The organism is Shewanella sp. 125m-7 (genome assembly GCF_052977045.1).
Map to the genome: position 1 here is coordinate 173014 of NZ_JBRILQ010000001.1, position 46252 is coordinate 219265.

Genomic DNA, 46252 nt, shown 5'->3' on the forward strand with positions numbered 1-46252 from the left:
TTTTGGTAGTCGTTAGTATTGAGCTCTTCAAAGCGAGCCATACGTGCTTTACCTTTAGACTGACGGCCTTTAGCGCCTTGGCGTACCCATTCAAGTTCTTTGGCAATCGTCTTTTGACGAGCACTTTGGGTTGCCGACTCTTGTGTTAGACGCGCGTCTTTTTGCTCAAGCCATGAAGAGTAGTTACCTTCCCATGGAATACCTTCACCACGGTCAAGTTCTAAGATCCAGCCTGCTGCATTATCAAGGAAGTATCTATCGTGGGTAATGGCCACAACGGTACCCGTGTACTCTTGTAAGAAGCGCTCCAACCAGGCAACGGATTCAGCATCCAAGTGGTTGGTTGGTTCGTCAAGTAATAGCATGTCAGGCTTTTCTAGTAGCAAACGACAAATCGCAACACGGCGACGTTCACCACCTGAAAGCACTTCAATCTTCTCATCCCAGTCTGGTAGGCGTAGCGCGTTTGCAGCTCTATCTAATACCACATCTAGGTTGTGAGCATCTTGCGATTGAATAATGGCCTCCAACTGACCCTGCTCTTTAGCCAGGGCGTCAAAGTCGGCATCAGGTTCAGCATAAAGTGCATAGACTTCATCTAAACGGACAAGTGCGTTCTTAGCCTCTGAAACCGCTTCTTCAACCGCTTCACGTACGGTTTGATTAGGATCTAGCTTTGGCTCCTGTGGCAAGTATCCGATTTTTAGATCTTGCATTGGGCGAGCTTCACCTTCAATTTCAGTATCAAGCCCGGCCATAATGCGCAGTAGGGTCGATTTACCTGAACCGTTTAAGCCTAAGACACCAATTTTAGCGCCAGGGAAAAAGCTTAACGAGATATTTTTTAAGATCTGTTTTTTAGGCGGGACAATCTTGCCCACTCTAAGCATGCTATATACAAATTGAGCCATGTTATTTCTCTTTAATTGTATTTTTTCTATGTTGAATGGCGCCAATTCTACTTGATTCGATACAGAACTTAAATCTGAATTGGAGCGGTTTAATTCACAGTTAACACATAAGTCAGTTGGCGATGTGTTGATGGTTTTTTACACCGACTAGTGCTTTTTACAAAACTCTCTCATCTAGAAATGCAAGTAATTTCATGTTGTAAATACTGGGATTGTGATCAAATGCGCTGTATCATACCGCGCAACCCTACTAGAAGAATTTTACAGCTGGAGTGAGTAATGCTGAAGAAAGATATGAATATCGCGGATTACGATCCACAACTATTTGCAGCAATTGAAGATGAAACGCGCCGTCAAGAAGAGCACATCGAACTCATTGCTTCAGAAAACTACTGTAGTCCTCGTGTAATTGAAGCTCAAGGTACTCAGCTTACTAACAAGTATGCAGAAGGTTACCCTGGTAAGCGTTACTACGGTGGTTGTGAGCATGTAGATATCGTTGAAGAACTTGCTATCTCACGCGCTAAAGAATTGTTTGGTGCAACATACGCTAACGTTCAGCCACACTCTGGCTCACAAGCTAACGCAGCGGTATTTATGGCACTGCTTCAAGGCGGCGATACTGTTTTAGGCATGAGCCTAGCACACGGTGGTCACTTGACTCACGGCTCTCACGTGAGCTTCTCTGGTAAGCTTTACAATGCGGTTCAGTACGGTATTGATGAAGTAACAGGTAAGATTGATTACGCTGAAGTTGAGCGTCTTGCTGTTGAGCACAAGCCAAAGATGATCATTGCTGGTTTCAGTGCTTACTCTGGTATTGTTGATTGGGGTAAGTTCCGCGAAATCGCTGATAAAGTAGGTGCTTACCTATTTGTTGATATGGCGCACGTAGCTGGTCTTGTTGCTGCTGGCATCTATCCAAACCCACTACCACATGCACATGTTGTATCAACGACAACGCATAAGACGCTTGCAGGCCCACGTGGCGGCTTGATTCTATCTGCAATCAACGATGAAGTTCTCTATAAGAAGCTAAACTCTGCGGTATTCCCTGGCGGACAGGGTGGTCCTTTAATGCACGTTATCGCGGCTAAAGCGGTAGCATTTAAAGAAGCACTAGACCCAGAATTTACCACTTACCAAGAGCAAGTGGTTGTTAACGCAAAAGTCATGGCGCGTACTTTCATTGAGCGTGGTTATGATGTGGTTTCTGGTGGTACTGATAACCACCTATTCTTGCTTGATTTGATCAGCAAGGACATCACAGGTAAAGATGCTGACGCTGCACTGGGTAATGCTAACATTACCGTGAACAAGAACTCAGTACCAAACGATCCACGTTCACCATTTGTAACCTCTGGTCTGCGTATTGGTTCACCAGCAATTACCCGTCGTGGATTTGGTGAAGAAGAGTCAGTGCTTCTAACTAACTGGATGTGTGACATTCTTGATGACATTTCAGATCTTGCCGTTAGCGAACGCGTAAAGGGCCAGGTTCTGGAATTGTGCGCTAGGTTCCCTGTTTACGGTTAACCTTAAGCGTTAAATCAGGTAGACTCCTATGGCCGCATTTATGCGGCCATTTTTGTTATTATTCGAGCATACTTTTTTGATTCGAGCCCACTTGCTGAGGTTGAGTTAAATCCAGTGAGAGACACGACCTAATTTCTAAACGGAGGCTAAATGCATTGTCCATTTTGCAGCGCAACTGACACAAAAGTGATTGATTCGCGATTAGTCGCTGACGGCCATCAGGTTCGCCGACGTAGAGAGTGTGTTCAATGCCACGAACGTTTTACTACTTTTGAGGGCGCAGAGCTTGTGATGCCCCGCGTAGTGAAACAAGATGGCAGTCGCCAGCCCTTCGATGAAGAAAAGCTGCGCGGTGGTATGTTAAGAGCCGTAGAGAAAAGACCTGTATCTATGGACCAAATTGAGCAGGCATTAACTAAGATTAAATCGACGTTGCGCGCCACAGGCGAGCGTGAAGTAAAATCTGAAATGATAGGTAACTTGATGATGGACCATTTAGTCAACTTAGATAAAGTTGCCTATATTCGTTTCGCTTCTGTTTATCGCGCCTTTGAAGATGTTTCAGAGTTTGGCGATGCAATCGCTAAACTGCAAAAATAACCTGTTGCTCCAAGGGCTAAACTAAACGCTTAGTCCTCCATCAATCGAACAATCGGAATCGCCGCCATTATGTGGTCTATCGAAGACAGTCAAATGATGAGCCTAGCCATTGAATTGGCACAAAAGGGCATGTATACCACCCGTCCAAACCCTAGTGTTGGTAGCGTTATCGTTAAAGATGGCGAAATTGTGGGTGAAGGCTACCATATTCGCGCTGGCGGCCCTCACGCCGAAGTGTATGCCTTAAATATGGCAGGCGATGATGCCAAAGGTGCGACGGCTTATGTCACGCTAGAGCCTTGTAGCCACTATGGTCGTACGCCTCCTTGCGCTAAAGCCTTAATTGAACATGGCGTAACTAGGGTGGTGATTGCCGTGACCGACCCTAATCCTGAAGTGTCTGGCCGTGGCATCGCTATGCTGCGCGAAGCGGGCATTGAGGTCGATGTTGGACTGATGACCGAAGAAGCTAAGCAAGTTAACTTGGGTTTTTTAAAGCGTATGGAAACAGGCTTGCCTTGGGTAACGGTAAAACTTGCTGCGAGTCTTGATGGCAAAACTGCGCTGTCAAATGGCGTGTCGAAGTGGATCACGGGGCCTGAAGCGCGCCGGGATGTACAGCGACTTCGTGCGCGCCACTGCGCCTTAGTCACAGGTGTTGAAACCATTCTTGCTGATGACCCAAGCTTAAATGTGCGCTATGGCGAATTAGGCTCGCTGACCCAAGAATTTGCGCCAGCCGAAATTCATCAACCACTGCGCGTGGTATTAGACAGTCAGGCTCGTCTTGGCGCTGAGCTAAACTTATTTAATACAACAAGCCCAATTCTACTGGTGTCGACAATCGCGTATCCAGAAAGTGTACAGGCAGCGTGGCCGGCTCAGGTTCAAAGTCAGATATTGCCCGCGGTTGACTCGCGTATTGACCTCAATGCGCTATTGAGTTTGCTAGGCCAGAGTTGTAATAGCGTGCTAATTGAAGCAGGCGCGACCCTCGCTGGGGCATTTGTGAACCAAGGGCTTGCTAATGAAATCGTGCTGTACCAAGCGATGAAAATATTAGGTTCAGAGGGGCGTAACTTGCTTGAACTTGATGATTTTCAAGCTATGTCAGAACTACCGCGTATCAACCTAATCGATGAGCGCAAAGTGGGTAAAGACACCCGCTTAACGTTAAGAGTGAGTAATTAGTTTATGTTTACTGGGATTATTGAGTCAGTTGGCCACTTAAGAAAAGTTGAACGTCGCGGTGATGATATTCGCTTAACCGTTGCCAGCGGAAAGCTTGACCTGTCTGACGTTAAACTTGGCGACAGTATTGCCACCAATGGGGTGTGTTTGACCGTCGTAGAGTTGATGAGTGATGGTTATGTGGCTGATATTTCGGCGGAGACAGTCAGTTTGACGGGGTTCTCTCATTATCAGGTTGGCAAGGCGGTTAACCTTGAAAAAGCAGTGACTCCAACGACCCGTTTAGGTGGGCACATGGTCAGTGGTCATGTCGATGGTATTGCCCATGTCGATGACAGGCAGTTTCGTGGCCAAGCGATTGAGTTTTGGTTGTCGCCACCTGTAGAGCTTGGCCGTTATATTGCCCATAAAGGTTCGATTACGATTGACGGCGTGAGCCTGACAGTTAACGAAGTGCAGGGGCATAAATTTAGACTGACTATTGTGCCGCATACTGCTGGTGAAACCACCTTAGTGGATCTGAAAGCGGGCGATAGCGTTAACATTGAAGTGGATTTAATTGCTCGTCATCTAGAAAGATTGATGAGTTATGGCAGTCAAGAGCCAGATGGCACTCCTAAGCCTGAAGTGACTATGGAATTGTTAGCTCGCTCAGGTTTCTTAAGATAAAGACTGGTTTTGCGATAAAATTTGCTTTAATAAAATAGAATAATCATTACATTTACTCACTGTGGTAGAGTTAATGCTCTAAAAGGCTTAAATCTCAATTAAGTGATAATAAATAAAGGTCTGAACATGGCGTTACATAGTATAGAAGAGATCATCGAAGATATTCGTCTAGGCAAGATGGTCATCTTGATGGATGACGAAGACAGAGAAAATGAAGGCGACCTTATCATGGCTGCCGACATGGTGACGCCAGAAGCCGTGAATTTCATGGCGACATTTGGTCGTGGCCTTATCTGCCAAACATTGACTAAAGCACGTTGTCAGCAATTGAATTTACCTTTGATGGTAACTAACAATAATGCCCAGTTCTCAACCAACTTTACGGTATCAATTGAAGCCGCTGAGGGCGTGACAACGGGTATTTCAGCACAAGACCGCGCTGTAACCGTGCTTGCGGCTGTTGGTAAGGATGCTAAGCCATCTGATATCGTGCAACCAGGTCACATCTTCCCGCTAATGGCACAAGAAGGCGGCGTACTTATTCGCGCGGGTCACACTGAAGCTGGCTGTGATTTAGCACGTCTTGCAGGTTTTGAAGCATCATCGGTTATTGTTGAAATTCTTAATGATGATGGCACCATGGCCCGTCGCCCAGATCTTGAAATCTTCGCCGAGAAGCACGGCTTAAAGATGGGCACAATTGCCGACCTTATCGAATACCGTAACACCAAAGAAACCAGTGTCGTACGTGAAGCTAAATGTAAACTGCCAACGCGTTTTGGTGAGTTCGACATGCTGACGTACCGCGATACTATTGATAATCAGCTGCATCATGTACTGCTTAAAGGTGAGGTGACTGAAAATACCTTAGTGCGTGTGCATCTACAAAATACCTTCAATGATTTATTGCATTCAGAGCGTGACCAACAGCGTAGCTGGCCATTAGAAAAAGCAATGGAGCGCATTAGCAATGAAGGTGGCGTGTTGGTGCTATTGGGTAACCATGAGCACAGCAGTGACATTTTAGCCAAAGTCAAAGCATTCGAAGCTGAAGATAATGGCAGTACTCCTGTTGCTGCTAAGTGGCAGGGTACATCACGTCAAGTTGGCGTTGGTTCACAAATTCTAGCGGATGTTGGCGTAACCAAGATGCGTCTACTGAGCTCACCAAAGCGATATCACTCTCTTTCAGGCTTTGGTTTAGAAGTAACTGAATATATAGCAGAATAAATACTGGCCTCAGGTTGATTGTCAGCCTGAGGCTTAAATTCACACTTTTCTTATTAATTGCATAGCGATCAGCGCGGAGTGCTGTGGTATCATACTGCCTCTTCCGTCCCTATGCTGGGTAATTAAGCTAATTTAGGTAAGATAAATGAACGTAGTTCAAGGTAATATCGAATCGAAAAACGCCAAAGTTGCGATCGTAGTTTCACGTTTTAACAGCTTTGTTGTTGATAGTTTGCTCAATGGTGCGGTTGACACTCTTAAGCGTTTTGGCCAAGTTGCAGATGAAAATATCACTGTAGTTAAAGTGCCTGGCGCTGTTGAACTGCCACTCGCTGCACGCCGTGTTGCTGCAAGCGGAAAATTTGACGGTATCATCGCACTCGGTGCGGTTATCCGTGGTGGTACACCTCATTTCGATTTTGTTGCAGGCGAATGTAATAAAGGACTAGCTCAAGTTGCACTTGAGTTTGATATTCCAGTTTCATTCGGCGTTTTAACCACTGATACCATTGAACAGGCTATTGAGCGTTCGGGTACTAAAGCAGGTAACAAAGGCGGCGAAGCTGCACTTGGTCTGCTAGAAATGGTTAACGTTCTGCAAGCACTTGAAGAACAGCTGTAATTTAGGACAATTTAATGAAGCCTTCAGAGCGCCGTAAGGCCCGCCGTTTAGCCGTTCAAGCCATTTACTCATGGCAGCTAAGTGGTAACAATATTGCTGATGTTGAGCATGAGTTTCTAACTGAACAAGTTATTGATGGCGTCGATATCGCTTACTTTCGTGAGCTTTTAGGTGGCGTTGCAACAAAGAAGAGTCAATTGGATGAGTTAATTACTCCATTCTTGACTCGTCCACTTGATGAAGTGGACCCAGTTGAAAAAGCGATTGTACGTATCGCAACTTATGAACTGACATTCCGCAAGGATGTGCCTTATAAGGTAGCGATTAACGAAGCTATCGAGCTTGCAAAAGCATTCGGCGCAGAAGATGGACATAAGTTTGTTAACGGCATTCTCGATAAGCTGGTAGCGCGCAATAGATAGTTAATAGAAACGGCATCCTAGGATGCCGTTTTTGTTATACCCGACAGGGAAGTCATAACCATCCGCGCATTTCCGCTTAGAGCAAAGCATGCAGTTTCTCATTTTGCTAAAGTGACGGTCTGGTTTAATTTATCTCCACTCTCCCTGAACTTTCCTTTTTATTTGTGATTGGTATTGTGAAAGAATTTCAATTAATCGAAAGCTTCTTTACTGGGCGTGCCCAGTCTCGCAAAGACGTTGTGATTGGTATTGGCGATGATTGCGCCATAGTTAAGCCCGCAGAAAACAAGTCTATTGCCATCTCGTGTGACACTTTAGTTGAAAATGTGCACTTTTTTCCTGACATGCCTGCTAGGGAGCTTGGCTATAAGTCACTTGCAGTAAACCTATCAGATTTAGCGTCAATGGGCGCAGAACCTGCTTGGATGACCTTAGCGCTGACCTTACCCGAGGTTGATGAGGCTTGGCTCGCTGACTTTAGTGCTGGCTTGTTTGACATAGCAGAATATTACGGCGTGGCACTTATCGGTGGCGACACCACACGTGGTCCACGCTCTATCACCATCACCATTAATGGCCAAGTACCTAAAGGTAGTGGGCTGACTCGAAGTGGGGCTAAAAATGGTGATTGGATCTACGTGACAGGAAACCTAGGTGACTCGGCATTAGGCTTAGATATTCTGCGAAATAAAGCTGAGGCGAACATCGATGACAGAGCTTATCTGATAAACCGTCATTACAGGCCTACTCCGCGGGTGCTAGCTGGGCAATCACTGCGCACACTTGCCTCAAGCGCCATTGATATCTCTGACGGGCTAATGTCCGACATTCAGCATGTGCTTAAAAGCTCTGAAGTTGGTGCTATTATTAATGTTGATCGTATACCAATGTCAGCTCAACTTAAGCGTAATGCAAGCCCTGAGATGGCGCTGAGCTATGCGTTAACGGGTGGTGAAGACTATGAGTTACTATTCACTGTACCAGAAGCCCAAAAAGGGGCGTTAGAGATTGCACTCGTTGAATCGGGCGTAAAATTTACCCAAATTGGACAGATCTGTACCGGTGGGCAATTGAAATTGCTTAGCAATAACCAGCCATTTGAACCTATTAACTTAGGGTTTGAGCACTTTAACTAATGAACTTACTCTCTAAAGATCCTGTATTAACCAAGCTTTCATTAAAAAACCCTATCCACTTTTTGGCTTTAGGGTTTGGCTCTGGTCTTGCGGCTAAAGCGCCTGGTACCTTTGGTACTCTCGCTGCTATTCCACTATATCTGCTAATGGCGCCGTTGAGCCTACCTTGGTATATTGCACTAACCCTTATCAGTGTTCTGGCCGGTTTTTATATTTGCGATAAAGCCTCTAAAGATATGGGCGTACATGACCACGGTGCGATTGTGTGGGATGAAGTAGCGGGACTACTGATCACCATGATTGCCGCTCCAGCAGGTTGGCAATGGTTGGCTATTGGTTTTTTACTGTTTCGTCTATTTGATATTTTAAAGCCGTGGCCGATCCGCTGGCTTGATGCCAAGGTTCATGGTGGCTTTGGTATTATGATTGACGATGTACTCGCGGGTATTTTTTCGCTACTTTGTCTACAAGGTTTAGCTTACTACTTTGCTTGATCGCTGTTTAAAGCATAAAAAATGCAGAGCTTAGCTCTGCATTTTTGTTTTTAGCCTAAAACAAGAGGTTAACTGAGCAGTAGCTCCTTAGCGTTGGCTAAGGTATTGCTTGTTATGGTATCACCACCGAGTAAGCGTGCTAACTCCTCGATACGTTGGGTTTTATCCAGCGCTACCATTGATGTCTCCGTTTTACCCGCCTTGCTGCTTTTGTTAACAAACATATGTTGATGGCCATTACCGGCAACTTGCGGCAAGTGTGTGACACAAAATACTTGAGTCGATTCACCAAGGCTACGTAGCATACGACCTACAACTGCTGCAGTCGGACCTGAAATGCCCACATCCACTTCATCAAAAATAAGCGTAGGGGTAGAGACTTTCTTCGCTGTAATAACCTGAATACCTAAACCAATACGCGATAATTCACCGCCCGACGCCACTTTAGCTATTGGCTGTAGTGGTTGGCCGGGGTTAGTTGAGACTAAAAACTCGATATTGTCACAACCAGTGGGAGTGGTAACCGCTTCATTGAAGTTTACCGCAATAGTGAACTTACCCTTAGGCATATTGAGTTCATGAATTGACTGAGTTACCTGTTTATCTAGCTCTTTAGCGTAACGGCTGCGGCTCTGGCTAAGCTTTTTAGCATGTTGCAGATAAGCTGATCGGCTCGCATTAAGCTGCTCACGAATATCGTCTAGCTTGTCATCATCAGAACCTAAATCAACTAGCTCATCTAACAGACTCTGGTGATGGCCGTATAGCTCATTACCAGAGACATGATGCTTACGCGCAAGCTGCATGGCTTTTGAGATCCGTTGCTCTAAGTGGGCAAAGTATTCAGGATCGAGTTCTAAGCCATCTAAGTAACGCTCAAGCTCACTGCTACTTTCTTGTACCTGAATAAGGGCTTCGTTAAGCATGGCAACAACATTACCTAGTTGTGGATCATAGCTTTCTAAGTCCTGCCCTTGGCTAATACTGGTGTTAAGGAGTGATTCGACACAGCCCTCGTCGCTTTCTTGCAAAATATGCAGTTGGCTGCGGCATAATTCAATCAGTGCGGTACTATTGGCCAGTTTTTTATGTTCGGCTTCAATCGATTCAAATTCGCCTTTGCTGATGGCAAATTCGTTTAATTCTTCAACTTGGTACTGCAACAGTTGTTTACGCGCTAAACGCTCCTGCTGCGACATCTGCAATTGGTGCAGCTGTTTCTCGATAGTCTTACACCTGTGGTAGCTGGCTGTAACGCTGTCGATCAGCATCTTATGGTTAGCATAGCTATCTAATAAGGTAAGTTGATGCTCACTCTTAAGCATGGCGTGGTGTGCATGTTGGCCGTGAATGCCAATGAGCAATTGTCCAAGAGACTTTATTTGCGTCAGCGGTACCGGGTTACCGTTAATATAAGCACGTGAACGGCCATCGCTGCTTATGGTGCGGCGCAAGATGCATTCATCATCGAGTTCAAGGTCGTTATCTTCAAGCCAGCGCTTAGCCGCAGGCGTATCATTTAATAAAAAGCGGGCACTTACTTCGGCCTTAGTTGCACCCGGTCTAATGGTATTAGCGTCGGCTCTATTACCCAAACAAAGCCCGAGGGCATCGATAGCAATCGATTTACCCGCGCCAGTTTCACCAGTAATACTGGTCATGCCGGCTTTAAAGTCGAGTTCTAAAAAACGCACAATAGCAAAATTGTTGATGCTGAGTTGGCAAAGCATAGTGATGTCCTTTATCAAAACACTGTATGGTTAAACAGTATATACTGTTTATCTATACAGTAAATAGCTGGTTGATAAATCCGTTGAGCTTAATCACATTTTCATTTTTGAGTGTTAGTTTAACTTTTTATCAGTGTAGAAATAAAAAGCTATTTTTTCAAAGGGGTGAGGGAATGTGCAACTCACTTTTGCCCCAAAGTGTATTAACCTTCGAATGAAGGAGCATTACATTTTTTTCTGAGCTGTGGCTACAGGGCTGCTAATTCAAATTGTCGCTTTAGAGTCGCAGAATTCATGACACCCAGCCTAAATGGCAGCGCAGAATTCATTCAGAATTCATGACACCCAGCCTAAATGGCGGGATTTGAGACCTCCGACTAAACTTTAGTGAATACTGAAGTAGGAGGTTATTATGCCGCGAGCAAGAAGTACCTTAATTAGCCTTGAAGACACGCCGTATTATCACTGTTGTAGCCGTGTAGTTCGACGCGCCTATTTGTGTGGTGATGATAAATACACAGGCAAGAACTATGACCATCGCCGTGGTTGGGTAGAGTCGCAAATTCTGAAGTTAACAGAAGTGTTTGCGATTGATGTCGCAGCTTATGCAGTGATGAGTAACCACCTACATGTCGTACTCTATATTGACCTAGAAACGGTGAATACCTGGACTGATAGGGATGTTGTTGAACAATGGCATAAGCTGTTTAACGGTACTGATTTAACCCAGAAATTTGTTAAAGGTGACGTGATTGAGGAGTGCATGGTAGCAGCACTAAAACATCTAATAGCGGCTTACCGTTCACGTCTCTGTGATATCAGTTGGTTTATGCGTTGCCTTAATGAACCGATAGCAAGGCAAGCTAATTATGAAGACAACTGCACAGGGCATTTTTGGGAAGGACGCTTTAAGTCACAAGCATTACTTGATGAAGCCGCAGTACTTGCCTGTATGGCCTATGTGGAGCTTAATCCCATCAGAGCTAAGGTGGCTAAGACACCTGAAAAATCAGACTATACCAGCCTGCAACTGAGAGTAAACGCAGGACTCAAAGGTAAACAGCCTGCCAAGTTATTGCCCTTTATTGGTCATGAGAGAAAGCTGCAACCAAAAGGCATTAACTTCTGCCTTGAAGATTATCTAACGCTTGTTGATGAAACGGGTCGAATCATTCGGGATGATAAACAAGGAACCATTTCTGCTAATGCAGAAAACATACTGAATAGACTCAATATTCCGAGTGGCAACTGGATAAAGCTCACCTCAGAATTTGGTAAGTTGTTCCATGGACCAGTAGGTAGTTTACAAGAGCTAACTCATTATTGTGAACATCTAGAAAAGCGACGACGGCATTTCGCGCACAGCTGCGAGTACCTCAAGGCAGGTTAAGCATTCAAACAATCTTCTTATTAAGTTTATAGAACTATTCTATGAGCTGATTCTCTTCGTTTAAAATCTATCACTTTCCAACAAAATGCATTGCTAATCGGTATTTTCTCTTCTTAAAACGCCAATCTAAAAATATGATTTGATAGTTTAATATGGCTTGGAAGCTGAAACCGGTAAGTGGCACTATCTTGTTGATTTGACATGGGTGGCTTGTGATTTGGGTGGCTTGTGATTTGGCTTCGGTTTCAAGGATGAAACCGCTGAGCGGCCAAGGAGGGCTTTATAGCGTCCCACAGAAGTAGTGACATGTGAGCTTACTACGAGCTGTTGCCTTTCTTCGTGGCCTCTGTGTTCCAATAACATCCGTGTTTAACGGCCAGTTCGCTATCCCTAGCTCTCGCTTATTAGCACATGGCTTCGCCATGGTGAGCAGCTTGTGTCCAATAGTGTGTCAGCAAACCAATTCTGGGGTTGTGATCACCAAGCGACTTTAGTTAGCTGATTGGTGCGCTTAATGGTTAGCTTTTAGATGCCGTGGGCAACTTATTCGGCGCGGCCTTTACACTTGTCGATTGCTGATTGGTAATAACCTTGGTAATTGTTGCTGGTTAGCTCTTCATCGATATAAAGCTGCCTGACAACATTGTCGCATCGAGTAATGACATCCAGAACTTGAGCTACACCGTATTGCCGAGGCCACACATACGACAGCGATTTAATAATATTTAAACACACGGTTTTTAACAGTGGTGATTTTTCATTTATTGCTAAGTAGGTTTCAAGAAGGGTTAACTTATCTGCGCCGTTATTTTTTACTAAGGTATATTGCTCTTTTAACCAGACTCTTTTTACTTCATTTCCCGTTTTTAAACTATCGAGCATCGCGACTTTACTCGAAAAAATAATCTGACTTGTCTCATAGCCTAACGTTTCGCTAGACCATTGGATTGCTAGATCAAATTCATTTTCAACACTGATAACATTTAGTAGCCATGCATAATGAAACGCGGCGTAAAAGTGCTGAAAAGCCCCCTTAGAGTGTAAGCCCTTTAACATACTGATGGCACTGCGATAATAGCCTAACTCAATCGAGATATGAGCTTTAATGAGTGTGACTTCATTTTTAATCGACTCGTCTTTTGAGTCCATCAATAGGCGAAGGTGATGTTTCGCTTCTTCAATTAAGGTATTTCTTTTGTGAGAAGTGCGGGCTGAATAGAGAATTGTACGGATCAAACTCAGTTTGGCGTATTCATTATTTCGGTAGGTATCTTTGTTGATCTCCTGATAAAGCCTAAAGCGCTCAAGTGCCTGGTCATAGTCGTTAACTGAAAGGCAAAGGTTAACGATGATCTGCTCTCTTTCAGAATTACCCGGTACAAGTTGACTGGCTAGCTCTAGATGCGATATCGCCGTAGGAATATCGTTATTCTTAAGTTTTACATAGGCAGCTTCAGTTCTTACTCGTGTATCGTTGGGTAAAGAGATAAGCAATTGGTTGATAATACAATCGGCTTCCTCGGTTTGCCCTAGGTTCGCTAACGAGTTGGCTAATCCAACTTTGGCCCAGTCCAGATCTTTTTTGGCGAGTGTAGACTGGTACACTATTTTAGCCTGTTCATGACGCTCCAGCATCGTTAAGAATACGCCTCTAAAGCGTTGGATGACAAAGTAGTATTCAGGATGGAATGGTGCCATTTCGTCGCATAGTTGTAGCCCTTGGTGGGCATCTAATTTTCGCTCAGCAGTATAAAGACCTAATAACTTTTTTCTGCGCCTAATGGCGATAGATAAGCGATTTTTTAAGGTAATGGCATTGAAAGGCTTTAATAAATACTCGTCAGGTTTCAGCTCAAGAATAGGTCTGACTGTGGCGGAGGAATTATCTCCCGTGACTAATATAAATACGGCTTCATCGCTCAGCAGGTTTAGGTGCTTGAACTCTTCAAACAATTGTTTCCCGTTCATACCCACACCAAAGTTGAAATCACAAATAATCACATCAAACTGCTTGTTTGACGCAAGAGTAATGGCCATTTTGGCGGCTTTAGATGTCAGTACATTGTTTTCGCAAAAGCCTAACTTTACCAACATACTTTTGATGGTAAATAGGAAGGTAGGCACATCATCGATCACAAGTACTTTCAGTGTTTGAAATGATTGCATAGCAAGTGTTATCCAGAAACTAAATATCGGCTGCAGCTAATGCTGCTAAATTCATCAGGCGTATTGTTATTGATTCTGTTCAATGAGCCATCGATTAATCGCGTTCACAATAGTATCTATCTCGCTGACAATTCGCTTTATGGCTTCTGGCACATCATTGGGGGCAACCGTTTCGCAGTTGGCCGCCGCTGTGGCCAATTGATTTAAGCCCAGTGCATTTGCTGCCCCTTTAATCCTGTGTCCAAGTGCTGACAAGGGGATGTTTTTTTCTACGAGATCAGTTTTATCTGCCAGTAATGAATCTCTGACGACGGCAGACAATTCAAGTTGTTCCTCAGCACTATAGTCACGTAGCCATTCGAGCACCTCTTGATTCATGTCATTGCTTTGCTCGACGCAGTAACGGCCCAAAACCTCGCTAAGCAAGATGAAAGAGTAAGGTTTATATAACACTTCGCTCATACCAACTTGGTGTGCTTTTTCTGCTACCAGACGTGAGTCCTCTGCAGTGCAGCCAACAATAGGTAAGTTGTTAAACTCCGGTTTCGCTCTCAACTGGCGCACGAGATCGTAGCCATTTAGGTTTGGCATATGACAGTCTGTAATCAGTAGTGATACGTTATTTTTATTGGCGGCTAAGTAAAGCAGTGCCTCTAGACCATCGTTAACGGTTACAACGTCTACGCCAAGCTTACTAAGCTGATTTTGCAATAAGAAACGGTTAATTGCGTCGTCATCGGCAACTAAAACTTTACCTAGGTATCTTTTATTTTTTGCATCAGCTAGCGCTTTGCTGTGCGGGTTAGAACGCAAAATTTGTCTTAATAACAGATCGGGGTAGATATTGTTCGCTTCTGCTGTAGATTCGACTGTCAGTACCCCAGTTGCATTTTGATTCAGGGTGACGCCCCATAGGGTAAGCCAGTTTTTAATCGCTTCATCATGAGCATACGCCTCGCTGATAAGGGCAAGATCTAAAGCAGTAAATTCTGCAGGCAAATTTACTGTCACTTTAGTGCCTCGATTTAACTCACTTGTTACCGTTATTTGCCCGCCCATTAATTCAACTAGGTGCTGAACAATTGACATACCAAGTCCTGAACCACCGTATTTTCGATTAATACTGGCATCAGCTTGCACAAACGGTTGAAATAGCTTCTGTTGTTGTTCGGGAGTCATACCGCAACCACTGTCCTCAATAACTAATGAGAGTACATTGCTGGTATTGCTAACAGAGACCTTAATAAATCCATGTTGGGTAAATTTAATTGCATTACTGACTAGGTTGTTGACTATTTGACTAAGGCGTAACCAATCTAATTCAGCACAGCATAAGGTGGTGGGTTGCCAATCAAGAATAAAGTTAACTTGTTTAAACTTTATGTTTGCAGCCAGAAGCCTAAGAGTCGAGCCTAGCTCTTCAAATAAGCTGCTGTTGTAGCTATCCAGCTGTAGTTGGTCCGCTTCCATTTTTGAAAAGTCTAATATATCGTTCACTAAACCTTTCAATCGTTCAGCAGAAGCCTGAGCGTTTTTCATCAACTCTTTATTCTTTAATGACTTCAATTCAGGGCTGAGCAATTCCATTAAGCCCATCATTGCGGCTAAAGGTGTTCTCAACTCGTGACTGATAATAGCTAAAAATGACTCTCTGGTTTTTAAGGCTTCAACAGCTTGCCGCTTTGACGCTTTAAGTTCAGTAAAGTCTGTAAAAACAGTAATATGATACGCTTGGCCATCATTATGATGCACCACTTCTCGAGAAACACGATAATACTTGCCTGCAATGAAGCATTCATTACTCGTTGTTGCTAGCCCTTCATTAGTCATATTTGATCTATGAGCTATTTCAATATCGATAAAGGAGCAAGGCGCTGCATTTGCTATGTAGTCGTTATATGCCTGATTAGACAATAACGGCTTACCCTTGGCGTCTGAAATAATCACCATGCCAGGAAAGCTATTTAATATAGTGATTAACCACAGCATTTCATCGTTAGATTTTTTGCCGTTGGCGATGGCCTCGGACAAGTATACTTTTAGTTTTTTATTCCATAAGAAAACCACAAGAATTGAGATGGCCACCAATATTAATAGTAATATAATCGCGTTAATTGTTTGTTTTTTATCATAGCCATACAATGTGTGGATCTTTTCGTGATGTTGAACCACTAACGATATTTCATTTTCTGTGGTGATGGCGATAGCGACATCAAGCATATTTCTTAGGGCAAATGATGTTGAGTTCAGCGTTATACTCATGAGACTTTTTAGTGGTGGTTGCTCATCTATGATCAACTCGAAGTCTTCACCATTTCCGTAGTACAGATATTGCTGGGCAATGCTTTCTGGAATGTAAGCATGGGTGATGTCACCGTTTTTAATATCTTTTTTTAGCTTGGTAAAATCAGAATATATGACAGGTGTATTGCTAAGGAAGCTAAACGTATCTTGTATGGATATATGGTTGGTACGAGCTAATATTGCCACTTTAGTTTGAACGTATGGCTTGGTGGTACGTATGGTCGACCAATTTACCGTGTAAAAAGGTTGCGTAGAAATATCACTGGGCTGAGTAGTAAAGCGTCCGGGAATAAAGTCAACAATAGCTTGTTCGAGCATCTCATCAACATCGCGTCCGTTTGGGTACACATATTCAAAATTCAAACCAGTTTTAAGGGCATAGATCTTCATGATGTCATGAATGTAGCCTGAGATTTCACCTGTATCTTCTTGAATATATGACAGGGGATAAAGGTCTTCTTCGATCGTATAGTGAATCGTTTTTCTGTTGTAATGCTGATAGATTGCTTCAAGAGCTAATTCATTGTGCAATAAGCTTAGGTTGTTAAAGTTAAAAGGTTGTATGGCGAGACCATGTTGGTGCACTTGCTGATATTGATTCAATATCTTCATTAACGTTGGATTATTCTTAGCCGTGACAAATGACGATAAGACCGGCTCTGTATCTTCAATAAAGACTATGTCACCTAGCCAATCACCGACCGCTACAGTTTGATAGTAATGGTGAACAGCACTAAACTGGATCACCGCGCCATCGGCTTTCCCTGTCGATAAATGATGTATCAAGCTATCTAATGACTCGACTTTAATCAGAGATTTAACGCTAAACTTTGCCGTGGCTTCACATGAAAATGAGTCTTTAATGCATACCCAGTTCATGTCAGATGGCGAGGTGTTACGATAAGTCGAGTTACGCAGCCATTTTAGCTGGTAGTTTTTAAATACAGGTACTGAAAAGAGTAAGCTCTTTTCTCGCTCAACGGTTGACGAAAACCCAAGGGATAAGTCGGCTTCTCCTGAGACTATCGCCCCAAGAAGTTTATCTAAGCTATTGTACTCTCGAAATTCTATCTTGATATTTAGCTGCTGACCTAGTGCAATGATGTACTCAGAGTATCGTCCTTGAAACTCTGATGACGCCATGTTCCAGTGCGTACGAAGACCCGCGCTAGGCATAGCAACGACAAGTACATTCTTATTTTGTAGAAAGGTTTTATCTTGCGGTGCAAGTTCGAAAGCTTGTACGAATGGTGAACCTAATAAGGTCATAATTAACAAGAAGGAAACAGCGAGCTTTGTCATTTTTTGAGCAGTTGAGAAAAAAGGGGGCGAATAATAATCTACAAATCACTTTTTAACCAAGCTATTTTTAAGGTAAATATTCTTTATAAAATGAGCATCACGATCTTTAATCGCTAAAGTAAGTCTATTTTGTTTAAAGTGCTCGAACTGGTTGGTTTTGTGTGTTTTTTTGTTAATTGCTTTGGCGTGGTTGATTGTTGATTGTTATTTTGGCCTTTAGCATTCTACGCCGTCTATCGATAACACTTAAGTAGCCTATTTATTCGTAATCTTATTTAGCCGATTAGAAAAGCTTCCAGTAAGGGCAAACTCACGAAGGTGACTAAGGTACCAAGTAAGATCCCTTGTGCACTGGTAATGACTTGAGTCTGATACCTTTGGGCTAATAGGTAAACACTTGCTGCTGTGGGCAGGGCTGCCAGTATCACTCCCATGGCAATAAGCTTGGGCTCCACATTGAAGCAGAGCATGAGTAGGTAGGTAAATAGCGGCTGAATAAATAGCTTCACTATGTTGATGATGCTGATATCAATTGCCTGTTTAAGGCTTATGAGTTGTGATGAGTCTTGATACTGTCCCGATTTGGCAAGTACCATTCCAATAGCAAACAGTGCACAAGGACTTGATGTCATTCCAAATTGACGGATCATCAACGCAAGGCTGTCTGGAAGTGTTATTGATAGGGCCGACAAACTGATCCCAATTAAGCTCCCCACAACAATGGGGTTTTTAGCTAGCGCTAATATCATTATTTTAAGTGCTGATCCTTGATGCTTATTACTGATGATTTCCAAAGACACGAGTGAAACAGCAAATATAACGACTGACAGTAGGCTGGCAATGGCTGCGGCCGCGAGAGCTATTTGCTGTTGAGGAAATAGCATGGCCATTAAAGGAATACCAATAAATGCGGTGTTACCAAAAGTTGCATTTAAGGCGCGCATCGTCGCTACTGCACTGTGCTTAGGGGTGAAAAACACAGAGCCTATATAGGTGATAACATAACTTATGAACATGGCAAAGCTAAAGCCTGCGATGTAACCCCAATGAAGAATATTGCTTATCGGTGTTTGCGCTAGGGTGATCAGCATGATGGCAGGAAAGGCGATATAGTAGACGTATTGATTTAGCACCTGATCGGTTTCAGCGGGTAAGAGTTTTAACTTCTGTACTAAGGAACCAATTAGCATCATACCGAATACGGCAAGGAGTGGCGTTAACGTCGCTGGCATAAATTATTCGACTTCAAGAACAGGGGAATACGTATATTATTGAGCTGACACATTATCATAGTTGTGCATTGGTGTACTATTGACCTAAGGTCAATCTCGACGGTTTTAATTGTTTTGAACGGCAGGATTTATATCGATGAGTACCAACTTTGGTTTGGAATTACAGCTAATTTATCAGTTTGTGCACTTGGTTAATGCGGGGAGTTTTTCTCAAGCGGCCAAAGAGCTCGATATGCCAATTGCGACCGTGAGCCGTAAACTGACTAAGTTGGAAACCGTATTAGATAAGCAACTATTAATGCGCAATACGCGTAAACTGAGACTGACCGAAGAGGGCATAGCGCTGTTTCAGCAGTATCAATCTATCATCTCACAGTTTGACGGTATCAGTGGATCAACGGTAGATAAGCCTGAGGGTACGCTACGCATTGCTGCCCCGGTGTCGATTATCTCGATGATTTTTATTAAGACGCTGAATGAGTTTTGTGAAGCTTATCCTGATATTCAATTGCATATTGCGCAAAACAATAACGTCATCGACTTAATTGATGAAGGCGTCGATGTGGCGATTGTCGGAGGGACACAGCCTGATTCATCTTGGATCTCAAGTTCGCTCGGTGTGCTCAATTATGGCTTATTTGCATCAAAGCAATATATATCGCGCGCGCCTGAATTAAGCCACCCTAGTCAGTTGGGAAATCATGACTTAATTAAAGTGTGGCCCTTGTATAACTGGTCGCTAAAGCATTCCAATGGCGAGTCTTTCTATTATGATGGTAAAGCTAAACTGACATTAAGTGACTTACATGGCGCGGTGGAGGCGACCATCGATAATGGCGGTATTCTTTACGGACCTGAACTATTCGTCAAAAAGGAATTGGCAGCGGGTCAGCTTGAAGCATTATTACCTGAGTGGAACGGTGAGAAACGACGGATATCTATTTTGTACCATCAACGTAGCCATCAGCCGTTAAAGGTTAAACTGTTTATAGAATTTATGCAGTCGAAGGCGGATAGCCTATTTTCAATGCAGAGTTGAGGCCTAAGACCTAAGAGTGCAGTATTTTTGGGCTTGATAACTTTAGTCTTAGCTTGAAGTCTCTGTTTTAATTCAGGGTCTGAAAGCGGCGGCTTTCAATGTGAGTTGTAGGCTTGCGATGATAAACCGCCAATAAAAAAGCGCACGGGTGTGAACCAGTGTGCGCTTAGTTAAACGGGTATGTTTAGCTTATCGACTTGCTTCGATACCAATGTTAGAAACACCAATTTCAACAATTTCTCGGCGCAGTTCTTTAATAAACTCGGCCTTCATGTTTGGGTTCTCTTCAATGATGTCTAACAGAGAGCTTTGCATCTCTTTTTCTTCCTGCATCACTTCATGGGCGAAGATGTAATCATCTAAGGCATCTTCATTGTTAAACTCTTGCTCACAAGTCGCTTCGATATAGTTAGCTACAGTCGCTGAAGACAATTTACTGATATTGACAATATCTTCTTCAACCTTGCTCTGTAGTGCACTGATAAGCGAAGTTAGCGCAACAACAGCGTCCATCGCTGGGTACACACCATAAACATCAAAATCCGCAGGCTCTGGCGTATTGACTTCAAGGCGTTCAAGATAGATATCTATGTTGAGCTTAAGCTTGTTATCGTACATCGACTGCCAAAGTAGGTTTAGCAAGGTGTCGAGTACTTTAGGATCGCCAAATTCGCATACTTCAGAGAAAAGCTGGTAGTTAGGCAGCATGCGCTGGCATAGGGCAACCGCAAAAAGCTTTTTCTGAGGTAACTCTAATGCTTTTAAACGTTTAAAAAATCCCTGTTTGTTTGTCATCTTATATATCCACTGATAGCTGGGAGATCACTTGATTAGCGGCAGATTCTACCTTAGTTAACTCATCAAGTAACTCTAGTATTTCTGGTTCAACATCGTCTATTGTCAAGCCGCGCTTTAATCCAGACTCTATTTCTCGGCAAAGATTCTGCGTAGTCGGCACGCCGCAATAGCAACAAGCTCCATGAAGCTTGTGGATGCAAGCGAGCATTTTATCATTGTCTGAACTTGAAAGAGCCTGTTCTATCTGTTCAATTGTCTCTGGTAAAGACTTTAACAGCATCTTTAACATGTCTAAGGCTAAGTCTGGCTTGTTATTGGCCTGGGTCAAACAAAGATCCCAATTTAATGTGCGCTGATCAAAGTGAGTAAACTTAGGTTTGGTCTTCCAGCGAGTGATGACCCCTTTTAACGCAGCCTCATCGATAGGTTTTGGCAAATAACCATCCATACCACTGGAAGAGATACGTTCTCTCTCCTCGGCAATAGCATGAGCAGTAACGGCAATAATCGGTGTGTTACGGTTAGAAGAGCTATGTCTTATCTGTTTGGTGGCGGTAATACCGTCGGTACCCGGCATTTGAATATCCATAAAGATAAGATCGTAACTGCGTTCTTTAGCGAGCTTAACGGCTAACTCACCATTATCGGCGACTTGAACTTGAGTCACTAATTCTTTTAACAAGGTATCAATCAGCTTTAGGTTCGCAGGGTTATCGTCGACGGCAAGAACACTTAAGTTTTCACGTTTTGCTGGCGTGAGTGTTGACTCGATAGGGAACAGTGCTTGGGTCATTAAGCTCGAATGCGAATCGAGAAGTGAGTTTGACAGCTGTCGCTCTCCAACGGGCATAGAAACTTGCTTATCGATATAGGTTCGTATTTGGGAAAAGATCTCTTCTTGCTCGGAACAATTAGAAATTAGCAGCAGGTAATCGATTTTAGACTTTACAAGTTTTAGTACCGTAGCGGGCTGATGAGTTGCAGCAACAGCACGACAGCTAATTAGTCCATAATCAAAAGTAGGGTTTGATTGGGTAATAATAAACTCTAGCTGTTTGATATTTTTAGCGATGGAAACCTTTAGTCCCCAGCGCTGTAACATTCGCTCTATGGCATGTCGTGCCAGGCTACTCGGTTCAAATAGGAGAATGCTTTTTCCCTCGAGTGTCGCTAGCGGCAGCGCATCGTTAATAGTGTATTGGCTGATATTTAACGGTAGAGAGAACCAGAAGGTTGAACCTTGTTTAACTTCTGAGTAGCAGCCTATCTGCCCACCCATACGATTCACTAATCGTTTGGTGATAACAAGTCCTAGCCCTGTACCACCAAAACGGCGGGATATTGATGAGTCTGCTTGACCAAATGCCTGGAATAGTGACGATTGTTGCTGCTCATCGATGCCTATGCCTGTGTCTATGACCTCACAACGCAGGTGAACTTTTTGATCTTTTATCTCTTCAAGTTGCAGTTTTAACTGCACGCTGCCTTTATCGGTAAACTTAATGGCGTTACCGACTAAGTTAGTGATGACTTGGCTAAAACGCATAGCGTCACCAGTGACGTCTTCTGGAATGCGAGAATCGACATCGATAACTAACTCTAGATCCTTCTCACGGGCAGTGCTCGATAACATGGTAACCGTTTCTTCTAATGTTTCGCGCAGAGAAAAGGGAATGTTCTCAAGTACCATTTTACCGGCTTCGAGTTTAGAAAAATCGAGAATGTCGTTGATGATCCCTAATAAGTTGGTGGCGCTACGCTCAATGGTACGAATATAGTCTTGCTGGCTTGAGTGTAATGGTGTTTTTAATAGTTGCTTGGCAAAGCCAATCACACCGTTAAGTGGTGTTCTTAGCTCGTGAGACATGTTAGCTAAGAACTCAGACTTAATGCGGCTGGCTTCTTGGGCACGCTTCTTAGCCATATCGAGTTCAACGTTTTGGATCTCAATCTGCTCTAAGGTTTCACGTAAGTCAGAGGTTGCCTGATCGATGTTTTGCTGCATCTCATCGTGATACTCCGACAAGGAGCCTGCCATGGCGTTAATACCGCGCTTTAGCAAGTCAAGCTCACCAATTAAGTTACCTTTTACGCGGGTATCGAGTTTGCCTTCACGGATTTTAGCAACGACACGTACCATTTCAGTAATGGGCTGAGTCACGTTTTTAACCAGACGGAAGGTAAAGAATAGGTTTAGCTGCACACCGATTAAGACGATAATAAAAGCCGCTACAGCGGCTCTGTGTTGCTGAAGTAGCGCATTTTCTTTATTGATTAAAATGGCAATGTAGCCAATTTTTATAATGTCAGAGCCCGCTTGTTGATTTTGATTAACGCCCTGTGGAGAAACATTGCCACTCTTAAAAATTGGCGCACGCAAAATCATGCTATCTCCAACTTGCTCAAGTTCGGTACGCAGTAACGAGTCTAAAGGTTTGTCGAACCGCATGACTTCGTGGTTTTTATAATGGTGTGAAGTGACTACGACCCGATTGTTATCATCAAAAATAGCAATAAATTGCACCAGGGAGGCTTTATTTAATTGCGCTGAGGTGATAAGTCTTTTTGTTGTCTCGAAATCTTTATTTTCAAGTCCAACTTCTGCGGCAATGGCTAGGGGCTCAATAATATTACTTGCTTGTTCTATGAGCGTATCTTCAAGTTCATAGAATCTATTTATGGTAAAATAGCCACCCAATAAGATGCCCACTAATACTGTTGGGGCTAACGCCAATACCAGAACCCACGAACGTAGGCTGTATTTGGTCATATTGTTGGCATCATTCATTCTTTGTATGGGTTACCATTTAATATAATGTGAGTAATCGATAGACTGCCAGATATTAACCTGTTTTGGCCAGTTTTTTATCTATTTAGAGAGCAAAATGGCACAATTTTTTAAAGCAAAACCAAATAGATCTAAGCAATTATCGTCAAAGTTGTCTTTGAAGGTGACTCAACTTGACCATCTGGGTGCGGGGATTGCCCACCACGATGGAAAAATAGTCTTTATTAATGGCGCATTAGCCGATGAGACTGTGTCGGTGCAATTAACCGAGCAAAAAAAGAAGTTCTCTCGGGCTAAGTTACTTAAAGTTGACAAGGTGTCGGCGCAGCGAGTTGAGCCTAAATGCCCGCATTTTGGTAAGTGTGGTGGTTGTGATTTACAACATCTTGAGATTGAAGCGCAGCGCCAACATAAAGCCAGTACGTTAGTCGATTTGGTGAATAAGTTTGCTCAGGCTGAGGCAAGCGAAATTTGTGAAGCGATCAGCGCCGCCGCATGGCACTACCGCCGACGAGCACGCTTAGCCACTTGGTATGATAAAAATACCAAGCATATAAGCCTTGGATTTAGAGCAAACAGTAGCAGTGATGTGGTTGAAATCCAGTCTTGTGCTGTGTTGGCTGAGCCTTTATCGGCGTTGATCCCAGACCTTGCCTTTATGCTTAATCAGTTAAGCGGTAAAAAAGCGCTGGGTCACGTAGAGTTAACTCAAGCTGATAACGGTAACTTTGTCGTATTACGCGTCACTAAAGTCCTAAACGATAAAGATAAGGTGCGTTTAGTCGAGTTTGCAAATAAGCACGATGTCATCGTGCTGCTGCAAGATGATGACAGCCAGTGTGAGCATCTTAATGGCACGGGCGAACAGCCTTATTATGGTTTTGAAAATAGCCAAACAAAACTCAATTTCTCGCCGGGTAATTTTATTCAAGTAAATAGCACTGTGAACCAAGCTATGGTGAACCAAGCGGTTGAATGGTTATCCCCTCAAGCAGGCGAGCGAGTGTTAGATCTATTCTGTGGTATTGGCAATTTTAGCCTGCCGTTAGCTAAAAATGGCGCAGAGGTGATTGGTGTTGAGGGCGTGCCCGCAATGGTTGCTCAAGCGAGAGTGAATGCCAAATTAAGCGGTTTAGATAATGTGTCTTTTTACCATGCTGATTTGAGCGCCGATCTATCCAAAGAGCCTTGGCTTGGCAAAGTAGACAAGATGCTTATCGATCCGGCTCGCGCAGGAGCTTATGAAAGCATGCAGTCGCTGAAGAAGCTCAAACCCAAAGCATTAGTGTATGTTTCATGTAATCCTGCCAGTCTTGCACGCGACAGTGAAGTGATTTTGAAGCAAGGTTATCAGCTCAAAAAGATTGGCCTAATTGATATGTTTCCTCAAACCCATCACTTAGAGTCGATGGCATTATTTGAGCTGGAGAAATAACCACCATTTACGTATAAAACCAGAATTTTTGGGAACTCTAGGCGGACTTAGCGCTCTGATTGATGAAACTCTGGTTCTATCGGTGTTTAAAGTAGCAATTGTCAGCTTTTGTTGATTGACAATAAACGCTGAATGCTGAAGATAGAGCGTATGAATATAAAAGATAGTGTTAAGTGCTTGTTAGGCGCTATCTACTGCATGTAAAGGAATTAAATCGCATGGTATCTGTTCGTGAAGCACATTTTAGCGACCCTGATTTTCAATTAGAAGAATGGGTGCAACGTTATATAAGTGATGCTTCTGAAGCTCAAACTCTTTTGACCTTAATAGAACGGGTCGAACTGCTCGTGGGACAAAAGAAAGAGGCGAGCGTTACCGTGCTTAAACGAGCGCGCGAGATGATTGAGATCCTCGCGCCGCTTAATATGGATATTGAAACCTTACAAGCAGCTATTTTGTTTGTGGTATTTGATGCAGGGCTTATTACTCAAGCTGATGTTGAAGAAGAGTTTGGCGCTAAGTTAGCCGTCTTGGTGTCAAGTGTTGAGACCATGAATGCCATTGGCGCGCTTAAAATTGATAATCAAACTCGTAATGGCGAACCGCAAATAGACAATATTCGTAAGATGTTGTTGGCCATGGTGGAAGATGTGCGCGCGGTGGTGATTAAGCTTGCCGAGCGTATCTGCTTATTACGCGAAATAAAGAACGCCGACGAAGAAGTTAAAGTGCTCGTTGCCCGTGAAATTGCCGATATCTATGCACCGCTCGCGAACCGCTTAGGTATTGGTCAGCTTAAGTGGGAGCTAGAGGATATTTCGTTCCGCTACTTGCACCCACAGACCTATAAAGATATTGCTAAGCAGCTTGATGGCAAGCGCCTCGATAGAGAAACCTTTATCGATGACTTTGTCAGCCAGCTTCAGTCTCGTTTAGATAAAGATCAGATCCGTGCAAAAGTATACGGTCGACCAAAGCATATTTACAGTATTTGGAAGAAGATGAAAGGCAAGCAGCTTACATTTGATGAGCTGTTTGATGTGCGGGCTGTACGTATCGTGACGGATCGTTTACAAGACTGTTATGGCGCGCTAGGCGTGGTGCATACGCTGTGGCAGCATATTCCGCGAGAGTTCGACGACTACGTGGCTAACCCTAAACCAAACGGTTATCAGTCAATTCATACCGTTGTTGTCGGGCCTGAAGATAAAACGGTTGAAATCCAAATCCGCACCGAGCAGATGCATGAAGATGCCGAGCTGGGTGTGGCAGCGCACTGGAAATATAAAGAGGGTAGCGCCAATAGCAAACAAAGTGGCTATGAAGAGAAGATCAATTGGCTGCGTAAAATTTTGCAGTGGCAAGAAGATGTAGCCGAAAGCGGTAACTTAGTGGATGAAGTGCGTAGTCAGGTATTTGAAGACCGCGTCTATGTATTTACCCCTAGCGGCGAGGTCGTTGACCTGCCCCTAGGCTCAACAGTACTTGATTTTGCCTATTACATTCACTCGCATGTTGGCCATAAATGTATTGGTGCTAAAGTCGATGGCCGTATCGTGCAGTTTACTTATCAAGTTGAGACGGGTCAGCGTATAGAGATCATCACCTCTAAGCATCCAAACCCGAAGCGTGATTGGTTGAACCCGAATTTAGGATATATTCGCACCTCTCGAGCAAGGTCGAAAATTCTGCACTGGTTTAAACAGCAAGATAGAGATAAAAATATCGTTGCTGGCCGAGAGATGCTTGAAGCCGAGTTAACCAAAAGCCAGTTGCATGTTAAAGATGCCCATTCTGCTGTTGAGCGTTTTAATCTCGTCAGTATGGATGATCTGCTTGCGGGGATTGGTGGGGGCGATATCCGCCTTAACCAAGTGGTTAATCATGTTCAGAGTCGTCTGCGCACTAAAGATTTAAGTGATGAAGCAGCGGTTGAAGACTTAGTTAAAAAGAGCCAAAGCAAGTCGATTAAAAAGGCAAAAGGCCAAGTCGAAGTCAATGGTGTCGGTAATTTGATGAGCCATATTGCTAAGTGTTGCCAGCCGGTGCCAGGCGATGAAATTTTTGGTTTTATCACTAAGGGTCGCGGTATTTCAGTACACAGAGCCGATTGCGACCAAGTTAAAGAATTAGTCCGCGCCTCACCTGAACGTTCAGTTGAAGTGGTGTGGGGCGAGAATTATTCAGGTGGTTATAAAATTCGATTAAGTATTTTAGCCAATGACCGCTCAGGTTTGCTGAGGGATTTAACCTCGGTGTTAGCGGCTGAAAAAACTCACGTGATGGCACTCAGTTCAACCTCTGATGTTAAAACCCAAACTGCAACCATAGAGTTAGAGCTTGAGTTGTATAATCTTGATGGCTTATCTAAAGTGATATCCAAGATAAATCAGGTCGATGGGGTCATGCAGGCTCGTAGGCTCTAATTCGATATAGCTAGGCACACGACTAAGACACAATAGCAACGTAATACAACGGCAACTGAGGTTGCCGTTTTTAATGGTATAAACGGTATTGCATATTAGGCTGAGCCTGCTCATGTTTTTGTAATATTTTAAGCAAGATTGCTCAAGGAATAATGAATGACTAAGCACGTTGGCGATACCCAGCCTTTGCTCGCAATAATGCAAAAGCTACGCGATCCACAAACAGGTTGCCTCTGGGATAAAGCGCAAGATTTTCAAACCATAGTGCCTTTTACGATTGAAGAGGCTTATGAAGTTGCCGATACCATCGAGAGAATGGCGCTTGATGAGCTACCTGACGAGCTAGGCGATCTGCTATTTCAAGTGGTGTTTTATTGCCAGCTGGGCAAAGAGCAGGGCTTATTTGATTTCGATACCGTGGTTAAGCGTATTTGCGATAAATTAACGCGCCGTCATCCACATGTGTTTGAGGGGTTAGCCACAACTAGCACTGCTGAAATTAAGCAAAACTGGGAGCAGTTAAAAGCCAATGAGCGCAGCGAGCGCGAACTAAATTCGGTATTGGATGATATTCCACTGAGTTTACCGGCGTTATCACGTTCGATTAAAATTCAAAAGCGCGTTGCTAGAGTTGGCTTTGATTGGGCTGAGCTTGACCCTGTGGTGGCTAAAATCCATGAAGAGATCGATGAGGTGCTGTTTGAAGTTGAGCAAGAAAACATTGATGCTCAAAAAGTGCAAGACGAAATGGGTGACCTATTGTTCGCTGTTGTGAACCTTGCAAGACACTTGGGTGTTGAGCCTGAGAAGGCATTAAGGCAAGCAAATCATAAGTTTGAAAGACGATTCAGAGGTGTTGAAGCCTATGCTCAAGCAGATGGTCGAGCCATGACTGAACATACATTAACAGAGCTTGATGGCTACTGGGATAGAGTTAAACAGGATGAAGCAAATAAATAACTTACTTTTTAAGTTAATTGTAGTTTGTCGAATCCCGCTTGCTTTGGTATAATATTTCCCCGTCCTAGTGCTTTCTTACAAGCACATATTTCCAACTCATTTTCTCAGGTTCAGCATGACTACAAGGTATATCTTCGTTACTGGTGGCGTTGTTTCATCACTAGGTAAAGGCATTGCAGCAGCTTCTTTGGCTGCAATATTAGAGGCTCGCGGCCTAAACGTAACCATTATGAAGCTGGATCCATACATTAACGTAGATCCAGGTACCATGAGTCCAACACAACACGGTGAAGTGTTTGTGACAGAAGACGGCGCTGAAACCGATCTAGATTTAGGTCACTATGAGCGTTTCATCCGTACCAAGATGAACCGTCGTAATAACTTTACTACTGGCCGTATTTATGAAGAAGTGCTTCGTAAAGAACGTCGTGGTGACTACTTAGGTGCAACCATTCAGGTTATTCCGCACATCACTAACGCTATCAAGGAGAAAGTGCTTGCTGGTGGTGAAGGTCATGATGTGGCGATTGTTGAGATTGGTGGCACGGTAGGTGATATTGAATCACTACCATTCCTAGAGTCTATCCGTCAGCTAGGTGTTGAGCTTGGCCGTGAAAGAACGCTATTTATGCATTTGACGCTTGTTCCTTTCTTGGGTGCAGCAGGTGAAGTGAAAACTAAGCCTACTCAACACTCAGTTAAAGAGTTACGTTCAATTGGTATTGCTCCAGATGTATTGGTTTGTCGTGGCGATCGCGCAATCCCTGCAAATGAAAAAGCAAAAATCTCTTTGTTCTGTAATGTTGAAGAGCGTGCCGTTATCTCACTAAAAGACGTAGACAGTATCTATAAGATCCCTGCGTTGTTAAAAGCACAAGGTTTAGACCAACTTGTGACTAAGCGTTTTGGCATCGATTGTAAAGAAGCCGATTTAGCTGAGTGGGAAAAAGTTGTTTACCAAGAAGCTAACCCAGTGGGTGAAGTCACTATTGGTATGGTAGGTAAGTACATTGAACTACCTGATGCATACAAGTCAGTTAACGAAGCATTAAAGCATGCCGGTCTATTTAACCGCGTGTCAGTTAACATCAAGTATATTGATTCACAAAATGTTGAAGCTAAGGGCGATGAAGTCCTACAAGGCCTAGACGGTATTTTAGTACCAGGTGGATTCGGTGAGCGCGGTATTGAAGGTAAGATCATGGCGGCCCAGTTCGCTCGTGAAAATAACCTACCTTACTTCGGTATTTGTTTAGGTATGCAGGTTGCGTTGATTGAGTTTGCGCGCCATGTTGCAGGCCTTGAAGGCGCACATTCAACTGAGTTTGCACCAGAAACTCCGCATCCAGTTGTTGGTTTGATCACTGAATGGATCAACGAAGATGGCCAAGTTGAAGAACGTCACGAAGAGTCTGATTTAGGCGGCACTATGCGTCTAGGCGCTCAGCTATGCCACCTTGAAGAAGGTACTAAAGCAGCTGCAGCTTATAAATCGACAACATGTGTTGAACGTCATCGTCACCGTTACGAAGTGAACAACAACTATAAAGATCGTCTTGAAAAAGCAGGCTTAATCTTTAGCGGTTTATCAGCAGATCGCTCACTGGTTGAAATGATTGAGTTACCAAATCACCCATGGTTTGTAGCAGGTCAGTTCCATCCTGAATTTACATCGACGCCTCGTGATGGTCAGCCGTTATTTGAAGGGTTTATAGCCGCCGCTTACACCTACCAAAAACGTAATTTAGAAGACTAAATACAAACCAAACCGCTTCCATTCTATGGGAGCGGTTTTTTTGTTTATGGCGTTGTAATACCGATTGGTATAAAACAGTTATCACCCTGCGAGAGCACAGCGTTCAATGAGTTAAATCGCATTATTTTTGCCAGCTCATACACCTTGACCAAAGCGCAATGAAACTCTCTGAGTTGGCCACTGTTTTATACCTAATTTGTGTAAGTTGAGATGAACAGAATTCCGTTTTACTTTTATCTTTAAATTTATCTTTAAAACTTAAATCGAGGGCATTATGGCTAAGATTATTAACATTATCGGTCGCGAAATCATGGATTCTCGCGGTAACCCAACTGTTGAAGCTGAAGTTCATTTAGAAGGCGGATTCATGGGCATGGCTGCTGCACCGTCAGGCGCATCTACTGGTAGCCGTGAAGCACTAGAATTACGTGACGGCGATAAAGCGCGTTACATGGGTAAAGGTGTGCTTAAAGCTGTTGAAAACATCAACGGACTTATTCGTGATGCGTTGATAGGTAAAGATGCAACAGCGCAAGCTGAACTTGACCAAATCATGATCGATGTAGATGGCACTGAAAACAAAGATAAGTTAGGCGCTAACGCGATTCTAGCGGTGTCTTTGGCTGCTGCAAAAGCGGCTGCTGCATTTAAAGGCATGCCTTTATACGCTCATATTGCTGAACTAAATGGTACACCTGGGCAATATTCTATGCCTGTACCTATGATGAACATCTTAAACGGTGGCGAGCACGCAGATAACAACGTTGATATCCAAGAGTTCATGGTTCAGCCTGTTGGCGCTAAGAGCTTCCGTGAAGCACTACGTATGGGCGCTGAAATTTTCCATAGCCTAAAGAGTGTGCTTAAGTCTAAAGGCTTAAGCACTTCTGTTGGTGATGAAGGTGGATTTGCACCAAACCTTGCATCAAATGCTGATGCACTTGCCATCATCAAGGTTGCGGTTGAGCAAGCGGGTTACACGCTAGGTACTGACGTAACATTGGCACTTGATTGCGCGGCATCAGAGTTTTATAAAAATGGTCAATACGATCTTGCTGGTGAAGGCAAAGTGTTCTCTGCTAACGGTTTCTCTGACTACCTTAAGTCGCTAACTGAGCAGTACCCAATTGCTTCAATCGAAGACGGTCTAGACGAATCAGATTGGGATGGTTGGGCTTACCAAACTCAAATCATGGGTGATAAGATCCAGCTTGTTGGTGACGATCTGTTCGTAACGAACACTAAGATCCTAAAGCGCGGTATTGATAATAATATTGCTAACTCAATCTTGATTAAATTTAACCAAATCGGTTCATTAACTGAGACTCTAGCTGCGATTCGCATGGCGAAAGAAGCGGGTTACACGGTTGTGATTTCACACCGTAGTGGTGAAACTGAAGATGCGACTATTGCCGATCTCGCAGTTGCGACTTCTGCTGGTCAAATCAAGACGGGTTCACTATGCCGTAGTGACCGTGTTGCTAAGTACAACCAGCTACTGCGTATCGAAGAGCAGTTAGGCGAAAAAGCCCCTTATAACGGTCTTAAAGAGATCAAAGGTCAAGCATAAATCGCGATAAACTTTAAAAAGGCCACCACTCGGTGGCCTTTTTTGTTGTACTATCTGTCTAATATTCTCAATTTCTTTCTATTTTTAATCATGAAACGCCTTCTTATTGTATTAATCGCTTTACTTGCCATGCTTGAGTATCGCCTCTGGTTTGGGGAAAAGAGCTTAGCTGAATCTTTCCATCTGCAGGAGCAAATTAAGCTCCAGCAGCAAAGTAATGCGCAACTTGTAGCCCGTAACCAAGTCTTAAGAGAAGAGATTAGTGATCTTAGAAGTGGCACGGAAGCGCTAGAAGAGCGTGCCCGCAATGAGTTAGGTATGGTCAAAGAGGGGGAAACCTTCTTTCGCGTAGTGGGCGGCGAGCGTGGAAATAAATCAAATGATTAATATTCAGTGATTATTTGTGTATTCACTAAAGTCGAACGCCAATGATAGAAAGATGTCGTTATTACATGGAGCTCAATTATGAGCCAAATCCCTAAACAAATTATTGCCATCGTCCCTGCTGCTGGGATTGGTAGCCGCATGGGCGCAGAGATCCCCAAACAGTATTTAATGCTCAATCAACAACCTATTCTTGGCCATACCTTAGATTGTCTGCTATCGCATCCTAATATTGATAAGGTGATTGTCGCCATTAGTTCAGCCGATGATTTCTTTGCTAAGCTACCACAAGCTAATCACCCCAAGCTGCATTGTGTTATCGGAGGAAAAGAGCGAGCCCATTCTGTGCTTTCAGGGCTAAAGCTTGCTGATAATGATGCTTGGGCGTTAGTACACGATGCGGCGCGTCCGTGTTTGACCCACCAAGATATCGATAAGTTAATTGAGTCGGCAGAGTTATATCCCCAAGGTGCAATTTTGGCTGCACCTGTGCGTGATACGATGAAGCGTACCAGCGCAGATGGGGTTATTATTGCCACCGTTTGCCGAGAGCAGCTTTGGCATGCCTTAACGCCGCAGTTTTTCCCTGTCGCAAGCTTGATGCAAAATTTAGCCGCGGCATTAACCGCTGGCGCACAGATTACCGATGAAGCATCTGCAATGGAATGGGCAGGGGTAATGCCTGCTGTGGTGACTGGGCGGGCGGATAATATTAAAGTGACCCATCCAGATGATCTGCAATTGGCATCACTTTTTCTCAAAAATTCAATTTAAGCGCTGTAATGGCGCCTATTAGTTAGACAGACAGGTATCGCGATGAAAATTAGAATTGGTCACGGATTTGATGTGCATAAATTTGGCGGCGAACCACCGCTTATTCTCGGTGGGATTAATGTGCCGTATGAAGTGGGACTTATTGCCCACTCAGATGGTGACGTCGTGCTGCACGCTATCTCTGATGCGATTTTAGGTGCTATGGCGCTTGGCGATATCGGTAAGCACTTTCCTGACACTGACGCCGAGTTTAAAGGCGCCGATAGTCGGGTGCTGCTGAGACATTGCTATAAGTTAGCGACAGAGATGGGTTACAAGCTATCTAACTTAGATGTCACTATTATTGCTCAGGCACCGAAAATGGCTCCTCATATTGAAGCTATCCGTGCGGTATTGGTTGAAGATTTAGCAGCAGATATTAATGATATCAATGTTAAGGCGACCACGACAGAAAAGCTTGGCTTTACCGGTCGAAAAGAAGGTATCGCAGTAGAAGCTGTGGTGCTGATGATCACAGCATAAATTCTATGTGATTAAGCACGCGTCATTAGTTATAAAATCAGTTAGAAGCATTAGTCCAAACGAATCGCCATAGATTTTAATGGTCTTTTAGTTGAAAAATCAGTCAAATTTTAGCAAAACATTTAGTGAGACAAGTTAGCGATATGAGTGAATTACATTATTTATACGGCAAGCCAGTATCAACAGCCGATCTGCGTACCCATAACAGTGATTTCCAAGTACAAGAGATTTTGCCTTTTACTGCCACTGGCGAAGGTGAGCATCATTTGCTTCACATTCGTAAAGATGGGCTCAATACCCTTGAAATCGTCAAGAGACTATCGATCTTTGCTCATGTGCATCCAAAAGAGGTGACATATGCAGGTCAAAAAGATAAGCATGCGGTTACAGAGCAGTGGTTTGGTGTACGTATTCCAGGCAAAGAAACGCCTGACTGGCAGCAGCTAAATTGCGACCAAGTTACAGTGCTGAGCGCTGCAAGACACAGCAAAAAGCTACGGATTGGTGCGCTGGCGGGTAATCGCTTTACCTTAATATTACGTAATGTTAGCGATATGAGTGATGTGATTAAACGCATTGACTTAGTGAACGGGCAAGGCGTACCGAACTATTTTGGTGAGCAACGTTTTGGCCATGATGGTAAAAATTTAGAGTTTGGTCGGCAGATGTTTTCTGGCCGTAAAGTTAAAGATCGTAATAAGCGTAGTATGTACCTGTCTGCGGTACGCTCTAACATGTTTAATCTTGCCTGTTCAGGTCGTTTAGCACAGCACGGCACAGCAAGCTTAGCTGGCGATTGTGTCATGCTCGCTGGCAGCAAAAGTTACTTTGTTGCCGAGCAGTGGGATGAAACGTTAATAGAGCGTCTAAATAACAAAGATATTCAGCTTTCAGCACCATTATGGGGGCGTGGGTTACCACTGGCACAAGGACAAGCGGCGCAGTGTGAGGCTGACGCACTTGAGTCACTCGCAATTGACAAAGACGGTTTGGAGCATGCAGGGCTTAGCCAAGAGAGACGTGCTTTGTTACTTGAGCCACAACATCTGCAGTATGAAGTAAGCGAAGATACCATTACCTTAAAATTTGCATTACCATCAGGTTCTTATGCGACTTCTGTATTACGAGAACTCTTTCTTTACCAAGATGTTCAAGAAGTCGCGCGTCAAAAAATGTTAGCTGAGCAAAGAAGCGCTGAGACCGAACAATGAAGATTTTGATCAGCAATGACGATGGGGTGAATGCTGAAGGTATTGCTGCGTTAACCGCAGCCTTGAGCCAAATAGCAGAAACACTGACGGTTGGACCTGACAGAAATTGTTCAGGGGCAAGTAACTCGTTAACCTTGACCAATCCACTGCGAATCAATACCTTAGACAATGGTTATATCTCGGTCAGTGGCACACCGACCGATTGTGTGCATTTGGCAATTAGAGAGTTATATCAAGATGAGCCTGACATGGTGGTGTCTGGTATTAATGCTGGCGCGAATATGGGCGATGATACCTTGTATTCAGGCACGGTTGCAGCCGCAATGGAAGGGCGCTTCTTAGGGTTTCCGGCTATTGCGATCTCTTTGGTGGGGCATGAACTTAAGCATTATGAAACCGCGGCTCATTATGCATTAAAAATTGTGAAGGCCTTGCAAGATAGTCCTATTGCACAAGATAAGATCTTGAATATCAATGTACCAGACTTACCTTTAAGTGAAATTAAAGGCATGAAGATAACCCGTCTTGGTGCAAGACACAGAGCTGAGGGTATGGTACGAACTCAAGATCCTGCCGGTAGAGAGATTTTTTGGTTAGGCCCTCCCGGCGATGAGCAAGATGCAAGTGATGGGACCGACTTTTATGCCGTCGCTAACGGTTATGTGTCTATTACACCATTAACGGTCGATTTAACTGCATTTGAGCAGTTGAGTGCGTTAGAAGGCTGGTTAACTAAGCTTGCGGATTAAATACTGAGTAGATTAGATATATTGGGGCTGTGATTGATAGCAGCCCTTGTTTATAGCTTTACTGTACGTTTACACCTGTTTATTTTGGATTATTGGAAAACTGATTTATGACCCCTGTTACTTCAACATCTGCATTGAACCTCGCAAGAAGACTGTATGAGGCAGGGATCCGCTGTGAATTGGTATTAAAGGCGGTTGCGAACACACCACGTGAACGCTTCCTTGATCCGGCTCTTGGCCACAAAGCTTATGAAAATACGGCGCTACCGATCGGACAAGGACAAACTATTTCGCAGCCCTATATCGTTGCGCGAATGACTGAAATTATTTTGCAAACAAAACCAAATAAGGTTTTAGAGATTGGTACAGGGTCGGGCTATCAGGCTGCTATTTTAGCGCAGTTAGTGCCACAGCTTTGTACGGTAGAGCGGATTAAAAGTTTACAGATCCAAGCAAGGCAAAGATTGAAAAGACTCGACCTTCACAATATTGCGTTTAAATATGGCGATGGCTGGGAAGGTTGGCCGAGCAAAGGTCCTTATGATGCGATAATGGTTACCGCTGCGGCGAGTTCTATCCCTGAAGCATTAGTGGCTCAATTAGCTGATGGTGGCGTACTTGTTATCCCCGTTGGCGAAGCGGCTCAACAGTTGTTAAAAGTGACACGTTGTGGTGAACAATATACGTCGGAAGTCGTAGAGGATGTTCGCTTTGTACCGCTTATAAATGGTGAGCTTGCATAAGCTTTTCGACAAAATGATAAGTATTAGAATTGTGAAATAGGTTGATTTGGGGTGATGAGTTAACAATGAGGTTGGTTTGCTTTTTAAGTGTCTGCATATCACTGATGCTATCTGGATGTAGCTTTCAGGCTGATAGGCCCGCGCCTGTGGAATCCTTAAATGGTCCCTCTACCCCGTCGATCAGCAAAGGATCGATAACGGGCAGCCGTTATGTGGTTAAAAAGGGCGATACCTTATATTCAATTGCATGGGGCTCAAATAAAGATTTTGTCGATATAGCTAAGGGCAACCGACTGCCAAAGCCTTATACCATCTACCCTGGTCAAGTTTTGAGCTTAAGCTCTAAAAAATATGTTACAAATAACCAAAGTGTCAAAAAAACAACGACTTCGACAACTAAAGTAACAGTGCCAAACTCTAAAGTTGTTTCAAATCATAAGGTTAGCGATAGGCCTGTTTCTAGTGTCTCTCAGGTTGATGGGTCAAAAAAACAGCTTGATCAAAATCCTAAGCCTGCGTACTCTGTAACAAGTAGTCAACAAGATGCTCACGGAGTTGTCCACAAGCCAGCCGAGCTACCCAAAAAAGTAAGCAAATGGTCATGGCCTGTGAAAGGAAAGGTGATTGGAACTTTCTCAGCCAAAGAGCAGGGAAATAAAGGAATAAAGATCGCTGGTAATCGAGGTGATGTGATTAAAGCTGCTGCTGGCGGAAGAGTTGTTTACGCGGGTAGCGCACTTCGAGGGTATGGTAACTTAGTCATTATTAAACATAGTGATGATTATTTAAGTGCTTATGCTCACGCTGATAAGATCTTAGTTAAAGAAAAGCAAGCTGTTAATGTTGGACAGACAGTAGCAACAATGGGCAGTACTGGCACCAATCGGGTTATGTTACATTTTGAGATCCGATACCACGGAAAATCAGTAAACCCTGTAAAATTTTTGCCTAAACAATAGTTTTTGGGCAGCCAATTTGGCAAATCGGAGGATCGTGACGTGCAGTAATTAAATGTAAAAATTCGGGAGAGATATTATGGGCAGTGTAAATAATGCCGTTGTAGTGGAGCAGACAAAAAGCCACTCAAAAGAGTTAACGAATAATCTTACTAAACAAGATGTGAAAGAAGCTGAGTTAGAACAGCAAGTCCAAGATGATCTACAAAAAAACCTAGATGCAACCCAATTGTATTTAGGAGAAATTGGTTTTTCCCCCCTCCTCAGTGCTGAGGAAGAAGTCTATTTTTCGCGAAAGTCTTTAAAAGGCTGTGAAAAATCTCGCAATCGTATGATTGAAAGTAACCTCAGGCTGGTCGTAAAAATTGCTCGTCGATATAACAATCGTGGCTTAGCGCTGCTAGATCTTATTGAAGAAGGGAATTTAGGCTTGATCCGTGCCGTCGAGAAATTCGATCCTGAGCGTGGTTTTAGATTCTCGACGTATGCTACATGGTGGATTAGACAGACGATTGAACGAGCAATTATGAACCAGACTCGTACTATTCGTTTACCTATTCATGTCGTAAAAGAGCTTAATGTCTATTTACGCACAGCGAGAGAATTAGCCCATAAGCTCGATCATGAACCAACAGCTGAAGAGATAGCAGAACGACTCGACTTACCGAGTAGCGATGTTAGCCGTATGCTAAAACTTAATGAAAGAATTACTTCTGTCGATACACCGCTTGGTGGTGAAAGTGATAAAGCTCTGTTAGATGTGCTCGCAGATGATGATAACGTAGGGCCTGATTATAAGGTTCAAGACGAAGACATGTCTAAGTCTGTGGTCAAGTGGTTAGATGAACTCAATACCAAGCAGCGAGAAGTGTTAGCGCGCCGATTTGGTTTGTTAGGTTATGAGCCATCAACACTTGAAAATGTGGGTAAAGAAATAGGCTTAACTCGCGAAAGAGTGCGCCAAATCCAAGTCGAGGCACTTAAACGTTTAAAAGATTTGTTAGGTGCTCAAGGTCTGTCTGTTGAAGCTATATTTAAAGCATAAATAAGTCTGCTAATGCTCTAAGCAAGTTAGTTAAGTGACAAATAAAAAGCGCAGCTGATGATCAACTGCGCTTTTTAGTATCTAACTCTGAGCTAGCTAGCCCAAATCATACAAAAGCGGGTTTATAACGCCAGTTTCTTGAGCTCATACAGATAATCTAGAGCCTGTCTTGGCGTTAATTCATCTGGATTAATTTTCTCAAGGGCTGCAAGTGCAGGAGAGGGCGTCGGTGCTGAAAAGCTCATGCTTTGCTGTAAAGGCTGCTCAGCATCACAAGGTTCTTTGCCATGATCGCGACTTTCTAGTTGATGTAACTTATGCTTTGCAGCGCTAATCACACAATTAGGAACGCCAGCGAGAGCTGCAACTTGTAAGCCGTAACTGCGACTTGCAGCACCTTCTTGCACTGCATGCATAAACACAATGCTATCACCATGCTCGACGGCATCTAAATGTACGTTCTCTACGTTAGATAGCAACTCTGGTAGCTGAGTTAGTTCAAAGTAATGGGTTGCAAATAGCGTCATCGCTTGCAGATGCGTAGCTAAATATTCCGCTGCAGACCAAGCGAGTGACAGACCATCGTAGGTCGAAGTACCACGCCCAATTTCATCCATCAATACCAAGCTGTTAGGCGTGGCATTATGCAAGATATTAGCTGTTTCTGTCATCTCGACCATGAAGGTTGAGCGACCAGAAGCAAGATCATCTGAAGCGCCAATACGCGTAAAGATCCGATCCACAGGGCCAATGACGGCATGCTCTGCAGGCACATAACAGCCAATGTGTGCCATCAAGGTTATTAACGCAACTTGGCGCATATAAGTTGATTTACCCCCCATGTTTGGACCGGTAACAATCAACATTTTACGCTGATCATTTAGGGTAACAGGGTTGGCAATAAATGGACTCTTACTCACCTGTTCAACAACAGGGTGGCGACCCGCTTCGATTTGGATCCCAGGAGTATTTGATAACTCAGGGCAATGATAATTTAAGCTTTCAGCACGCTCAGCGAAGTTACATAACACATCTAACTCTGCAGCAGCTTGAGCGAAGTCTTGCAGTTCATGCAATTTTGGCAAGATAAGATCAAACAACTGCTCCCAAAGCTGCTTTTCAAGCGCTAAGGCTTTCCCTTGGCTAGATAATACTTTTTCCTCATGCTCTTTAAGCTCTGGGATAATGTAGCGTTCAGTATTTTTTAGTGTCTGTCTACGTTGGTAGCTAAGTGGAACTAAGTCTGACTCGCGGCGGCTGACTTCGATGTAGTAGCCATGAACTCGGTTATAGCCGACTTTTAAGGTGGAGATCCCAGTCTGCTGTTTTTCTCGTGCTTCAAGCTCATGAAGGTAATCGGTCGCGCCTTCACTCAATTTACGCCATTGATCGAGCTCTTCATTGTAACCTTCGCAGATCACACCACCATCTCGAATAAGCATCGGTGGATTATCGACTACAGCTCGTGATAACAGTTCAAGCTCTTCTGGGAACTCACCGATCACTTGCGACAGATATTTAAGATGCGGCGCATTCGCTTGAGTTAGTGTTTGTTGCAACTGAGGCAATAACGCAAGCGCTTGGCGTAGGCGAGCAAAATCTCGAGGACGAGCGTTACGTAGCGCTATACGGGCCGTAATTCGCTCAATATCACCGAGAGCCTTAAGATCTTCCGACAGTACTTCATGGTTACCATTACCCAGTAACTCTTCGATTGATGCTTGCCTTGCGCAGATTATGCCGTGGTCTCTAAGTGGCTGATGGAGCCAGCGCTGTAGCATACGGCTGCCCATAGGCGTCACAGTATTATCGAGCACTGAAGCTAGGGTGTTTTCTCGACCGCCTTGCAAGTTCACTGTTAATTCAAGATTACGACGGGTCGCGGCATCGAGCACGATACTATCGGACTGGTTAAAACGCACAATAGAGTTAATGTGTGGCAGCGCCGTTCGTTGGGTATCTTTGACATACTGCATTAAACAACCAGCAGCTTGCAGTGACAGTCTCGCGTCTTCAATACCAAAGCCTTTTAAATCTTTCGTGCCGAATTGATTGAGTAATAATCTATGGCAAGTCTCATAATCAAACTCCCATTCAGGGCGGCGACGAGTGCCATTCATCCCTGCAATTAGGCTCATCTCAGAGAAGTCTTCGCTGTACAGTAGTTCAGCAGGGTTGGTACGTTGTAACTCGGCTTCTAGTGCTTCGGTATTGGCAAGCTCTGTAATCACAAAGCGTCCAGATGCGACATCCAAGGTTGCATAACCGTAGCCAGTTTTACCTTGGTAAAGCGCAGCAAGTAAGTTGTCTTGTCTTTCTTGCAATAAGGCTTCATCAGTGAGAGTGCCTGGGGTGACGATACGTACCACTTTTCGCTCAACCGGGCCTTTAGAGGTTGCCGGGTCGCCAATTTGTTCACAAATAGCGACTGATACACGTAGTTGCACTAATTTTGCTAAATAACCTTCAACTGCGTGGTAAGGAAGACCCGCCATAGGGATAGGGTCACCACCGCTTTTGCCTCGAGCGGTTAACGAGATCCCAAGTAACTCCGAAGCTCGTTTGGCATCTTCATAAAAGAGCTCATAGAAATCGCCCATACGATAAAAGAGTAACATATCTGGATGTTGAGCTTTTAACGTCAAATATTGACGCATCATTGGGGTGTGTTTTTCTAAGCCTTGCGGATCAATAGCGGTCATCGATTTGTTTTGCCTGTCATTTACAGCGGAGCCTTTAAAGCGCCTTAAACAATATTGACGCTAATCTTACCAATATTTTGCAGCATTTAGGCGTGTTTCTTACAGTGTTTGTGTAATAAATTACGGTATATAAATGATGAATGCTTGCAAGTGTTTGATTTTTAGCTGTTTGCAAATTATTTTTACACAGTACTTGATACTGTATGATTGTACAGTATACTAGTTTCATATTGAGGCTCTAGCCAAGGCTAAATGAGTCATCACCCAAACAATAATACAGTGTCAATACCGTGTCGCACTGTGCTCCAGAGGATAGCAGAATGAAGATAGATCCAAATAAAGAGAAAGCACTGAACGCTGTTTTAGGTCAGATTGAGAAGCAGTTTGGTAAAGGCTCAATCATGAAGCTAGGCGAAGATCGTTCAATGGACGTAGAAACGATTTCTACTGGCTCATTATCTTTGGATGTTGCCTTAGGTGCAGGTGGATTGCCAATGGGCCGTATCGTTGAAATCTATGGTCCAGAATCATCAGGTAAAACGACACTGACATTAGAAGTGATTGCTGCCGCTCAAAGACAAGGTAAGACTTGTGCCTTTATCGATGCTGAGCATGCACTTGACCCAATTTATGCTAAAAAACTGGGTGTTGATATCGACAACCTTCTTTGTTCACAGCCTGATACTGGTGAGCAAGCGCTTGAGATTTGTGACGCATTAACTCGCAGTGGCGCTGTTGACGTTATCGTTGTTGACTCGGTAGCAGCATTGACACCAAAAGCTGAAATCGAAGGCGAAATTGGTGACTCTCACATGGGCCTTGCAGCACGTATGATGAGCCAAGCGATGCGTAAGCTTGCTGGTAACCTTAAGCAGTCAAACACTTTGCTAATCTTCATTAACCAAATTCGTATGAAAATTGGTGTTATGTTTGGTAATCCAGAGACGACAACGGGTGGTAACGCACTTAAGTTCTACGCTTCAGTTCGTCTAGATATTCGCCGTACTGGTGCGATTAAAGATAGAGAAGAAGTGATCGGAAACGAGACCCGTGTAAAAGTGGTTAAGAACAAGATTGCTGCGCCATTTAAACAAGCTGAATTTCAGATCCTTTATGGCCAAGGCATTAACAAAACTGGCGAGCTCGTTGACTTAGGTGTTATGCATAAGCTAATTGAAAAGTCGGGCGCTTGGTATGCTTATAAAGGTAGCAAGATTGGTCAAGGCCGTGCAAACGCGGGTAAGTACCTAATCGAAAACCCTGAAATATCAGATGAAATTGAAACCACATTACGTTCAATGCTTCTGGGTAATGGTGAGAAAGTGGCACCTGATGCTGCTGATACCGCGGGTGATAATGTCGATTTAGAGACCGGCGAAGTATTCTAAGCCATCACTAACATTTAGATAAGCTTATCTGCTGTATATATCGCGGTTGCGCAATTAGCGCACCGCGATTTTTTTTGTAAAAAAGTTGCCAACCCAATTCTTCGCAATTAAATCTTACTTCAATTTCCCTATTATGCACGCAGTTTTGTATCAACAGGGCTGGTTGTTAGCTCTGACTCTGCTTATAATGCTATCCATAAAAAATTTATCACTCAGCCCTTTAAGGGCTATTTGCACAACCTAATTCAGGATGGTTTCATGTATCAAACCACTGCAGCACTGCGAAGTGCTTTTTTGGAATATTTCCGCACAAATGGTCACCAGGTCGTAGATAGTAGCTCTCTCGTTCCTGTGAACGATCCAACACTGCTATTTACTAATGCGGGTATGAACCAATTTAAAGACGTGTTTTTGGGTGCTGATAAGCGTAGCTATTCACGTGCAACGTCTTCACAGCGCTGCGTGCGTGCGGGTGGTAAGCACAACGATTTAGATAACGTTGGTTACACTGCTCGTCACCATACATTCTTTGAGATGTTAGGTAACTTCAGCTTTGGTGATTACTTCAAAGAAGAAGCCATTCACTTTGCTTGGAATTTCTTAACTGAAGAATTGAAGCTGCCTAAAGAGCGTCTTTGCGTCACTATTTATGACACAGATGATGAAGCATTTGAAATTTGGAATAAGAAAATTGGCGTAGCGGCAGAAAACATCATCCGCATCGGTGACAATAAAGGCGCGGCCTACGCATCTGATAACTTCTGGCAAATGGGCGATACCGGTCCTTGTGGGCCATGTTCTGAAATCTTTTACGATCATGGCGATCATATCTGGGGTGGCCGTCCTGGCACACCAGAAGAAGATGGCGATCGCTTCATTGAGATCTGGAACATCGTATTCATGCAATACAACCGTCAAGCAGACGGTGAGATGAAGCCACTGCCAAAGCCATCTGTTGATACTGGTATGGGCATTGAGCGTATCGCCGCAATTATGCAGGGCGTACATTCAAACTATGAAATTGATATTTTCCAAGCGTTAATCAAGAAAGCTGCTGCGATTCTTGGCGTGACGGATCTCGAAAATAAGTCACTTCGCGTTATTGCTGACCATATCCGTTCATGTGCGTTCTTAATTGCTGATGGTGTTATGCCGTCAAATGAAGGCCGTGGTTACGTACTTCGCCGTATTATTCGCCGTGCAGTGCGTCATGGCAATAAGTTAGGTGCAACGGAAAGCTTCTTCTATAAATTAGTACCAACGTTAATTGAAGTCATGGGGGATGCTGCCAAAGGCCTACAAGAAACTCAGGCAATTGTTGAAAAATCACTAAAAGCAGAAGAAGAACAGTTCGCACGTACACTTGAGCGTGGTCTAGGTATCTTAGACTCGGCATTAAATGAGCTAGCAACTAACGTATTAGACGGTGAAACAGCCTTCAAACTTTATGATACTTATGGTTTCCCGGTTGATTTAACTGCTGATGTTTGTCGTGAGCGTGACATTACCGTTGATGAAGCTGGATTTAAACTTGCTATGGCTGCTCAACGTAGCCGTGCCCAAGCCGCTGGCCAATTTGACACTGACTATAATGAAGGTTTGAAGATTGACGAGCAGAGTCGCTTTACTGGCTACACAGAGCTAAACAATCAAGCAAGCATTACAGCAATCTTTAAAGCGGGCGAGTCGGCTCAAAGTGCTAATGCTGGCGATGATATCGTTGTTGTATTAGACAATACTCCATTTTATGGTGAGTCTGGTGGTCAGTGCGGTGATGCTGGTGCATTAATAGCCGATGGTGTAGAAGTCACGGTTACAGACACGCAAAAATATGGTCAAGCGATTGGTCATATCAGCCGCGTAACGACAGGTGAAATCAAAGTCGGTCAGCTTGTCACGGCAAATGTTGATAAGAAACTACGCCATAGAACAGAGCTTAACCACTCTGTGACTCACCTTTTACACGCTGCTTTACGTCAAGTATTAGGTACTCATGTTAGCCAGAAAGGTTCTTTAGTCAATCCAGAACGTTTACGTTTTGACTTTTCTCACTTTGAAGGTGTTAAAGCGCACGAGCTGAAGGAAGTTGAAGAACTGGTTAACACACAAATTCGTCGTAACCACGAATTGACTGCTGAAGTGATGGATATCGAAACCGCCAAAGAAAAAGGTGCGATGGCACTGTTTGGTGAAAAGTATGATTCTGAAGTACGCGTTGTGACAATGGGCGATTTCTCAATCGAGCTATGTGGTGGTACTCACGTGGGTCGTACTGGCGATATCGGCCTATTCAAAATCACCTCTGAAGGTGGTATTGCAGCAGGTGTTCGCCGTATTGAAGCCGTTACAGGGGCGGCAGCGATGGCATACGTTGCGAAGCAACAAGCACAATTAGAAGAGGCGGCGGCTTTACTAAAAGGTGATAGCGCATCTGTTGTTGCTAAGCTTAAAGCGCAACTTGATAAGACTAGGCTGCTTGAGAAAGAGTTATCTCAGTTGAAAGACAAGCTTGCAGCTGCGACAAGTGCGGATCTTGCTGGTGAAGCGGTAGACGTTAACGGCGCTAAAGTTTTGATTAAGAAGCTTGAGGGCGTAGATGCTGGTGCATTGCGTGGCCTACAAGATGAGCTTAAGCAAAAACTGCAATCAGGTATTGTAGTGCTGGCTATTGCTGGTGAAGACAAGGTTAACCTTATTGTAGGTGTGACTAAGGACCTAACCGGTAAGGTTAAAGCTGGTGAACTTGTCGCTTCAATTGCGGTTCAAGTTGGTGGTAAGGGTGGTGGACGCCCTGATATGGCACAGGCCGGCGGTAGCCAGCCTGAGAACCTAGACAGCGCGCTAGAGCAAGTTCTGCCATGGATCACTGCTAAACTCGCTTAAGACAGAGCGATAGTTATATAGAAACGCCCTTTATGGGCGTTTTTTTATGGAATAAATACGCTAATAGATATTTAATTTAAGTACTATCCATAGGCTGAGAGCGGCAGTTTATATCTAGTTTGAGTACTTTGTAATGATAGTTATTGAGCTTAAAACTTTAGATGGATTGTATTTTTTATAAACTGGATTAGTGAGTTGTTTGGCTTAAGTGTGCATATTGTAGCCTTAGATTTGGGTAATGTTCTAATTCATGCTAGTTTAATGTTAACACCTGATAATCGTCGTTATTGGGTAAAAGTTATTCTTAATATGGCTAAAAAGGTTTCAAGCGCATAACTGTGATTTAATACTGAAAAAGGTGTAATTATTTGACGCTTTTCTCATAGAATACTGTTAATTTGTACTAAGCTAACCTTATAATACAGTTATAACGGAATTATGCCGTATAAAGCAGAATTAGGAACTAAAGGAGCAAAGTAATGCTGATATTGACTCGTCGTGTTGGTGAAACACTGATGATTGGTGATGAAGTAACTGTCACTGTATTAGGCGTTAAAGGTAACCAAGTAAGAATTGGTGTAAATGCACCTAAAGAAGTCTCTGTACATCGTGAAGAGATTTATCAACGCATCCAGTCTGAAAAATCAGGTACGCCATCAGAAGGCGGTAACTTTTGATCTAACTAAGATCAATTTAAGAATTCTAGAAGCCAGTTAATAACTGGCTTTTTTATTTTTAGCATCTTCATCAATGCTAACGCCACCAAGTCAGAATGGGTGTAACTGCATTTACACATAGCGAAGTCTCTGTGCACTGTGAAGAAGTTTACCCGCATGTTCAGTCTTAACAATCCGCAACGCCAATCGATGATGGTGACTTTTGATCTGACTAAGATCAATCTAAGCTTTATTTGAAGATAGTAGAAGCCAGTTAATAACGGGCTTTTTTATTTTATAAGGCTTAGAAAGCCTCTTTAACCCTTTTAAAAGTGTATATAAAAGCTAAGTTAGTCTGATATAGCAGCAAGCTGCTTAAAAACACTTCAAACGGGGATAGTTTATTAAAAAGGGTTTGACTTATTTTCGGCAGACAGTAATATGTGCGCCAAGAAACGGAGAGGTGGCCGAGTGGCCGAAGGCGCTCCCCTGCTAAGGGAGTATGGGCTTTAACTCCCATCGAGGGTTCGAA

The 46252-nt window shown here is 43.6% G+C and carries 36 protein-coding genes (1 of these 36 cut by a window edge); 27 read left to right on the plus strand and 9 right to left on the minus strand.

Annotated elements, in window-relative coordinates:
* A protein-coding gene (gene ettA / locus ACVBIL_RS00775; protein ID WP_447165084.1) for an energy-dependent translational throttle protein EttA crosses the window boundary here: on the minus strand, positions 1–911 show its 5' portion. 757 nt of this gene lie to the left of the window's left edge; 911 of the gene's 1668 nt are visible here — the first part of the coding sequence; its start codon is at positions 909–911; its stop codon lies beyond the left edge, outside the window.
* A 279-nt stretch (positions 912–1190) separates the two neighbouring features.
* Here ettA and glyA point away from each other — a divergent pair, with 279 nt between their 5' ends.
* The 9 genes from glyA (at position 1191) to ACVBIL_RS00820 (ending at position 8811) form a co-directional block, all read left to right on the plus strand.
* Entirely contained in the window at positions 1191–2447 is a 1257-nt protein-coding gene (glyA, locus tag ACVBIL_RS00780; RefSeq protein WP_447165085.1) for a serine hydroxymethyltransferase, read from the plus strand.
* A 150-nt stretch (positions 2448–2597) separates the two neighbouring features.
* A complete protein-coding gene (gene nrdR / locus ACVBIL_RS00785; RefSeq protein WP_012276315.1) occupies positions 2598–3047 on the plus strand; it encodes a transcriptional regulator NrdR in 450 nt (149 codons plus the stop codon).
* A gap of 69 nt (positions 3048–3116) precedes the next feature.
* Positions 3117–4238: a bifunctional diaminohydroxyphosphoribosylaminopyrimidine deaminase/5-amino-6-(5-phosphoribosylamino)uracil reductase RibD gene (gene ribD, locus ACVBIL_RS00790; RefSeq protein WP_447165086.1), complete on the plus strand. Its 1122-nt coding sequence runs from the start codon at positions 3117–3119 to the stop codon at positions 4236–4238.
* A 3-nt stretch (positions 4239–4241) separates the two neighbouring features.
* Entirely contained in the window at positions 4242–4907 is a 666-nt protein-coding gene (locus tag ACVBIL_RS00795; protein WP_447165087.1) for a riboflavin synthase, read from the plus strand.
* A gap of 126 nt (positions 4908–5033) precedes the next feature.
* Entirely contained in the window at positions 5034–6137 is a 1104-nt protein-coding gene (gene ribBA / locus ACVBIL_RS00800) for a bifunctional 3,4-dihydroxy-2-butanone-4-phosphate synthase/GTP cyclohydrolase II (RefSeq protein WP_447165088.1), read from the plus strand.
* A 145-nt stretch (positions 6138–6282) separates the two neighbouring features.
* Positions 6283–6759, plus strand: a complete 477-nt coding sequence (gene ribH, locus ACVBIL_RS00805) for a 6,7-dimethyl-8-ribityllumazine synthase (protein WP_447165089.1) — start codon at positions 6283–6285, stop codon at positions 6757–6759.
* A gap of 14 nt (positions 6760–6773) precedes the next feature.
* A complete protein-coding gene (nusB, locus tag ACVBIL_RS00810; protein WP_447165090.1) occupies positions 6774–7181 on the plus strand; it encodes a transcription antitermination factor NusB in 408 nt (135 codons plus the stop codon).
* A gap of 176 nt (positions 7182–7357) precedes the next feature.
* Complete coding sequence (thiL, locus tag ACVBIL_RS00815; protein ID WP_447165091.1) at positions 7358–8317, plus strand: thiamine-phosphate kinase; 960 nt, start codon at positions 7358–7360, stop codon at positions 8315–8317.
* Positions 8317–8811: a phosphatidylglycerophosphatase A family protein gene (locus ACVBIL_RS00820; RefSeq protein WP_447165092.1), complete on the plus strand. Its 495-nt coding sequence runs from the start codon at positions 8317–8319 to the stop codon at positions 8809–8811. The genes thiL and ACVBIL_RS00820 overlap by 1 nt, the downstream gene beginning before the upstream one ends.
* A gap of 68 nt (positions 8812–8879) precedes the next feature.
* On the opposite strand, the gene recN is transcribed toward ACVBIL_RS00820, so the two are convergent.
* Positions 8880–10541 carry a DNA repair protein RecN gene (recN, locus tag ACVBIL_RS00825; protein ID WP_447165093.1) on the minus strand — a complete coding sequence of 554 codons (1662 nt, stop codon included), beginning with the start codon at positions 10539–10541 and terminating at the stop codon, positions 8880–8882.
* Positions 10542–10953: 412 nt separating this feature from the next.
* Here recN and ACVBIL_RS00830 point away from each other — a divergent pair, with 412 nt between their 5' ends.
* On the plus strand, positions 10954–11931 hold the full coding sequence (locus ACVBIL_RS00830) for a transposase (RefSeq protein ID WP_447165094.1): 978 nt from the start codon (positions 10954–10956) through the stop codon (positions 11929–11931).
* Between the two features lie 543 nt (positions 11932–12474).
* Here the strand turns inward: ACVBIL_RS00830 and ACVBIL_RS00835 are convergent.
* The 3 genes from ACVBIL_RS00835 to ACVBIL_RS00845 all read right to left on the minus strand — a co-directional run bounded on the left by ACVBIL_RS00835 (position 12475) and on the right by ACVBIL_RS00845 (position 18935).
* A complete protein-coding gene (locus tag ACVBIL_RS00835) occupies positions 12475–14097 on the minus strand; it encodes a response regulator (RefSeq protein WP_447165095.1) in 1623 nt (540 codons plus the stop codon).
* 66 nt (positions 14098–14163) lie between these two features.
* Positions 14164–17703 (minus strand): ATP-binding protein, encoded by a 3540-nt coding sequence (locus ACVBIL_RS00840; RefSeq protein ID WP_447165096.1) that lies wholly within the window; start codon positions 17701–17703, stop codon positions 14164–14166.
* 275 nt (positions 17704–17978) lie between these two features.
* Positions 17979–18935 carry an AEC family transporter gene (locus ACVBIL_RS00845; protein ID WP_447165097.1) on the minus strand — a complete coding sequence of 319 codons (957 nt, stop codon included), beginning with the start codon at positions 18933–18935 and terminating at the stop codon, positions 17979–17981.
* A 136-nt stretch (positions 18936–19071) separates the two neighbouring features.
* Here ACVBIL_RS00845 and ACVBIL_RS00850 point away from each other — a divergent pair, with 136 nt between their 5' ends.
* Positions 19072–19974: a LysR substrate-binding domain-containing protein gene (locus ACVBIL_RS00850; RefSeq protein WP_447165098.1), complete on the plus strand. Its 903-nt coding sequence runs from the start codon at positions 19072–19074 to the stop codon at positions 19972–19974.
* Positions 19975–20163: 189 nt separating this feature from the next.
* On the opposite strand, the gene ACVBIL_RS00855 is transcribed toward ACVBIL_RS00850, so the two are convergent.
* A complete protein-coding gene (locus tag ACVBIL_RS00855; RefSeq protein WP_447165099.1) occupies positions 20164–20769 on the minus strand; it encodes a YjaG family protein in 606 nt (201 codons plus the stop codon).
* A 1-nt stretch (position 20770) separates the two neighbouring features.
* Positions 20771–23542 carry a two-component sensor histidine kinase BarA gene (barA, locus tag ACVBIL_RS00860; RefSeq protein ID WP_447165100.1) on the minus strand — a complete coding sequence of 924 codons (2772 nt, stop codon included), beginning with the start codon at positions 23540–23542 and terminating at the stop codon, positions 20771–20773.
* A gap of 115 nt (positions 23543–23657) precedes the next feature.
* Between barA and rlmD the strand changes: the two genes are divergently transcribed.
* The 13 genes from rlmD (at position 23658) to rpoS (ending at position 38091) form a co-directional block, all read left to right on the plus strand.
* Complete coding sequence (gene rlmD / locus ACVBIL_RS00865; protein ID WP_447165101.1) at positions 23658–24995, plus strand: 23S rRNA (uracil(1939)-C(5))-methyltransferase RlmD; 1338 nt, start codon at positions 23658–23660, stop codon at positions 24993–24995.
* 218 nt (positions 24996–25213) lie between these two features.
* Complete coding sequence (gene relA, locus ACVBIL_RS00870) at positions 25214–27421, plus strand: GTP diphosphokinase (RefSeq protein WP_447165102.1); 2208 nt, start codon at positions 25214–25216, stop codon at positions 27419–27421.
* Positions 27422–27577: 156 nt separating this feature from the next.
* A complete protein-coding gene (mazG, locus tag ACVBIL_RS00875) occupies positions 27578–28381 on the plus strand; it encodes a nucleoside triphosphate pyrophosphohydrolase (protein WP_447165103.1) in 804 nt (267 codons plus the stop codon).
* Positions 28382–28496: 115 nt separating this feature from the next.
* Entirely contained in the window at positions 28497–30137 is a 1641-nt protein-coding gene (locus ACVBIL_RS00880; protein ID WP_447165104.1) for a CTP synthase, read from the plus strand.
* Between the two features lie 274 nt (positions 30138–30411).
* Positions 30412–31707: a phosphopyruvate hydratase gene (eno, locus tag ACVBIL_RS00885; RefSeq protein WP_447165105.1), complete on the plus strand. Its 1296-nt coding sequence runs from the start codon at positions 30412–30414 to the stop codon at positions 31705–31707.
* Positions 31708–31797: 90 nt separating this feature from the next.
* Positions 31798–32094: a cell division protein FtsB gene (gene ftsB / locus ACVBIL_RS00890; protein ID WP_447165106.1), complete on the plus strand. Its 297-nt coding sequence runs from the start codon at positions 31798–31800 to the stop codon at positions 32092–32094.
* Between the two features lie 78 nt (positions 32095–32172).
* On the plus strand, positions 32173–32865 hold the full coding sequence (gene ispD, locus ACVBIL_RS00895; protein ID WP_447165107.1) for a 2-C-methyl-D-erythritol 4-phosphate cytidylyltransferase: 693 nt from the start codon (positions 32173–32175) through the stop codon (positions 32863–32865).
* A gap of 42 nt (positions 32866–32907) precedes the next feature.
* Entirely contained in the window at positions 32908–33387 is a 480-nt protein-coding gene (ispF, locus tag ACVBIL_RS00900; protein WP_447165108.1) for a 2-C-methyl-D-erythritol 2,4-cyclodiphosphate synthase, read from the plus strand.
* Between the two features lie 143 nt (positions 33388–33530).
* A complete protein-coding gene (truD, locus tag ACVBIL_RS00905) occupies positions 33531–34598 on the plus strand; it encodes a tRNA pseudouridine(13) synthase TruD (protein ID WP_447165109.1) in 1068 nt (355 codons plus the stop codon).
* Positions 34595–35347: a 5'/3'-nucleotidase SurE gene (gene surE / locus ACVBIL_RS00910; protein ID WP_447165110.1), complete on the plus strand. Its 753-nt coding sequence runs from the start codon at positions 34595–34597 to the stop codon at positions 35345–35347. The genes truD and surE overlap by 4 nt, the downstream gene beginning before the upstream one ends.
* A 107-nt stretch (positions 35348–35454) precedes the next feature.
* On the plus strand, positions 35455–36090 hold the full coding sequence (locus ACVBIL_RS00915; RefSeq protein ID WP_447165111.1) for a protein-L-isoaspartate(D-aspartate) O-methyltransferase: 636 nt from the start codon (positions 35455–35457) through the stop codon (positions 36088–36090).
* A 65-nt stretch (positions 36091–36155) separates the two neighbouring features.
* On the plus strand, positions 36156–37049 hold the full coding sequence (locus ACVBIL_RS00920) for a peptidoglycan DD-metalloendopeptidase family protein (protein ID WP_447165121.1): 894 nt from the start codon (positions 36156–36158) through the stop codon (positions 37047–37049).
* Between the two features lie 76 nt (positions 37050–37125).
* Positions 37126–38091 carry an RNA polymerase sigma factor RpoS gene (gene rpoS / locus ACVBIL_RS00925; protein WP_447165112.1) on the plus strand — a complete coding sequence of 322 codons (966 nt, stop codon included), beginning with the start codon at positions 37126–37128 and terminating at the stop codon, positions 38089–38091.
* A gap of 122 nt (positions 38092–38213) precedes the next feature.
* Here the strand turns inward: rpoS and mutS are convergent, their stop codons facing one another.
* On the minus strand, positions 38214–40793 hold the full coding sequence (mutS, locus tag ACVBIL_RS00930) for a DNA mismatch repair protein MutS (RefSeq protein WP_447165113.1): 2580 nt from the start codon (positions 40791–40793) through the stop codon (positions 38214–38216).
* A 320-nt stretch (positions 40794–41113) separates the two neighbouring features.
* Here mutS and recA point away from each other — a divergent pair, with 320 nt between their 5' ends.
* The 3 genes from recA to csrA all read left to right on the plus strand — a co-directional run bounded on the left by recA (position 41114) and on the right by csrA (position 45741).
* Positions 41114–42181, plus strand: a complete 1068-nt coding sequence (gene recA / locus ACVBIL_RS00935; RefSeq protein WP_447165114.1) for a recombinase RecA — start codon at positions 41114–41116, stop codon at positions 42179–42181.
* Between the two features lie 258 nt (positions 42182–42439).
* Positions 42440–45064, plus strand: coding sequence for an alanine--tRNA ligase (gene alaS / locus ACVBIL_RS00940; RefSeq protein WP_447165115.1), 2625 nt, complete (start codon positions 42440–42442; stop codon positions 45062–45064).
* A 479-nt stretch (positions 45065–45543) separates the two neighbouring features.
* Positions 45544–45741, plus strand: coding sequence for a carbon storage regulator CsrA (gene csrA, locus ACVBIL_RS00945; protein ID WP_006082602.1), 198 nt, complete (start codon positions 45544–45546; stop codon positions 45739–45741).
* Between the two features lie 283 nt (positions 45742–46024).
* On the opposite strand, the gene ACVBIL_RS00950 is transcribed toward csrA, so the two are convergent.
* Positions 46025–46252, minus strand: a 228-nt coding sequence (locus ACVBIL_RS00950; protein ID WP_447165116.1) for a hypothetical protein, incomplete at its 5' end; no start/stop codon positions are given.

Bases quoted from the DNA above. Each gene is read 5' to 3' on its own strand.
- ispD (WP_447165107.1), top strand. From the start codon at position 32,173: ATGAGCCAAATCCCTAAACAAATTATTGCCATCGTCCCTGCTGCTGGG.
- ACVBIL_RS00835 (WP_447165095.1), bottom strand. From the start codon at position 14,097: ATGCAATCATTTCAAACACTGAAAGTACTTGTGATCGATGATGTGCCT.
- barA (WP_447165100.1), bottom strand. From the start codon at position 23,542: ATGACCAAATACAGCCTACGTTCGTGGGTTCTGGTATTGGCGTTAGCC.
- eno (WP_447165105.1), top strand. From the start codon at position 30,412: ATGGCTAAGATTATTAACATTATCGGTCGCGAAATCATGGATTCTCGC.
- rlmD (WP_447165101.1), top strand. From the start codon at position 23,658: ATGGCACAATTTTTTAAAGCAAAACCAAATAGATCTAAGCAATTATCG.
- ACVBIL_RS00855 (WP_447165099.1), bottom strand. From the start codon at position 20,769: ATGACAAACAAACAGGGATTTTTTAAACGTTTAAAAGCATTAGAGTTA.
- recN (WP_447165093.1), bottom strand. From the start codon at position 10,541: ATGCTTTGCCAACTCAGCATCAACAATTTTGCTATTGTGCGTTTTTTA.
- ftsB (WP_447165106.1), top strand. From the start codon at position 31,798: ATGAAACGCCTTCTTATTGTATTAATCGCTTTACTTGCCATGCTTGAG.
- ispF (WP_447165108.1), top strand. From the start codon at position 32,908: ATGAAAATTAGAATTGGTCACGGATTTGATGTGCATAAATTTGGCGGC.
- relA (WP_447165102.1), top strand. From the start codon at position 25,214: ATGGTATCTGTTCGTGAAGCACATTTTAGCGACCCTGATTTTCAATTA.
- ribH (WP_447165089.1), top strand. From the start codon at position 6,283: ATGAACGTAGTTCAAGGTAATATCGAATCGAAAAACGCCAAAGTTGCG.
- csrA (WP_006082602.1), top strand. From the start codon at position 45,544: ATGCTGATATTGACTCGTCGTGTTGGTGAAACACTGATGATTGGTGAT.
- alaS (WP_447165115.1), top strand. From the start codon at position 42,440: ATGTATCAAACCACTGCAGCACTGCGAAGTGCTTTTTTGGAATATTTC.
- ACVBIL_RS00840 (WP_447165096.1), bottom strand. From the start codon at position 17,703: ATGACAAAGCTCGCTGTTTCCTTCTTGTTAATTATGACCTTATTAGGT.
- ACVBIL_RS00820 (WP_447165092.1), top strand. From the start codon at position 8,317: ATGAACTTACTCTCTAAAGATCCTGTATTAACCAAGCTTTCATTAAAA.
- ribD (WP_447165086.1), top strand. From the start codon at position 3,117: ATGTGGTCTATCGAAGACAGTCAAATGATGAGCCTAGCCATTGAATTG.
- rpoS (WP_447165112.1), top strand. From the start codon at position 37,126: ATGGGCAGTGTAAATAATGCCGTTGTAGTGGAGCAGACAAAAAGCCAC.
- nusB (WP_447165090.1), top strand. From the start codon at position 6,774: ATGAAGCCTTCAGAGCGCCGTAAGGCCCGCCGTTTAGCCGTTCAAGCC.
- mazG (WP_447165103.1), top strand. From the start codon at position 27,578: ATGACTAAGCACGTTGGCGATACCCAGCCTTTGCTCGCAATAATGCAA.
- ACVBIL_RS00795 (WP_447165087.1), top strand. From the start codon at position 4,242: ATGTTTACTGGGATTATTGAGTCAGTTGGCCACTTAAGAAAAGTTGAA.
- ACVBIL_RS00830 (WP_447165094.1), top strand. From the start codon at position 10,954: ATGCCGCGAGCAAGAAGTACCTTAATTAGCCTTGAAGACACGCCGTAT.
- truD (WP_447165109.1), top strand. From the start codon at position 33,531: ATGAGTGAATTACATTATTTATACGGCAAGCCAGTATCAACAGCCGAT.
- ACVBIL_RS00880 (WP_447165104.1), top strand. From the start codon at position 28,497: ATGACTACAAGGTATATCTTCGTTACTGGTGGCGTTGTTTCATCACTA.
- ACVBIL_RS00850 (WP_447165098.1), top strand. From the start codon at position 19,072: ATGAGTACCAACTTTGGTTTGGAATTACAGCTAATTTATCAGTTTGTG.
- recA (WP_447165114.1), top strand. From the start codon at position 41,114: ATGAAGATAGATCCAAATAAAGAGAAAGCACTGAACGCTGTTTTAGGT.
- ribBA (WP_447165088.1), top strand. From the start codon at position 5,034: ATGGCGTTACATAGTATAGAAGAGATCATCGAAGATATTCGTCTAGGC.
- mutS (WP_447165113.1), bottom strand. From the start codon at position 40,793: ATGACCGCTATTGATCCGCAAGGCTTAGAAAAACACACCCCAATGATG.
- ACVBIL_RS00920 (WP_447165121.1), top strand. From the start codon at position 36,156: ATGAGGTTGGTTTGCTTTTTAAGTGTCTGCATATCACTGATGCTATCT.
- glyA (WP_447165085.1), top strand. From the start codon at position 1,191: ATGCTGAAGAAAGATATGAATATCGCGGATTACGATCCACAACTATTT.
- ACVBIL_RS00845 (WP_447165097.1), bottom strand. From the start codon at position 18,935: ATGCCAGCGACGTTAACGCCACTCCTTGCCGTATTCGGTATGATGCTA.
- ACVBIL_RS00915 (WP_447165111.1), top strand. From the start codon at position 35,455: ATGACCCCTGTTACTTCAACATCTGCATTGAACCTCGCAAGAAGACTG.
- nrdR (WP_012276315.1), top strand. From the start codon at position 2,598: ATGCATTGTCCATTTTGCAGCGCAACTGACACAAAAGTGATTGATTCG.
- surE (WP_447165110.1), top strand. From the start codon at position 34,595: ATGAAGATTTTGATCAGCAATGACGATGGGGTGAATGCTGAAGGTATT.